Source organism: Kitasatospora sp. NPDC059827, from assembly GCF_042731675.1.
In the GTDB taxonomy this organism is placed as follows: domain Bacteria; phylum Actinomycetota; class Actinomycetes; order Streptomycetales; family Streptomycetaceae; genus Kitasatospora.
Window position 1 is genome coordinate 57,095 of sequence record NZ_JBHWIV010000013.1, and the last position, 55,584, is coordinate 112,678.

General features: G+C 73.2%; 34 protein-coding genes, 3 pseudogenes and 2 riboswitches. Of the genes and pseudogenes, 28 read left to right on the plus strand and 9 right to left on the minus strand.

Going from position 1 to position 55,584, the window contains the following annotated elements:
- Positions 1 to 440: 440 nt before the first annotated feature.
- The 4 genes and pseudogenes from ACFV8H_RS11225 to ACFV8H_RS11240 form a co-directional block, all read left to right on the plus strand.
- Positions 441 to 1,697, plus strand: a complete 1,257-nt coding sequence (locus ACFV8H_RS11225; protein ID WP_380398532.1) for a hypothetical protein — start codon at positions 441 to 443, stop codon at positions 1,695 to 1,697.
- Between the two features lie 244 nt (positions 1,698 to 1,941).
- Positions 1,942 to 2,835, plus strand: coding sequence for a hypothetical protein (locus ACFV8H_RS11230; RefSeq protein ID WP_380398534.1), 894 nt, complete (start codon positions 1,942 to 1,944; stop codon positions 2,833 to 2,835).
- Positions 2,832 to 3,389 carry a hypothetical protein gene (locus ACFV8H_RS11235; protein ID WP_380398536.1) on the plus strand — a complete coding sequence of 186 codons (558 nt, stop codon included), beginning with the start codon at positions 2,832 to 2,834 and terminating at the stop codon, positions 3,387 to 3,389. Before ACFV8H_RS11230 ends, ACFV8H_RS11235 begins: the two co-directional genes overlap by 4 nt.
- Positions 3,390 to 3,542: 153 nt before the next feature.
- A pseudogene (locus tag ACFV8H_RS11240) lies at positions 3,543 to 3,848 on the plus strand (helix-turn-helix domain-containing protein); the annotation flags it as partial.
- A 418-nt stretch (positions 3,849 to 4,266) separates the two neighbouring features.
- Here the strand turns inward: ACFV8H_RS11240 and ACFV8H_RS11245 are convergent.
- Together ACFV8H_RS11245 and ACFV8H_RS11250 are read right to left on the minus strand one after the other, a co-directional pair.
- On the minus strand, positions 4,267 to 5,115 hold the full coding sequence (locus tag ACFV8H_RS11245) for an NAD(P)H-binding protein (protein ID WP_380398538.1): 849 nt from the start codon (positions 5,113 to 5,115) through the stop codon (positions 4,267 to 4,269).
- Complete coding sequence (locus tag ACFV8H_RS11250; RefSeq protein ID WP_380398539.1) at positions 5,112 to 5,540, minus strand: nuclear transport factor 2 family protein; 429 nt, start codon at positions 5,538 to 5,540, stop codon at positions 5,112 to 5,114. Before ACFV8H_RS11250 ends, ACFV8H_RS11245 begins: the two co-directional genes overlap by 4 nt.
- A gap of 87 nt (positions 5,541 to 5,627) precedes the next feature.
- On the opposite strand from ACFV8H_RS11250, the gene ACFV8H_RS11255 reads away from it, so the two are divergent.
- Entirely contained in the window at positions 5,628 to 6,209 is a 582-nt protein-coding gene (locus ACFV8H_RS11255) for a TetR/AcrR family transcriptional regulator (RefSeq protein WP_380398541.1), read from the plus strand.
- 108 nt (positions 6,210 to 6,317) lie between these two features.
- Positions 6,318 to 7,295, plus strand: a complete 978-nt coding sequence (locus tag ACFV8H_RS11260; protein WP_380398543.1) for a serine hydrolase — start codon at positions 6,318 to 6,320, stop codon at positions 7,293 to 7,295.
- A 28-nt stretch (positions 7,296 to 7,323) separates the two neighbouring features.
- Here ACFV8H_RS11260 and ACFV8H_RS11265 read toward each other — a convergent pair whose 3' ends face one another.
- The gene (locus ACFV8H_RS11265; RefSeq protein WP_380398545.1) at positions 7,324 to 7,779 is read right to left on the minus strand and encodes a MarR family winged helix-turn-helix transcriptional regulator; all 456 of its coding nucleotides are present in this window, start codon (positions 7,777 to 7,779) and stop codon (positions 7,324 to 7,326) included.
- 177 nt (positions 7,780 to 7,956) lie between these two features.
- Here ACFV8H_RS11265 and ACFV8H_RS11270 point away from each other — a divergent pair, with 177 nt between their 5' ends.
- The 9 genes and pseudogenes from ACFV8H_RS11270 to ACFV8H_RS11310 form a co-directional block, all read left to right on the plus strand.
- On the plus strand, positions 7,957 to 9,528 hold the full coding sequence (locus tag ACFV8H_RS11270; protein WP_380398547.1) for an MFS transporter: 1,572 nt from the start codon (positions 7,957 to 7,959) through the stop codon (positions 9,526 to 9,528).
- Positions 9,529 to 9,600: 72 nt separating this feature from the next.
- Positions 9,601 to 11,613, plus strand: coding sequence for an aldehyde dehydrogenase family protein (locus ACFV8H_RS11275; RefSeq protein ID WP_380398549.1), 2,013 nt, complete (start codon positions 9,601 to 9,603; stop codon positions 11,611 to 11,613).
- Positions 11,614 to 11,858: 245 nt separating this feature from the next.
- Complete coding sequence (locus tag ACFV8H_RS11280; protein ID WP_380398551.1) at positions 11,859 to 14,423, plus strand: hypothetical protein; 2,565 nt, start codon at positions 11,859 to 11,861, stop codon at positions 14,421 to 14,423.
- Positions 14,416 to 19,158, plus strand: coding sequence for a DUF6603 domain-containing protein (locus tag ACFV8H_RS11285; protein WP_380398553.1), 4,743 nt, complete (start codon positions 14,416 to 14,418; stop codon positions 19,156 to 19,158). Before ACFV8H_RS11280 ends, ACFV8H_RS11285 begins: the two co-directional genes overlap by 8 nt.
- A gap of 61 nt (positions 19,159 to 19,219) precedes the next feature.
- Positions 19,220 to 20,392, plus strand: coding sequence for a Kelch repeat-containing protein (locus ACFV8H_RS11290; protein WP_380398555.1), 1,173 nt, complete (start codon positions 19,220 to 19,222; stop codon positions 20,390 to 20,392).
- Complete coding sequence (locus ACFV8H_RS11295) at positions 20,389 to 23,673, plus strand: hypothetical protein (RefSeq protein WP_380398557.1); 3,285 nt, start codon at positions 20,389 to 20,391, stop codon at positions 23,671 to 23,673. The genes ACFV8H_RS11290 and ACFV8H_RS11295 overlap by 4 nt, the downstream gene beginning before the upstream one ends.
- The gene (locus tag ACFV8H_RS11300) at positions 23,655 to 28,958 is read left to right on the plus strand and encodes a hypothetical protein (RefSeq protein WP_380398559.1); all 5,304 of its coding nucleotides are present in this window, start codon (positions 23,655 to 23,657) and stop codon (positions 28,956 to 28,958) included. The genes ACFV8H_RS11295 and ACFV8H_RS11300 overlap by 19 nt, the downstream gene beginning before the upstream one ends.
- Complete coding sequence (locus ACFV8H_RS11305; protein ID WP_380398561.1) at positions 28,951 to 30,789, plus strand: hypothetical protein; 1,839 nt, start codon at positions 28,951 to 28,953, stop codon at positions 30,787 to 30,789. The genes ACFV8H_RS11300 and ACFV8H_RS11305 overlap by 8 nt, the downstream gene beginning before the upstream one ends.
- 144 nt (positions 30,790 to 30,933) lie before the next feature.
- Positions 30,934 to 31,425 (plus strand): annotated as a pseudogene (locus ACFV8H_RS11310) (ABC transporter permease); the annotation flags it as partial.
- 9 nt (positions 31,426 to 31,434) lie between these two features.
- On the opposite strand, the pseudogene ACFV8H_RS11315 reads toward ACFV8H_RS11310, so the two are convergent.
- Positions 31,435 to 32,071, minus strand: a pseudogene (locus ACFV8H_RS11315) (response regulator transcription factor); the annotation flags it as partial.
- 275 nt (positions 32,072 to 32,346) lie between these two features.
- Between ACFV8H_RS11315 and ACFV8H_RS11320 the strand changes: the two are divergent.
- Complete coding sequence (locus tag ACFV8H_RS11320; protein ID WP_380398563.1) at positions 32,347 to 32,856, plus strand: hypothetical protein; 510 nt, start codon at positions 32,347 to 32,349, stop codon at positions 32,854 to 32,856.
- A 151-nt stretch (positions 32,857 to 33,007) separates the two neighbouring features.
- Here ACFV8H_RS11320 and ACFV8H_RS11325 read toward each other — a convergent pair whose 3' ends face one another.
- The 4 genes from ACFV8H_RS11325 to ACFV8H_RS11340 all read right to left on the minus strand — a co-directional run bounded on the left by ACFV8H_RS11325 (position 33,008) and on the right by ACFV8H_RS11340 (position 35,649).
- On the minus strand, positions 33,008 to 33,688 hold the full coding sequence (locus ACFV8H_RS11325; protein WP_380398565.1) for a hypothetical protein: 681 nt from the start codon (positions 33,686 to 33,688) through the stop codon (positions 33,008 to 33,010).
- A 78-nt stretch (positions 33,689 to 33,766) separates the two neighbouring features.
- Positions 33,767 to 34,111, minus strand: coding sequence for a hypothetical protein (locus tag ACFV8H_RS11330; RefSeq protein ID WP_380398567.1), 345 nt, complete (start codon positions 34,109 to 34,111; stop codon positions 33,767 to 33,769).
- Between the two features lie 56 nt (positions 34,112 to 34,167).
- Positions 34,168 to 34,764, minus strand: coding sequence for an NADPH-dependent F420 reductase (locus ACFV8H_RS11335; protein WP_380398569.1), 597 nt, complete (start codon positions 34,762 to 34,764; stop codon positions 34,168 to 34,170).
- Between the two features lie 66 nt (positions 34,765 to 34,830).
- Positions 34,831 to 35,649, minus strand: coding sequence for an inositol monophosphatase family protein (locus ACFV8H_RS11340; protein ID WP_380398571.1), 819 nt, complete (start codon positions 35,647 to 35,649; stop codon positions 34,831 to 34,833).
- 139 nt (positions 35,650 to 35,788) lie between these two features.
- Between ACFV8H_RS11340 and ACFV8H_RS11345 the strand changes: the two genes are divergently transcribed.
- Positions 35,789 to 36,694: a LysR family transcriptional regulator gene (locus ACFV8H_RS11345; protein WP_380398573.1), complete on the plus strand. Its 906-nt coding sequence runs from the start codon at positions 35,789 to 35,791 to the stop codon at positions 36,692 to 36,694.
- Positions 36,695 to 36,734: 40 nt separating this feature from the next.
- Here ACFV8H_RS11345 and ACFV8H_RS11350 read toward each other — a convergent pair whose 3' ends face one another.
- Complete coding sequence (locus ACFV8H_RS11350) at positions 36,735 to 37,844, minus strand: FAD-dependent oxidoreductase (RefSeq protein ID WP_380398575.1); 1,110 nt, start codon at positions 37,842 to 37,844, stop codon at positions 36,735 to 36,737.
- A gap of 126 nt (positions 37,845 to 37,970) precedes the next feature.
- Between ACFV8H_RS11350 and ACFV8H_RS11355 the strand changes: the two genes are divergently transcribed.
- The 11 genes from ACFV8H_RS11355 (at position 37,971) to ACFV8H_RS11405 (ending at position 55,437) form a co-directional block, all read left to right on the plus strand.
- Positions 37,971 to 38,564, plus strand: a complete 594-nt coding sequence (locus ACFV8H_RS11355) for a TetR/AcrR family transcriptional regulator (RefSeq protein WP_380398577.1) — start codon at positions 37,971 to 37,973, stop codon at positions 38,562 to 38,564.
- Positions 38,565 to 38,684: 120 nt separating this feature from the next.
- Positions 38,685 to 38,825, plus strand: a riboswitch (cobalamin riboswitch).
- A 98-nt stretch (positions 38,826 to 38,923) separates the two neighbouring features.
- The gene (locus tag ACFV8H_RS11360) at positions 38,924 to 40,024 is read left to right on the plus strand and encodes a peptidase (RefSeq protein WP_380398579.1); all 1,101 of its coding nucleotides are present in this window, start codon (positions 38,924 to 38,926) and stop codon (positions 40,022 to 40,024) included.
- A gap of 29 nt (positions 40,025 to 40,053) precedes the next feature.
- The gene (locus ACFV8H_RS11365; protein WP_380398580.1) at positions 40,054 to 40,551 is read left to right on the plus strand and encodes a flagellar hook-length control protein FliK; all 498 of its coding nucleotides are present in this window, start codon (positions 40,054 to 40,056) and stop codon (positions 40,549 to 40,551) included.
- A 160-nt stretch (positions 40,552 to 40,711) separates the two neighbouring features.
- A riboswitch (cobalamin riboswitch) is annotated at positions 40,712 to 40,856 on the plus strand.
- Positions 40,857 to 41,018: 162 nt separating this feature from the next.
- Entirely contained in the window at positions 41,019 to 42,575 is a 1,557-nt protein-coding gene (locus ACFV8H_RS11370) for a prenyltransferase/squalene oxidase repeat-containing protein (RefSeq protein ID WP_380398582.1), read from the plus strand.
- Entirely contained in the window at positions 42,572 to 43,684 is a 1,113-nt protein-coding gene (locus ACFV8H_RS11375; RefSeq protein ID WP_380398584.1) for a hypothetical protein, read from the plus strand. Before ACFV8H_RS11370 ends, ACFV8H_RS11375 begins: the two co-directional genes overlap by 4 nt.
- Before the next feature lie 4 nt (positions 43,685 to 43,688).
- Positions 43,689 to 44,936 (plus strand): CbiQ family ECF transporter T component, encoded by a 1,248-nt coding sequence (locus tag ACFV8H_RS11380; RefSeq protein ID WP_380398586.1) that lies wholly within the window; start codon positions 43,689 to 43,691, stop codon positions 44,934 to 44,936.
- The gene (locus tag ACFV8H_RS11385) at positions 44,933 to 46,606 is read left to right on the plus strand and encodes an ABC transporter ATP-binding protein (protein ID WP_380398588.1); all 1,674 of its coding nucleotides are present in this window, start codon (positions 44,933 to 44,935) and stop codon (positions 46,604 to 46,606) included. The genes ACFV8H_RS11380 and ACFV8H_RS11385 overlap by 4 nt, the downstream gene beginning before the upstream one ends.
- The gene (locus tag ACFV8H_RS11390) at positions 46,603 to 47,454 is read left to right on the plus strand and encodes an ECF transporter S component (protein WP_380398590.1); all 852 of its coding nucleotides are present in this window, start codon (positions 46,603 to 46,605) and stop codon (positions 47,452 to 47,454) included. Before ACFV8H_RS11385 ends, ACFV8H_RS11390 begins: the two co-directional genes overlap by 4 nt.
- A 21-nt stretch (positions 47,455 to 47,475) precedes the next feature.
- The gene (locus ACFV8H_RS11395) at positions 47,476 to 47,949 is read left to right on the plus strand and encodes a hypothetical protein (RefSeq protein ID WP_380398592.1); all 474 of its coding nucleotides are present in this window, start codon (positions 47,476 to 47,478) and stop codon (positions 47,947 to 47,949) included.
- Positions 47,950 to 48,587: 638 nt separating this feature from the next.
- A complete protein-coding gene (locus ACFV8H_RS11400; RefSeq protein WP_380398594.1) occupies positions 48,588 to 54,266 on the plus strand; it encodes a PA14 domain-containing protein in 5,679 nt (1,892 codons plus the stop codon).
- A gap of 100 nt (positions 54,267 to 54,366) precedes the next feature.
- Complete coding sequence (locus ACFV8H_RS11405; RefSeq protein ID WP_380398596.1) at positions 54,367 to 55,437, plus strand: RICIN domain-containing protein; 1,071 nt, start codon at positions 54,367 to 54,369, stop codon at positions 55,435 to 55,437.
- Positions 55,438 to 55,584: the final 147 nt, after the last annotated feature.

Genomic DNA, 55,584 nt, shown 5'->3' on the forward strand with positions numbered 1-55,584 from the left:
TCGCACGGAAACCCAGGGTGTTGTGCAATCCTGCGTGGTAATCACGAGAACTGGTGACGATCGGCACAACGTCGTGCCGGACGTCCGGGCGATCGATTTCGTGGGCATGGCGTTTGTGGTCGAATCGGTCGGCTATCGCCCAGGTGTGGATTCTCTTCCCACCTTTCGTCGGGAGTTCGGACAGCGGGTGGGCCTGTACGGACTTTCGCGCAGTCGGTCGTGCTTGAAACCCGGATGACTCGGGGTCGCCTTGCAGCCCGTCACAGACCGCAGTTCCGCTTGCGTGAGCGGAGGACTACGCAGCTGCGCAAGCCTGTTCGAAGTGCCTCCTGTTGCCTCCTGGCGAACTTTGTGCGCCCGAACCATTGGCCCTACCTACGATTCCGTTTCGTGATCAGGCAGGCCCTCTGCCATTCCCCGAACGAAACGGTGGCTCCCCCATGACGAGGCATCCGCTGGCAGTGCTGCGCGCCGACATCGGCCTCTCCCAATCGGCCTACGCCCGGTTGGTCAGCGATACGAGAGCCGAACACGGCAACGGCCGGATGGCGGCCCGCCGGGAGAAGGTCGCACGTTGGGAGTCCGGCAAGGTCACACCCGACCTCGCCACCCAGCAAGCGATGGCGGACATCCACCGTGTCCCCGCTGCAACGGTCCTACGCCTCGGCTGGCCTCGATGGCTGCACGTGCCGGCCCGCAAAGGGCTCGCCGGCACGCGCCAGTCGCTCCAGGGCACTGCCATCGGCGGCTCTCAGCTGGCTGCACTCGTCCACCGTCTGTTGGAGCAGGCAGGACGAGCGCTTCCACCGGTCCTGCCCACCGGGTTGGCCGCACGGATCGACCGCCGGGTCGCGGCAGCGGAAGCACTGCGTCTCGACGTGAACCCAGGAGCGCTGCTCCCCGCGGTCGAAGGCGACCTCAGCCTGCTCAAGGCGACCCTGTCCCGTCTCGACCCATCGACGGCCGAGCACGCGGGCACCGCCAACGTGTTTGCCCGGGCAGCGGACCTGTGCGGCCGTCTTGCAGCCGCCACCGGCGACCACGCCACCGCCGAAACGTACCTGCGTGTAGCAGCACGTGTGACGGCTTCTGTCGGATCTCCCAACTCCCTTGCCATTCAGCTCTCCAACCTTGCCGCCTGTCACCTACGGATCGGCTCCCCTCACGACACCCGGTTCCTTCTCCAGGCCGCACGTGAGCTGGGCACAGGACCGTCATCGCGTGCGGAAGCCGTGATCGGGTTGCGTGAGGCACGCGCCCACGCTCTGCTCGGCAACCGCCCCGCCGCCCTCCGGGCTCTGGAGAAGGCGGCCACGGCAGTGCCTGCGAGTTCGACGGGCATTCAACCGGTTCCCGCCGCTGTCCGTGAGGTCGATGAGGACTGGTTGGGTGTGAGCGCAGCCTTGACCTGGCATCTGCTGGGCGAGCCCCGTGAGGCCAGGCGCGGCTTCGCGCCGATCGTGGAACGCGGAATCCCGACATCCCCCTTCCGAGCGCCGATATGGCTCCTGCAGCCCCTCGTTCAAGTACATCTGCAGGCGGGAAACCTGCAGACCGCCGTGCACCAGGTCTGTCGTGGCCGCGCGGTCTTCGGCCCTCTTTCCGAGCAGCTCGCCACCCAGCTCCGAAGCGAGTTCTGGTCCTACCGCTACGAGCCAAGTGTGCGGGCCCTATTGGCGGTGCTCCGTGACCGGTGACAGTCCGTCCGGCGCAGAGTCGGTGGGAACTGGGGTGTCATGTCGCGACGACCGCAGCCAGCCGGGCAGCGTCGAACCCGGTGCCCCGGCGGGCGCCCGGCACCCGCTCACCGTCCTGCGCCTCGGCCTTGGTCTCTCGCATTCCGACTACTCAGGACTGGTCGCCCGAACCCACCTCGAACTGGGCCACGGTCACATGGCCTCCCGACGCGAGAAGGTGTCCCGCTGGGAGAGCGGTCGGGTCGTGCCGGAGCGAACCGCCCAGCTGGCCATAGCCCGCATCCATGGAGTACCGACCGTCGAAGTCGGCTCCCTGGGTTGGCCCTTCTGGCTCTACCCGTACAGCCGCCACGTACTGATGACGGCCCAGCCGTGGCACTGCGGCAACATCGTCGATGCCTTTCGGGGTCCTGGCCCGGGTCGGACCCTAGGTTCGGCGCATCAGGGCTCCCTCACGGTGACAGGAAGCGGTCTCAGCGACTTCCTGTCTCACGCCTTGACGGCGCTCGCAGAGCACTCGAATCCCTGGGAGCCCATGACCGCTTCGAGCGTCCGGGACATTCTCGCCGGACGCGTGAGCGAACTGGAGAGCATGCACCGCGAAGCGAACGGCCCGAGTCTGGAAGCGACCGTCACCAGCGAGTTCAGCTTCCTGGCCGAAGTCCTGGCGGGCTTCGGGAACGACGGCATGACACGGTCCGAAATACTGGCCCTTCTGGTGCGGGTGTCAGTCCTGGGCGCAGCGATCCACTGGGAGCGGTCGCAGTACACGGCGGCGGAGGAGTATCTGCTCCTTGCGGTGAGAGCGGCGGTTGCCATCGGATCCGGGCGGCTCACGAAGAGCTGCTTGGCGGACCTCGCGGCCTTGCGCGCACGAGCAGGGGAGTTCGCCGACAGTCATGCCCTGAGGGCTGCGGCCTCTGCCGCGTTCCCCGGGAGCAGGAGAGGGGCAGTAAGCGGGACGTACAACCCCGCGTTTGCGCCGGCGCCTGGACACCCTGTCGTTGTCGCGTGCGAACAAACCCCAGCCGTGGTTCGCTCGCCATCCGACAAAGCGCTGGGTTCCGAGGTTGTGGGCTGGTGGAGTCGTTCTCAGGAGCGGGCTATGCCCGGCAGGATGAAAGGACGCGGAACATGACGCTCGGCATCGACAGCAACGTGCACGTCGCCAACCACATGAAGGAGGCCATCTACGTGATGCCGATGGCCGATCCCGGCTGGACGCTGGCCGATGTGATCGTCGATTCGGCGGTGGTCACGGCCGTTCTCGGGTTCTCCGGCTTCTCGGGCATGCCGGCGGCGTCGGTGACCTTCGGCAACCTGATAACGGTCCTGGGCGGTATGGGGACGATGGGGACGTTGGCCGCAGCTTTGAAGAAGAGCTCGATCACCATCCCCGCCGGGCGGGTGGAGAACGTCTTCAGCCGCTTCCGGGTCACAGCAACGTTCATCGCGAGTTCCATCGCCGGGATGCTCGGTGCGAAGACGGTCAGTCTGCTCATCGTGGCGGAGGACGGCCGTACCGTGCACCTCACGACCGATCCCGACCACTCGTGGATCGCCACTGACAAGGGCATCGTGCGGGCGGTCTACGGCACTCTCAATGCGCAGGACGAGGAGGCCGGCTTCGTCCCCTGGGTCACCCACGGGGCAGAGGACGACACCGCAGAGCTCCCTGTGACCGGCGGGTAGCTGGACGATGCCTGACCCAGTGCCCGGCGGCGGCCCCCGGCAGCAGAGGTGGGTCGTTGCCGGGATGGCTACTCCGTAGCTGCCGCATGGTGTTGAACAGCCACGAAACTCCGGCATCGGCACTCGCCGAGGCCCGACCGGAAGGACCTGACGATGACCGCCAAGCTCGCGTACCACTGGCACCTGCGCAAGGTGATGGCGGACCGCGGGATGTTCTCCACCACCGACCTCATCCCCTCACTGGCCGAACGAGGCATCACCCCGTCGAGGAGTCAGGTCTATCGTCTTGTGGCCGAGCGGCCCGAGCGACTGAGTCTCACGATCCTCATGGCCTTGCTCGACATCCTGGACTGCACCACGGATGACCTCATCGAGCCGGTGGCCCCGGCCGGTACGGGGGAGGAGTCGAAGAACGCCGCGGCGGACAGCACCGCACCGCCGCTTGTCGGCGGGACCGGTGACACGGCTCACGAGACTCCGACTGTTCAACCAGAGGCCTGGACGGACGGCTACTTCTCCGTGTCCCCGAGCAGTCGGGCCACGGTGGCGGCCGGCTCGCCCAGCAGCCCAGGACCGCTGCCTCCATGCACACGGCCGGAAGTCGAACTCGGTGTGCCCGTCGCGGCGGTGGGTACGGATGTCCACCTCGGTCTGCAGGGACAGGATCGCGGAACGGTCGGACATGGCCTCCGGTGAGATTGGCCGACGAGGTGCGGTGCGTCGGCGGTCCGGTGAAGACCCTGGTGGGCTTGGCGCTCGCGTCTGAGTACCGGTCCGGTACAAGTACGGCATGCTGAACCGGGGGCGGATGGATGCCGGCCGACCCACCAATGCCGCACCGGCCCCCGGCCGTACCCGGGCGGGCGGGTGGTGCGGGTCAGCGGGCGGCGGTCAACTCCCGTTCGGCGACCAGCCGGAAGCTCCGCGCGGGGCGACCGGTGAGGCGGCGGACGGTGTCGGTGGTGCGGTCCTCGGCGCCCTCCGCGATGGCCCGGTCCATCCCGGCCAGCATCGCGGCGAACTCCTCCGGCACCAGCGCGGCCAGCCGGGCGCGCTGTTCGTCGTACGTCAGGTGGCGGTGGACGACCGAACGGCCGGTGACCTCCGTGAGGACGGCGGCCACGTCGTCGTGGCTGAGCGCCTCGGGCCCGGTCAGGACCAGGTCGGTGTCGGGCGCGTGGTCGTCGGTGAGCGCGTGCACGGCCACGGCCGCGATGTCGTCGGCGTCCACGAAGCCGACCCGTCCGTTCCCGGCCGCGGTCAGGATGGTGCCGTCCTCGCGGATGCCGCGCGCGTGGAGGTGCTCGCCGGTGAAGTTCTGCATGAACCAGGACGGCCGCAGCACCGCCCACTGGTCGAACAGGCCCGGCAGGGCCCGGTGCACCACGCCCACCGCCGGACCCCCCTCGGGCACGGCCGAGGAGCTGAGGAGCACCGCGCGGCGCACGCCGGCGGCCCGGGCCCGGCGGAGGAACGGCAGCATGACCGTGGCCGGCTCCGGGTCCCCCACGGGTGGCACGAGGTAGACGCGGTCGGTGCCGGCGAGGGCGCCGTCGAAGGTGGCGGGGTCGAACCAGTCGAAGCGCACCGGCTCCGTGCCGGGCACTGGTGTGGCACTGCGGCCGGCGGCCCGGACGCGGTGCCCGGCGGCGACGAGCCGCGCGGCGGTGCGGCTCCCGGTGGTGCCGGTGGCGCCGGTGACCAGGACGGTGCTGGTGTCGTTCATCGCGCGCTGCTCCCCGTGAAGTCGAGACCGGGCTGCTGGAGGGCGAGCGGGTTCCAGTAGTCGCGGTAGGCGGTGAAGCGCCCGTCCCGGACGGTCACGACGGCGATGTAGGACATGTCGAAGGGGTCACCGGTCCGGACGACGCGGCCCACGCCGCGCATCTCGACCACGATCGTTTCGGCGTCGGTGGTCCGATGGATCCGCAGCTCGGGGAAGTCGTGCAGGTCGATGTGGTCGGGGTAGTCGCGCATGTAGGCCGCGACGGCCTCCCGGCCCTCCAGGCGCCGGGGCAGGCCCGGCGGCGCGAAGGGGAACTCCATCACGCCGTCCTCGGCCCACAGGCCGACCCAGGCGGGAATGTCCTTGTCCAGCAGCAGGCGCAGGCTGTGGCGGTACAGCTCCGCCGGTGGGGTGTTCGCGGGCATGGGTCCTCCGTCGCTTACGATACGGACCAGCGGTCCGCTTCGAGCACGATACGGACCGGCGGTCCGGATCGCAATCGGAGGAAGCAGATGACCGAGCGCAAGCCACGCAAGGACGCGACCCGCAACCGGGCCGCGGCCCTCGCGGCGGCCGACGAGCTCTTCTCCCACGGCGGAAGCGCCGAGGACGTCACCATGGCCGACATCGCGGCGGCCGCCGGGGTCGGCAAGGGGACGCTCTTCCGCGCCTTCGGCGACCGCACGGGTCTGATCCGGGCCCTGTATGCCGCGCGGCTCCAGCCGCTCACGGAAGCCGTCGAGGCCGGCCCGCCCCCACTGGGGCCCGGCACGCCCCCGCTGGAGCGCGTACCGGCCCTGCTCGACGCCCTGCTCTGCTTCAAACTGGACAACCGTCACCTCGCCCTGGCCCTGGAGGGCACCGGCGCGGACAGCCCCTACCGGACGGAGCACTACGAGCAGTGGCACACCCTCGTCCGGGAACTCCTGCACCGGATCCCGGGGGCGGCCGACGGCGACTTCACCGCCCACGCGCTGCTCGCGGCCACCCGTGCCGACCTGGTGGAACACCTGGCCGGCACGGAGCACGCCTCCCGCGAGGACCTGCGGGCGCAGCTGGCGCACCACGTCGCCCGGGTCCTCGGCGTCGCGTGACGGTCCGCCACCCGGCGGGGTGGCGGCCGGGAGGAGCGGACCAGGTGTCAGGAAACACCCATCCCGTCCTCAGACTGCTCAAAGCGGCGCTCCCTAGCGTCACTGGACATGACGAAGCGAAGCGTCCCCCTGTCGAGGCTGCTGGCACCCGTCGGCATCCTCGCGGCCGCAGGCATCATCAGCGGGGTGCTGCAAGGGAGTTCCGGTGCCGCCGAGAGTCGGCCGCGGATGTCCGTCGTGGCCGACCCGGCCCCGGTGTCCGCCCTCTCGGCGCCCGCCACCTCCGCTCCGAGCGCCACTGCTACCCCGACCGCTACCGCTGAACCGAGCGCCACCCCGAGTCCTGGGCCCACTCCCACGCCCGCCCCCGCCCCCGTTGCGGACGAGGCGCTGCGCAGCGCCGCCGCCCGGGCGGGTGGCGCGCTGTCGGTCTCGGTCACCGACCTGACGACCGGTCAGTCGCTCACCTACGGTGCGCCCGGCCACGGCTTCGCCACCGCCAGCATCGTCAAGGTCGACATCCTGGCCACCCTGCTGCTCCAGTCCCAGGACGGCGGCACCGCGCTGACCGCCGCGCAGCAGGACCTCGCCACCACGATGATCGAGAACAGCGACAACGACTCGGCGACGGCCCTGTGGAACGAGATCGGCCAGGACGGCGGGCTGAACGCCGCCGACCGGCGGTTCGGGCTGACCGCCACCACCGGTGGCGCGGACGGTTACTGGGGTCTCACCGCCACCACCGCCGCCGACCAGGCGCAGCTGCTGCGCCAGGTGTTCACCGGTGACTCGATCCTCTCCCCGGCCTCGCGCGGCTACGTTCAGCAGCTGCTCGGCCAGGTCGAGAGCGACCAGCGCTGGGGGGTGAGCGCGGCGGCGACCGGCGGTACGTCCGCGGTGAAGGACGGCTGGCTGCCGCGTGACGCCGACGGCCTGTGGGTGATCAACAGCATCGGCACGGTGGAGCACGACGGGCACCGGCTGCTGATCGCGGTGCTCTCGGACGGCAATGCCGACGAGTCCGGGGGCGTCGCGCTGGTCGAGTCAGTGGCCCAGGCGGCCGCCGGTTCGCTGAGCGGGAGTTGAGGGCCCCGCCGGTCGGGGGGCCTCGTGGTCAGCCGGGGAAGACCTGGCCCAGGAGTCGCTGGAAGGTGTGCCGGTCCGCTTCGTCCAGCTGGGCCAGGCCGGTGAGGCCGGACATCAGGTCCAGCCGGATCTGCCGTACGGTGCGCTCGCCCTCCTCGGTCAGCACCACGTTCTTGATCCGCCGGTCGGCCGGGTCCACCTCGCGGCGGACGAGTTCGCGGGCCTCCAGGCGGTCGACGATGCCGGTGACGTTGGAGGCGTCGCAGGCCAGCAGGTCGGCCAGGGTGCGCATCGGGCGGGGCTCGCGCAGCAGGCTGAGCGTCTTGCCCTGCATGAGGGTGAGGCCGCGTTCGGCCGCCAGTGCGGCGAAGTTGCGGTAGTAGGCGGCCGCGGCGCCGGCGACCTGGTCCATCAGCTCGACCGGGGTGGGGGCGGCGGAGCCGGTGGCGGTCGGGGCGGCGGTCGGGGCGGCGCTCTGGGTCATGGGTCGAGTGTAGGCGGGATTGCTTGACTTCTTCAATCTTTCAGGTCTACCTTCAAGACATTGCTTGAAGACATCAACCTTGCAGGCTTCAACCGTCCAGGTCCCGCCCGCTGTCTTCGAGCGCCGACCGGCGCATGCCTGCGCGCGGCCGGCCCCTCCTGGAAGGACCCCCACCTGATGAGCCACGCCGCCCATCGCGCCGTGCCCAGATCTGCCACGGCCACCGCCACCGCCACCACCGGGCGCCGCGGCAGTACGCCCCTGATCCTGGCGCTGGGCCTGGCCGCGATGGTCGTGGCCATGGCGCAGACCCAGGTCGTCCCGATCCTCGCCCTGCTGCAGAAGGAGCTGCACACCGGTGCCGCCGGCGTCAGCTGGGTGACCACCGCCGCGCTGCTCTCGGCTGCCGTCTTCACCCCGTTGCTGGGCCGGGTCGGCGACCAGTTCGGCAAGAAGCGCACGCTGCTCGCCGTCCTCGCCGTCATGGTGGTCGGCTCGGTCATCGCCGCGACCACCACCTCGCTGGCCCTGCTGATCATCGGCCGGGTGCTGCAGGGCTCCGCCACCGCGATCTTCCCGCTCGCCCTCTCCGTGATCCGCGACGAGGTGCCGCAGGAGAAGCTGCACGGGGCGATGGCGCTGGTCAGCGGAACGCTGGCGTTCGGCAGCGGCCTCTCGCTGGTGGCCACCGGGCTGCTCACCCAGGGCTCGCACCCCGACTACCACCTGGTCTTCTGGTTCTCCACCGCGCTGACCGTGCTCGCCCTGGCGGCCGTCGCCGTGGTGGTACCGCACGGCGGCTCGCCCACCGGCGGCCGGGTCGACGTGCTGGGCGCGCTCACCCTGGCCGTCTTCCTGGTCCTGCTGCTGCTCGGCATCTCGCAGGGCCACGAGTGGGGCTGGTCCTCCGCCCGCACGCTGGGCTCGCTGGCCGGTTCCGCCGTCTTCGCCGCCCTCTGGGTCCTGGTCGAGCGACGGGTGCGCAACCCGCTCGTGGACATGCGGATGTTCGTCCACCGCCAGGTGCTCTTCACCAACCTGACCGGGCTCTTCGTGGGCTTCGCCTCGTTCGCCCAGTTCATCGGCATCTCCTACCTCGTCCAGATGCCGGGCCGGCTGACCGGCTACGGCTTCACCGCCTCGGTCCTGCGCGCCTCCGTCGAGTACCTGCTGCCCAGCGCCCTGATCGCCCTCGCCGCCGCCCCGGTCGGCGGACTGCTGGTCCGCCGGATCGGCGCCCGCTCCACCCTCGCGGTCGGCGCGCTGATCGGCGTGGCGGGCTTCGCCTGGCTGGCCTTCGGGCACGGCGCCGAGGCCGCGGTGATCACGGCGGGCATGCTCACCGGCATCGCGATCTCCTTCGGCTACGCCGCGATGCCCGCGCTGATCGCGGCCAGCGTGCCCCTGGAGCAGACCGGCATCGCCAACGGGATCAACTCCATCTCGCGCTCGGTCGGGAGCTCGATCGCCAGCGCGGTGGTGACCTCGCTGCTCGCCTCCAAGACGGTCAGCTACGCCGCGCTCGGTGGCGCCGCGCTGCCCGCGGAGAGCCAGTTCACCCTCAGCTTCGTGATCGCCGCGGTCGCGCTGCTGCTGGCCGCCGGAGTTGCGATGGTCGGGCTCAGCAAGCACCACCGGCCGCTCACCGCGCAGGCTGGTACGGAGGCCGGCGAGCAGCCGCGCGCCGCAGCGGTCACCGCAGCGGTCGCAGTGTCGGCCGATGCCGAGGCCGTCCCCGACAAGTCCTGATCGACCAGCCGACCCCTCCCCACCCCACCCCACCCCGTAACGCCCCTTCCCTGCCGACCTGGAGCACCACCCATGACTTCCGCCCTCTTCGTCGTCACCGGCGCCACGCACTGGACCCTCGCCGACGGCACCCCGCACCCCACCGGCTTCTGGGCCGAGGAGCTCGCCGAGCCGCACCGGATCTTCACCGAGGCGGGCTTCGAGATCACCATCGCCACCCCCGGCGGCGTCCCGGCCCCCGTCGACCGGGGCAGCCTGAGCGCCGAGGCCAACGGCGGCGCCGCGGGCGGGGGCCGGGAGAAGGCCGAGTGGCTGGCCGCCTACCTGGAGGCCATCCGCGCGGACCTGGAGCACCCCGCGAAGCTGGCGGAGGTCGACCCGCAGGCGTACGACCTGGTCTTCTACCCGGGTGGCCACGGCCCGATGGAGGACCTCGCCGTGGACGAGGACTCCGGTCGGCTGCTCACCCGGGCGCTGGCCTCGGGCAAGCCGCTGGGCGTCGTCTGCCACGCCCCCGCCGCGCTGCTCGCCGCCCGGGACGAGGACGGCGGCTGGCCGTTCGCCGGCTACCGGATGACCGCCTTCACCAACGCCGAGGAGCAGGCCGTGGGCTTGGCCGCGGGCGCCAAGTGGCTGGTCCAGGACCGCCTGGTCGAGCTCGGCGCCGACTTCGTCGAGGCCGCGCCCTTCACGCCGCACACCGTGATCGACCGCAACCTCTACACCGGCCAGAACCCGGGCTCCTCCGCCGAGTTGGCCCGCACCCTGGTCGCCGCCGTGGCCACCGACCCGGCCACCGTGGTGGCACGCCTGCGCGCCACGTTCGCCACCGGCCGCACCAGGCCGCTCGATTGGCGCCTCGCCCAGCTGGGTGCGCTGCGTGCGCTGCTCAGCGAGCAGTCCGACGCCCTCCTGGCCGCGCTCCACGCCGACCTGGGCAAGAGCGCGACCGAGGCCTACCGCGGCGAGGTCGGCTTCACGCTGAACGAGATCGACCACACCGTGGCGCACCTGGAGGAGTGGCTGGAGCCGCGGCCGGCCGCCGTCCCCGGCGCCTTCCTGCCCGCCGAGGCCCGGGTGGTCCGTGACCCGCTCGGCGTGGTGCTGATCATCGCGCCGTGGAACTACCCGCTGCAGTTGGCCCTCGCCCCGCTGGTGGGCGCCCTCGCGGCGGGCAACACCGCCCTGGTCAAGCCCAGCGAGCTCACCCCGGCGACCTCCGCGGCGATCGCCCGGCTGCTGCCGCGCTACCTGGACCGGGAGGCCGTGGCCGTGCTGGAGGGCGGTGTGCCGGAGACCACTGCGCTCCTGGAGCAGCGCTTCGACCACATCTTCTACACCGGCAACGGCCAGGTCGGCCGGATCGTCATGACGGCCGCCGCCAAGCACCTGACCCCGGTCACCCTGGAGCTCGGCGGCAAGAGCCCCGTGGTGGTCGAGCCCGGCGCCGATCTCGCGGTCACCGCCCAGCGGCTGGCGCGCGGCAAGTTCCAGAACGCCGGGCAGACCTGCGTGGCCCCCGACTACGTCCTCGCCGTCGGCGACACCGCCACCGCCCTGGAGGCGCACCTGGCCGAGGCCGTGCACGCCCTGTACGGGGCGGACCCGGCGAGCAGCCCGGAGTACGGGCGGATCGTCAACGAGCGCCACCACGACCGGCTCACCGCCCTGCTCGGCGACGGCCGGACCGTCATCGGCGGCGACCACGACCGCGCGCAGCGCTACCTCGCGCCGACCGTGCTGGCCGAGGTCTCCCCGGAGGCGCCGGTGATGCAGTCGGAGATCTTCGGCCCGATCCTGCCGATCATCGCCGTGCCCGACCTGGACGCCGCGATCGCCTTCATCAACGAGCGCGACAAGCCGCTCGCGCTGTACGCCTTCACCGAGTCGGAGCGCACCAAGCAGCGGCTGGCGACCGAGACCTCCTCGGGCGGCCTCGTCTTCGGCCTCACCGTCTCCCACCTGGCCGTCCCCGAGCTGCCGTTCGGCGGCGTGGGCGAGAGCGGCATGGGCCGCTACCACGGCGAGTACTCGATCGACACGTTCAGCCACCTCAAGGCCGTCCTCGACAAGCCCCTCGCCTGACGGGACGGGGCGCCGGCTCCCGCCGACCACCTCCGATCGGAGGTGGTCGGAAACGGGCAGGAATGGACGGCGGTCCGTCGGTGCCCCGACACCGTCCGATCGTCGGGCGGTGAGGAAATACCCTTTCAGGGCATTGACTTGACGGATCGTTGGATTCGCATGTCCCGGTCATTATGGTGGCGGAGTACCGGCGCCCGAGGGCGCCGGTGAGCCCGACGTGTGGACGGCAGACAGGAGTCGCCGCCGTGACCGATCCCGTTCCCGTTGCCGACCTGGTGCTCTTCCCGCACTGCGACCTGCACATGGCGCTGGCCGGCACGCCGCCGCTGACCCTCACCCTGGCCACCCGTACGGAGCGCACGCCCGCGACGGGCGGGTTCGACGTCGTGCCGGTCCCGCCCAGTGCGTGCGACGTCGAGTTCTTCGCACCGTTCAACGCCAAGGGGCACCGGTTCGACGGGGTGCCGACGTACCGGAAGGACACCGGGGTGGTCACGGCCACGACCCCTGGGGTGTTCCTCTTCCAGGCGCACACCGGGGGCCAGTACCTCGTCGGCCGGCTCCAGGTCCACCGGTCGGTCGTCGGCTGGTGGTTCGGCAACGACTCCCTCACCACCGCGCTGGACGCCACCGTCGCGCACGCCCAGCCGTCGCTGTACGCGAAGTTCAGCGACGACGCCGGTGCCGGGACGGACCTGATCGGCGACATCACCGGGCACGGGTACGTCCAGCTGGTGCCGGCCGACACCCGGCAGCTCGCCGTGACGCCGAACGGCCGGGTCCGGGGTGTGGCGGCTACCCAGCCGGGCGCCCCCTGGACGCTCTCGGGCCTGTTCCCCGGCCTGGGCGGGGCGCAGCTCCTGCCGGTCCAGGTCGTCGACTACGCCGCGCCGCACCCGGTGACCCAGGAATGGGGTGCCAAGGACCTGACGGGCCTCGACCGCAAGCACAACGTGCTGTTCCTCGCCGAGGGCTTCCGCGAGCAGGAGCGGGCGAAGTTCGACTCCATCGTCACCAGGACGATCCACGAGCTGTTCGAGAAGCCCGCGCACGAGCCGTACGGGATGCTGGGGGGCGGCTTCAACGCCTTCACGTCCTTCACCCCCTCCCCACAGCACACCGTCACCTGCGGATTCCGGGTCGCGGCGGGCGAGGAGACGCTCGAGGCGGGCCGGTCGAGGGGCACCGGCTTCCCGATCCCGTCCAACGCGATCGGCGGCGGCGCGCTCTACACGCTGGAGGAGCTGGTCCATCGGGTGGGGCTGCCCATGCGCGGGGACCAGCGGTCCGGCCTGGTGGCGACGTGGCAGGCGCAGGACCTGGACATCGACCCGACCAGGGTCAGCGAGGACCTCGTCACGGCGTGGAAGAAGCACCAGTCGGTCGGGATCCTGCACGCCCGCGACACCGTCTTCGGCTTCCAGCTGGGCCGCCGGCTCGCCGACCGCTCCTCGGGTACGGGCCCGGTGGGCAGGCCCGCCGACGACGGCGTGGGAACCGCGGGGGTCAAGGAGTTCGTCGCCAGGCTGTACGAGTTCTACGCGAGCGGGCCGACCCGGAGCCTGACCTTCGACCCGCGCCGGCACCCGCCGGAGCTGTACATGGGAGCGGGGCTGGTCAACCCCGCCAACACCCTCCTGCGCTACGTCCGGAGCCTCAAGGTCGCCGACTCGGCGGTGGCGGTCGGCGACCAGTGGCAGCCCGACGACGACAGGTTCCAGCGCAGCCGGGGCCTGATCGCCATGATCGTCAACGACGGCGTGGACGGCGGGACCAACCTCAACGGCCGGACGGTGACGGCCCAGACGGTCAACCAGTACCAGGGGCTCTCCTACGTCTACGCCAATGCGACGGACCGCCGCGAACTGCGCCGCGACCCGCCGTCCGACATCGCCGTGGACATCGACGGCATCATCGGAACGGTCTCCCACGAGTTCGGCCACAGCTTCAACCTGTCCGACGAGTACGAGGAGTTCGACGGTGAAGGGAGCGACGGGACCCTGACCACGGACCTGTTCGGGGACAACGTCTCGGTGTTCGGATTCCTGCGGATCGGCCCGGGCACGGACCCGAAGGACCGGCGGATCGACGCGGACAAGGTCAAGTGGCTCCAGCTGCCCCGCATCCGCCTCGCCGCCGTCCTGCTCGCCGACTCGCAGAACGTGACCAGCCCGGTCCAGGGCGTCAGGCTCTCCATCGGCACCCGCGACACCGCGCAGTGGCAGCAGGCCCAGACCCTCCTCACCGAGGTCCGGCTGCGCGACTTCGGCATCAAACCCTACGGGCAGCAACTCCCGCTGGACACCACCCCCGCCCACTACCTGGACGGGCTGATCGTCGGCAAGGTCCTCCCCGCGGAGGGCGCGATCATCCTCACCAGGGCGGGCAGCGCCCCCTTCCCGACGTTCCGGGCCGGATCGATCGTCTTCGCGCCGTTGAAGGACGGGCAGCACCAGCCGCTCCTCGTGGTGGAGCCGGAGGTCCTCACCTTCCTCCGGAACAGCCGTGCCCCGCTCAACCTGGACCCGGACAACAAGAAGCGGAACTCCGGTGAGGACACCCCCGTCGACATCCCGGGTTTCAGCCCGCCCTGCAAGGGCGCCCGGCTGATCGGGATCTACGAGGGCGGCGCCACCTACTCCGCCTCCCACTACCGGCCGACCGGCCGCTGCAAGATGCGCGGCAGCGCCCAGGACTTCTGCCACGTCTGCGCCTGGCTGATCGTCAACCGGGTCGACCCCGCCTTCCACGCGCTCCTCGACAGGAAGCTCTACCCGGAGTCCAAGGAGGAGGCGAAGAGGCATGAGTGAGCCGGGCACCTTCGAACGGATCCTGGCGGAGGTCGGGCAGGCACTGCTGCCGCTGCGCGACGCGCTGGCCGGACCGGCCGCCTTCGCCGGGCTGCTGCGCCGCCTGGGCTGGTCCGTCACGGACGTCCCGCAGCCCTTCGTGGACCTGCGCGGCGCCGTCGAGACGCTCTACGACAGCCTGCACACCCTGCTGGGCGACGGCGGGCTGAACGTCGACGGCACGGTCGGCGACGGCGGTGCCTCCGCCGCGGCCTCCTTCTCGCCGGACGACGTGCAGCGGGCCCTCGGCGCCGTCCAGGCGGTCGTCAAGGGCATCCACGCGATCACCGACGCACCGGCCTCCACGATCCCCGACGTGCTGCGCGCGGACGGCTTCCCCACCCTCTTCCCCGGCCAGCTCCTCGACTTCCTGATCGTCACCTACCTGCAGCGCTACCACCCGACACTGGGCTTCGCCCTGCGCGGCCTCGGCGTGGTCAAGGCCCGGTACGCCCCGGCCGCCGGGAACCGCCCGCCGTACGTGCACCTCGGCCTCGACCTCGGCGACCTGCCCCGGACGCTCGCCGACCCCTCGCAGGTGTTGAAGGACGCCTTCGGCTGGGGCACCGCCGACTTCGACCAGCCGGCGCTGCTCTCCCAGCTGGACAACCTGCTGCGGACCATCGGCGCCAACGTCGAGACCGGGAAGGTCCCGCCGTCGACCGCGCTGGTGCTCCAGGGCGCGCCGCCGGACCCGTTCGGCCCGCCGCCCACGACGCTGGCCGCCGTGCTCTTCCAGCGCGTCCAGCCCTCGGCCGAGATGGCCGCCGCCGTCCGGCTGCTGCCGCTGCCCGCCGCCGGCGGCGCCCCGCCGGGCCTCGCGCTGCTGCCCTCGTTCACCGGCCGCCAGGGCTTCCGCTTCGAGCTCGGGCCGGACATCGCCGTCACCATCCGGGGGGACCTCGACCTCCAGGGCGGCGTCGCGCTGCTGGTGCGGCCCGGCCGGGGCATCGAGATGGTCCTCGGCTTCGAGTCGTCCACCGGGCCGGTCCATGCCAAGGGGTCGATCGACGTCCAGGTGGAGCGGTCCGGCCCGACCGGCGAGCCGCAGGTGCTGTTCGGCTCGGCCGGCGGCACGCGGCTCCAGCTGCGCCGGATCGCCGGTGCGGGCGGGGTCCGGCTGGTCGGGGACGCCGTCGACTTCTTCGCCGAATTCGCTCTGGAGGGGCTGGAGTTCGTCTTCTCGCCGGCCGGCGCGGACGGCTTCGTCGGCGCCGTCCTGCCGGCCGGCGGGTTCACCGTCGGCGCGGACCTCACCGTCGGGGTCTCCTACCGGCAGGGCTTCTACTTCCGCGGCACCTCCAACCTGGAGATCCAGCTCCCGACGCACCTGGAGCTCGGCCCGCTGGAGATCCAGGGCCTGACCATCTCCGCCTCACCCGGCCCGGACGGGCTGCCGATCGGCCTCGGGGTGTCGTTCCGCGCCCGACTCGGCCCGGTCACCGCCGTCGTGGAGCAGATCGGCCTCTCCGCGGACATCGCCTTCCGGTCCCAGGGCGACGGCAACCTGGGCCCGGTCGACCTCTCCTTCGGCTTCAAACCGCCCAAGGGCGTGGGCCTGGCCGTGGACGCCGGGCCGGTCAAGGGCGGCGGGTACCTGTACTTCGACCCGGACCACGGCGAGTACGCCGGCGCCCTCGACCTGGAGTTCGCCGGACTGGTCGAGCTCAAGGCGATCGGACTGATCACCACCCGGATGCCCGACGGCAGCGACGGCTTCTCGCTGCTGATCGTGATCACCACCGACTTCGGTGCCACCGGCATCCAACTCGGCTACGGGTTCACCCTGCTCGCCGTCGGCGGGCTGATCGGCCTCAACCGCGGGATGAACCTCCAGGCCCTGGCGGAGGGCGTCCGGACCGGCGCGGTCGAATCGGTGATGTTCCCCAAGGACGTCATCGCCAACGCCCCCCGGATCCTCTCCGACCTGCGCCGCTTCTTCCCGCCCGAGGAGGGCCGGTTCCTCATCGGGCCGATGGCGAAGATCGGCTGGGGGACCCCGACGCTGGTCAGCGTCTCGCTCGGGGTCGTCGTCGAGATCCCGCCCGGGAACATCGCCGTCCTCGGGGTGCTCCGGTGCGTCCTGCCCAGCCAGGACCTCCCGCTGCTGGCGCTCCAGGTCAACTTCGTGGGCGCGCTGGAGGTCGACCGGTCGCGGCTCTGGTTCTTCGCCGAACTCTTCGACTCCCACATCCTCACCATGACCATCGACGGCGGGATGGGCCTGCTCGTCGCCTGGGGCGACTCACCGGACTTCGTCCTGACGGTCGGCGGCTTCCACCCGTCCTTCAAACCGCCGCCGCTGCCCTTCCCCGTCCCCAAGCGGCTCTCGGTGGACATCCTCAACCGCCCCGGCCAACTGATCCGGGTCTCCGGCTACTTCGCGGTCACCAGCAACACCGTCCAGTTCGGCGCGGCGGCCGAACTCCGGCTGGGCTTCGGCGGGTTCGGCATCGAGGGGCACCTCTCCTTCGACGCGATGTTCCGCTTCTCGCCGTTCGCCTTCACCATCGCGATCTCCGCCGGGGTCACCTTGAAGGCGTTCGGCGTCGGGGTCTTCGGCATCGACCTGGACTTCGCACTCGAAGGCCCCTCGCCCTGGCGCGCGCACGGACGCGGCTCCATCTCCCTGCTGTTCTTCGAGATCTCCGCCGACTTCGACATCAGCTGGGGCGAGGAGCACAACACCACGCTCCCGCCGGTGGCCGTACTCCCCCTGCTGGAAGGCGAGTTCGGCAAGACCGAGGGGTGGCAGACCAGGCTGCCCACCGGTGGCCTCAACCCCCTCGTCACCCTCCGGCACCTGCCCGACACCGACCAGCTGGTGCTCCACCCGCTCGGCACGCTCCTCGTCCGCCAGCGCGCGATCCCGCTGGACGTCCGCCTCGACCGGATCGGCGCCCAACGGCCCAGTGACGGACGGCGGTTCGCCATCGCGCCGGCGCCGGACAGCGGCCTGGTCCGGGTCTCCGTCACCGGCGACAAGTTCGCGATGGCGCAGTTCCAGGACATGGACGACGCCGCCAAGCTCTCCCGGCCGGCGTACGAGAACCAGGACGCCGGACTGGAACTGACCGCGGCCGCCGGCACCCTGCTCTCGCCCCGGGTGGTCCGCCGCAGCGCCCGGTACGACCTGCACGTCATCGACAGCGGGATGCCCGCGAGCGCCGCCGCCGCCCGCCGGGTCGTCCCGATGGCGGCCGGCTCCGGCACCGCCGCGCCCAAGCGCTTCCACGACGTCAGCCCCGCGGTGTTCAACCAACTGCTCCAGGGCAGCAGCACCAGCCGCTCGCCGGTCTCGCAGCGGGAGTCCAGGCTCCGGCAGCCCTTCCCGCCCGAGGAGACCGTCCGCCTCACCGACCGGCGCTACGTCGTCGCCAACCTCCGCAACAACGTCCAGGCCCACCCGCCGGCCGGCGGCCTCGCCGCCGCGACCTTCCGCAGCCGGACCACCGCCCAGGACGCCCTCGCCGACTGGATCGGCCGGGACGGCAGCCTCGCCGACCGGCTGCACGTCATCCCGGAGGAGGAGGCGGTGGGCTCGCCCGCCACGCCGGGGAGCTGGACCGCCGGCGGCAGCCTCCCGTCCGCCGCCCGGGGCGTCGAGGCGATCCGGCTGACCAGCGGCAAGGTGCTGGTCGCCGGGGGAGCGGACGCCACCGGCGCGGCCCTGGCCACCGTCGCCCTGTTCGACCCGGTCGCCGCCACCTGGACGGCCGCCCCGCCCCTGGCGACCGCCCGCCGCGGGCACAGCGTCAGCAGGCTCGGCGACGGCCGGGTGGTCGCCGTGGGCGGCCGCTCCGCCGACAGCGGAGCGCCCGGCCCCGCGCTGGGCACGGCGCTGGGCACGGCGTTGGGCACGGCGGAGGTCTACGACCCGGCCCCGGGCACCTGGGCGCCCACCGCCGGAGCGCTGACCACCGCCCGCCACGGGCACGCGGCGACCGTCCTGCCCGACGGCAGGCTGCTGGTCACCGGCGGCACCGGAACGGACGGCCGGGCCCTGGCCACCGTGGAGCTGCTGGACCCGGTCGCCCGCACCTGGTCCGCCGCCGGCCCGCCGATGACCGACGCCCGGACCGGGCACCGGGCCGTCCTGTTGAGGAACGGCAAGGTGCTGGTGGTCGGCGGCGCGCTGCCCACCGGCGGACCGGACGCCGCCCTGGCCCACTGCGAACTCCACGACCCGGCGACGGGCTCCTGGACCCCGACCGGCAGCCTGCTGACCGCCCGCAAGGGCCACCAGGCCACCCTGCTCGCCGACGGCCGCGTCCTGGTCACCGGCGGCGACCCGGTGGCCGGACCGGTGACCGATCCGGGGGGCTGCGACCCGCACAGCCTCGCCACCGCCGAGGTCTACGACCCGGCCACCGGCACCTGGACGGCCCTCGGCCCGATGCCCGGCGGCCGCCGCGGCCACCGCTGCCTGGCCCTGCGCTCCGGCCTGGTCCTGCTCATCGGCGGCACCGGCGGCCCCGCCTTCGCGGCGGGCCACCGCAACGTGACCGTCCTCGACCCCGCCCTCGGCACCTGGACGGCCACCGGGCCCCTCGCCACCGGCCGGTCCGACTTCGCCGCCGTGGAGCTGGCGGACGGCCGGGTGCTGGTGGCCGGCGGCACCGCCCTGGCGGGCGCCGCCGCCCCCGGCCCAGCCCCGACCGAACCCGCCGCCACCGCCGAGCTGTACGCCCCCTGACGCGGCGAGGCCCGCGACGCGGACCCACCACGGAAGCCCGACGACGGAAGGTTTCGACACCATGACCAGTCCCACCGTGGTGGCCGCAGCGAAGTGGACCGCCGCCCACGACCTGGCCGGGCCCACCGCCTGGTACGGGCAGCACGACGGGCCGGTCGTCCTCAAGGGCACCACGAAGGTCCTGGTCGTCGGCGGCGCGGACGCCGGCGGGGCCGCACTCGGGCGGGCCGCCGTCTACAACCCGGCCGACGACACCTGGAAGCCCACCGCCACCCAGCCCTCGCCCCGGCGCCTGCACACGGTGACCGTGCTGAACGACGGCAAGGTCCTCGTCACCGGCGGCATCGGCGGCTCCACCGCGCCCGGCCTGGCCTCGGCCGAGGTCTACGACCCGGTGGCCGACACCTGGACCCCGGCCGGCACCATGAACCAGGCCCGCTGGGGCCACAGCGCCGTGCTGCTGCCGAACAACCTGGTGCTGGTCGCCGGCGGCAGCGCCGTCCGGGACGGCCGGACCACCCGGGCCCTGCGCTCCGCCGAACTGTACGACCCCGCCGCCACCACCGACGCCACCCGCTGGACGACCGTCGGCGACATGACCGACGCCCGCTCCGGCCACCCCGCGGTGGCGCTCAAGGACGGCAAGGTCCTGGTGGTCGGCGGCACCGCCCCCGTCGGCACCGACCTCGACCCGGCGCTCGCCTTCTGCGAGCTCTACGACCCGGACCACAAGGCCTGGACACCGACCGGGAGCCTGCTGCACCCGCGCGCCCTGCACCAGGCCACCGCGCTCTCCGACACCACCGTGCTGGTGACCGGCGGCCGGGCACCGGGCGCCGGGGACGACGGCGGCTTCGACCCGCTCAGCCGGCGGACGGCGGAGAAGTACGACCTCGCCACCGGCGCCTGGACGGCCGCCAAGGACATGCCCGCCGGTCGCGCCCGGCACCGGGCCGTGGCCCTCGGCCCGGGCCAGGTCCTGGTGGCCGGCGGCACCGGCGGCGACGCCGACGAGGCCGGCTACCGCAGCGTCCTGCGCTACGACGCGGGCACCGACACCTGGAGCACCCAACCGGGGCTGCTCACCGGCCGGTGGGGCTTCGCCGCCGCGCCGCTGCCCGACAACCGGGTGCTCGCGGCCGGCGGCGCCGCCCGCTCCGGCCTGGCCGCCGCCGACCCGACGGTCACCGAACTCACCGCGGCCGCCGAACTGTTCGACGGGAGCGGCGCGTGACCGCGAACGGCTACTCGTTCCTGCCCTGGCTGCGCTCCGGCCTCTCCACCCGGATCACCGGCGACCCGGGCACCTCGGAGCGCGCCACCGTCCAGGTCAAGCTGCTGCTGACCGGCGAGGCCCTGGACGGCACCCCGCTCAGCCGGACCGTCGAGCGGCCGGTGCAGCTCTACGGGCCGGGCGACGTCGTCGGCGTCGACCCGCGCGCGATCTCCCGGCGGGAGCCGCTGCCCGGCACCACCAACATCGAGCCCAACCACCTGGCGCACATCGAGTTCTACGACGAGGACTTCCCCTGGCGCTACAGCCCGGCCGCGGCCGACGGCTCCACCGACCGCCTCGCCCCCTGGCTGGCGCTCGTCGTGCTGGCCGCGAGGACCGACGCGACCGGCGCGCCCGCCGAGTTCGAGGAGGGCGCCGGGGGAGCCCCGCTGCCGTTCGTCACCGTCAAGAACCCCGGCGCGCTGCCCCCGCCGGACCAGCTCGGCGCCTGGGCACACGTCCACGTCCACGGCTCGCTGGACGACGCGGTGGTGGCCGGGGAGCTCTCCGGCCCCGGCGACCCGGTGCTCCAGAGCCTCGCCGAGGTGCTGCGCACCGACCCGGACCGGGCCTGCTCCCGGCTGGTCTGCCCGCGCCACCTCCAGCACGACCGGACGTACGAGGCGTTCCTCGTCCCCGCGTTCGAGACCGGGCGGCTGGCCGGGCTCGGCCTCGACCCGGCCCTCGCGCCGGGCGCCCTGTACTCCGCCTGGGGCCCGCACTACCCCGACCGAAAGGGCGAGGGCCAACTGCCCTACTACCTCCGCTGGTCCTTCACCACCAGTGACAACGGCGACTTCCGCTACCTGGTCACGCTGCTGAAACCGCGCCGCCCCGCCGACGAGGTCGGCCGCCGGGACATGGACGTGCACCGCTCGGCCGGCCCCGGCCTGCCCCCCATCACCACCCCGGCGTCGATCGGCGGGGTGCTCCGGCTCGGCGGCGCGCTCCAGGTGCCCCGGCCACCCGGCCGCCCGGTCGACGACTGGGAGAACTGGGACAACTGGTACGACGCGCCGGCTCCCGCCGCGCCCTACCCGCACCCCTTCCAGCAGGCACTGGCGAACCTGGTCAACCTGGCCGACGCCTACCAGGACCGCACCCCGGCGGCCGCGCACGCCGCACTGCCCGGCGCGCAGGCCCGGGCGCTGTCGGCCGGGGTCGACCCGGTGATCACCCCGCCGCTGTACGGGCGTTGGCACGCGCTCACCTCCAAGCTGCTGGTCGACGACGCCGGTCACCCGCTGCCCTCGCCCGCCAACCGCAACTGGGTCCACCGGCTCAACCTCGACCCGCGCAACCGGGTCGCCGCGAACTTCGGCACCCGGGTCGTCCAGGCCCGGCAGGACGAGTTCATGGACGCCGCCTGGGCCCAGATCGGCGACGTCCTGGAGGCCAACGCGCGGATCCGCGCGGCCCACCTGGCCCGCGAGGTCGGCCACCGGCTCCAGGTCAAGCACCTGGACCCGCCGGCCGCGCCGCCCGGCGCGGTGGCACCGCCACCGACCGGCAAGTACCTGACCCTGACCGCCCCCGCCCACCCCCGGGTCACCACCCCCGCCGCCCCCCCCGCGGCCGGGCGGCCCGCCGGGGCGGACGCCGGTACGGACGACGGTACGGAGCAACTGGCCGTCGGCTTCCAGGTGGCGGCCAGCCAGGTCGCGGCGGCGCCGCTGTCCGCCGCGATGCGCCGGCTCACCCGCCCCGGCGGCCGGCTGATGCGCTCGCTGACCTTCCCGCCCGAGCAGCCCCGCGAGGCCCTGGTGCCCCGGATGGACGCCGCCACCGGCGCGGTCACCGCCGCCGCGCTCAAGGTCAAACCGGCCGCCCTGGTGACCCCGGGCCAGCTCGACCAGGTGCTCCACCCCGGCAGCGGCGCCCGGGCGGCCCAGGGGTCCAGCAGCCCCGTCGACTCCCTCCCGAACAGCCCGGACTTCGTCCTCAAGGAGATCGGCGACCCCGTCCCGCCGACCACCGGCGGCACCGTCGACAGCCCGGAGGCCCAGCGGTACAAGGGCGCGCTCCACGAGCTCTACGACGGCTGGGACGCCTCCGCCGCCGTCGGCCGGCCGGTGCCCCGGGAGCGCCTCGGCGTCGCCGGGACCACCGACGCGGTGCTCGCCCGGCTGCGCTCCGACACCACCGTCCCGAGGAGCCTGCTCGGCTCCGTCGACGTGCCCGAGCGGCTGCGGCCCTTCGCCGAGGAGTTCATCGAGGCGATGGCCTACCCGGTGATCGACCTGCCGATGTACCAATCGCTGATCGACCTCTCGGTGGAGGTGTTCGTCCCCCACCTGGACCTGATCCCGGCGAACTCGATCACCCTGCTGGCCAACAACCGCCGGTTCATCGAGTCCTTCCTGGTCGGCCTCAACCACGAGATGGCCCGGGAGCTGCTCTGGCGCGAGTACCCGACCGACCAACGCGGCACCCCGTTCCGGCAGTTCTGGGACCCGCGCGCGGTCCTCCCGCAGCTCGGCGAGACCCCCGAACAGCGCCGCGAGCGGCTGTACGACATCCAGCCGGTCCACCGCTGGGGCCCCGCCGCGCTGCTCGGCCAGAACGACAACCGGCAGCAGCCCGGCACCCCGCAGAAGCCGCCCGGCACCCCGCAGAAGGAGGACCTGGTGCTCGTCATCCGCGGCGAGCTGTTGAAGAAGTACCCCAACACGGCGGTGTACGCCCACCGGGCCGCCTGGCCGCTCGACGCCGACGGCAACCCGGTCACCACCGGGGAGCGCGTCCCCGCGCCGCTGCCCGACGAGGACCACCCGACCGCCGAGCTGATCCGGCTGCCGCTCTACGAGGCCAAGGTCGAACCCGACGTCTACCTGCTCGGCTTCGACCTCGACGCCGCCGAGGCCCGCGGCCGGCCCCCCGGCGACCCCGGCTGGTTCTTCGTCCTCAAGGAGCGCCCCGGCGAACCGCGCTTCGGCGTCGACGAACCCGAGGGCCCGCTGCCGCCCGTCAAGGTCTGGAACGACCTCACCTGGCAGCACGTCGACCCCGACCACCTCGGCTTCGTCGAGTTCACCGACGCCACCCACGTCCCGCTCGCGCCCTTCGACGGCTCCCCGGACGAGCCGGAGAAGCAGCAGCAGCGCACCGAGGACAGCGCCCTGCCGCTCTGGTACTCCCGGCTGAGCTCGGCCGACATCGCCTACATCCTCTTCCGGGCGCCGGTCATGGTCGCCATCCACGCACAGGAGATGCTCCCGGTATGGCCGACAACGCCCTGAGCGACGACTACCCCGTCCTGCTCGGCCCGGTACGGATCGAGACCAGGTTCACCGCGACCGAACTGCTGGTCCGCGTCTTCCCCGACGAGTGGGCGGTCGACTCCTTCGAACCCCGGCCCACCGAAGCCGAACTCTCCGCGCTCGACGCGTACTGGACGGCCCTGTGGCGCACCGGCGGCGACCCCGTCGGCGACCGGGCGGCCTGGCACGAACTGGTCGGCCGGATCGCCGCCGGCCGGGCCGGCTGGCTGCTGCGCGACCACCGGCCGGCCGACCCGGCCGACCGGCCCGTGCCGGTACCCGCCGGCACCACCGTGCTGGTCGTCCGCAGCGACACCGCGCTCCCCGCGGCCGACCGCCAACCCACCGTCGACCACTGGACGGCGGTCTGGCGCGCCCGCGGCGACCGGGCCGCGCTGCGGGCGGCCGACACCGCGCTGCTCGCCGCCGTCGGCCCGACCAGGGCGGCGGCGATCGCCGCCCGCCGGCCCGCCGGGATCGAAGCGGCCCCGCTCGACACCGGCAGCACCGCACTGGTGGCCTTCCTGGTCGTGCCCCGCCCGCCCGCCGACGGCATCGCCCCCACATCCTGGACGGTCGCGGCCAGGGCCGGCCTGCTGCCCGACCACTTCCGGGTGCTGGGCTGGGCCGGCGGCCGCAAGGTCGTCGACGTCGACGGCCAGCCCGTCCCGGCGAGCCTGCCGGTCAGCCCCGACCCGACCTCCACCGACCTGACGGTCGACGAGCGCACCGGCGTGCTGACCGTCCCCGACGCACTGCGCTGGCTCACCGAGTTCGACCGGGCCGTGACGGTCGGCATGGGCTTCCGGATCCCGCTGACCGCCGACCTCGCCGGCGGACTCGACCGGCTGGTGGTCCTCGGCCTGCGCCGGCAGTCCACCCCGGACCAGTCCGCCGCCGACCTCACCGCCCTGCTCACCCGCCAACTCCGCAGCCCCGCCGGGCTCAGCCTGCTGCCCCAGGGCACCCCCACCAACAACACCACCCAGGCACCCGCCGGCCTCGACCGCGCCCAGGAGGCCGACGCGGGCCTGCGCTCCGCCGCCGGACTGCGCGCCGCCCCGGCCGGGACGGACTGGACGGCCCGTACCGACGGCCAGTGGTTCGCCGAACTGCTCGGCATCGACCCCGCCGACCTCGCCGGAATGCCCAACGCCGACGGCACCGACCAGCGCGACGCCCGCGCGGCCCACACCGCCCTGTGGCCCGCCACCTGGGGCTACCACCTGCAGACCACGCTGCACCCGGTGTTCGGCCGCGACGTCGTCGAGCGGACCCGGCAGTTCCACCTCCGCCACGTCTCCGGCCGGGGCCCCGTCCCGACCGTACGGATCGGCCGCCAGCCCTACGGCATCCTGCCCACCACCGCGTTCTCCCGGCTCGCCTGGCCGGACACCGCGCCCACCGCCGCCCACCGGCGCGGCCTGCACACCGTGCTCCAGGCCGCGGCCGCCGACTGGCAGGCCGCCGCCGCCGGAGTCGCCCACCTCGGCGGCCGGGCCGACGACGCCCACCAGCACCTGCTGGACATCCTCGCCCTGCACCCCACCTCCGCCGAGTACTACCAGCGGTACGCCCAGAGCGTCGAGGACGTCTTCAACCGGGAGAACCTCGGCGCGCTCGGCTCCACCGTGCTGCCCGCCCTGGAGCGGCTGAACATGCCCGGCCCGATCCGCGCCCTGCTGACCCGCTTCGGCTACCCCGACAGCGGCCCCGCCCAGGACCCGGACCTGATCCGCCGCCTCTTCGTCGACACCCAGCACCCGCTGCTCGCCCCCTCCGTCGACGACCGCCCGCTCTCCGAGACCGACCCGATCCGGCCCTACACCGCCGACGGCGCCAACTACCTCCAGTGGCTGGCCGCGCACGCCCGCACCGACCTGGAGACCATCCGCACCGAAGCCGGCTTCCCCGCGGACGACCGGCCGTCCGCGCTGCTCTACCTGCTGCTGCGCCACGCGCTGCTGCTGGGCTGGGCGGACGCCGCCACCGAACTGGCCATCGCCGCCCAGATCGCGAGCCCCGCCGAGATCGCCGCGGCGGACCCGGCGTTCATCCACATCAGGATCCCGGCGCCCGGCCGCACCCTCCCGAGCGAGAGCCGGTTCCGGCGGCTCTACTCGCCCGCACCGGAGATCACCGGAGACCCGCACCGCCTGGTCGTCGACCACATCCCGCGGGTCCTCGGCACCGCCCCCGGCACCGCCCGGCTGGCCGAACAGGCCGCCGCCCTCGACCTGTTGGCCACCCTGCCCACCGCCCGGCTGGAACGCGTCCTGGCCGAACACCTGGACTGCGCCACCTACCGGCTCGACGCCTGGCGCCTCGGCCTGGCCAACGAACGGCTCGCCGAACTGCGGTACGGCCCCGACGGCACCGCCCCCGCCAAACGCGGCCTCCACCTCGGCGCGTACGGCTGGCTGGAGTCCGTCCGCCCCAGCGGGACACAGCTCACCCCCGTCACCCTGACCGGCCCGCTCGCCCAGGTCTTCCAGGGCGGCCAACCGCTGGTGCACGACGACCGCAACGGCGGCCACCTGCACGCGCCGTCCCCCGGCCAGGCCCGCACCGCGGCCGTCCTGCGCGCCGGCTACCTCGCCAACGGCTCACCGCAGAACCCCGGTTCGTTCGCCGTCAACCTCAGCTCCGGGCGGGTCCGGATCGCGCTCGGCCTGCTCGACGGCATGCGACAGGGCCAGTCCCTGGGCGCCCTGCTCGGCTACCGGCTGGAACGCGCCCTGCACGACAGCCACCAGCGGGCCGAGGTCGACTTCCTGATCTCCGCCCTGCGCCTCAGGTTCCCCCTCCGGGCCGGCCGGATCGCGCAGACCGTCCCGCAGCAGGCCGACCGGCCCGACCCGTCCAAACCCCTCGCGATCGAACAGATCGAGGCCCACAACGTCGTCGACGGCCTCGCCCTGGTGCGCCACGTGACCCGCAACAACGTCCCCGCCACGTACCCCTTCGGCCTGGACGGCCTCCCCGCGGTCAACCCCGACCAGCAGGCCGTCGTCGACCGGGCCGTCCAGGACCTGCTGGACGTCCACGACGCGCTCGCCGACCTCGCCGTCGCCGAGAGCACCCACCAGGCGCTGCTGGGCAACCACGAACGCGCCTCCACCACCCTCGACGCGTACGCCAAGGAGGGCCTGCCCCCCGAACCCGCCGTGGTCACCACCCCCCGCAGCGGCACCACCCTGACCCACCGCTTCGGCCTGCGGCTGACCCCCGGCCTCGCCCCCGACCACGGCGTGCCGCCGTTCTCCCGCACCACCCCGCGCGCCCAGGCCGAACCCGCCGTCAACGCCTGGCTGCCCACCCTGCTCCCGCCGCCCACCTCCGTCGTCGCCCTGGTCACCTGGACCGACCCGATCACCGGACTGCCCCACAGCCGCGCCGTCAGCCAGGCCGACACCGGCCTGCAACCGATCGACCTGCTCTGGGCGCTGCGCCCGGCGGGCGAGAGCGCCATGACCGACCTCGACGACCGGATCATCGGCGTCGTCATCACCGCCGAGAACCCCCGACCGGACGCCGAACTGACCATCCGCTACACCGAGCGGATCACCGGCCCGGCCGCCGGCCAGGTCCTCGACCCGGTCACCTTCTTCGAACTCTCCCCGCTGATCGGCGCGTTGCGCTCGCTGCTGACCACCGCCCGGCCGCTGCGCCCCAGCGACCTGGTGCCCGCCGCCGGGCCCGCCCCCGCCGACCGGGCCGCCGACACCGCCGTCTCGCTGCCCCGGGAACGCCCGGCCGCGGTACGCGCCTCCCTGGACGCCCTGCGCAAGGACGTCGAGACCTACCTCGCCGCGCTCGCACCGCTCTACCCGGCCGGCGCCCCGCCCCAGCGCCCGAAGATCCTCGCCGCCATCGACACCCTGCTCACCGGGTACGCCGGCCTGGTCACCACGGCCTCCGGCTTCGGCACGGTCCGCAGCGGCTGGGGCGAACTCGCCCTGTGGCGCCGGGGCGTCTTCACCGACGTGCTCGCCGCCGTGGCCGGGGCCGCCACCCGGATGACCACGGCCCTGGCCAAGGCCGACGCGCTGCTGGCCGGCTACGACACGCTGCCGGCCGGCACCTCCGACGCGGAGCGCTTCCGGCTGCTGCAACAGGCGGAACGGCTGATCGCCACCCGGCCCACCGCGCCGCTGCCGGCCCGGCCCGCGGAGCTGCGCCTCGTCGTCGCCAACCGGCGGCAGGCCTTCGACCTCAAGCTCCGCTCGCTGAGGGCGCAGGCGGGGACGGCCAGCACCACGCTCGGCGCGCTGCTCGCCGAGGTCGCCGCGAAGCTCCCGCTGACCGACTTCGACCCGACCGACCTCAGCCTCCAGCCCTTCCAGGACCGGGTCGTCCTGCTCGGCCGCGACCTGCTGGACCGCGCGAACGCGCTGCGCACCGAGATCCTCGCCCGGCTCGCCGCCGCGGACAAGGCCCTCGCCGACCACGACGCGGCGGTCACCGGGCCGGACCAGGTCGGCGCGGCGATCGAGGCACTCAAGGCCCTCCTCGGCCAGGACGTCCTCGCCGTACCGGAGTTCACCCCCGACCCGCAGCTCGCCGCGGACTGGAAGAACGCCCTCGGCGACAGCGACAAGCTCGTCCGGCACCTCACCCGGCCCCCGCTCGGCCGGGACTTCCCCGTCGACGACTGGGCGCACGGCATCGCGCGGGTCCGCGAGAAGCCCCGGCTGTGGGAGAAGGCCGTCCTGCTGAGCGACGCCCTGCGCGGGCCCGGCGGACTCCTCGGCGACCTGCTCGGCTCCGCCGAACCGCAGTTGACGCCGATCCAGCTGCCGTACCGGCCGGACGACCACTGGCTGGCCATGGAGTTCGCCCCCGGCACGACCATCACCGAGGACAAGGTGCTGTTCACCGCCCACTACGCACCCGACCCGCTCGTCCCCCCGCCCACCCGGGTCGGCCTGCTGTTCGACGAGTGGACGGAGGTCATCCCCGCCGAACGCGAGACCACCGGCATCGCGGTGCACTACCAGGGGCCGGACTCCGAACCGCCGCAGGCCATGCTGCTGGTCGTGCCGCCGGTGCGCACCGGCACCTGGGACACCGACGACCTGATCGCCGCGATCGGGGAGACCCTCGACCTGGCGAAGTCCCGGGGCGTCGAACCCGAGCACCTCGACGGCACCGCCTACGCCCAACTGCTGCCGGCCACCGTCCTGTCCGCCACCCGGCAGCCGATCACGATCTCCACCGACCTCGCGATCGCCAACCAGCGCTGGAAGGCCGCCCATGACTGAGCCCCGGATCGACGACCTGGCCCAGGCGCTCACCGACCGGGCCCGGCCGGCCGTCGGGATCTGGAACCGGCTGGAGGGCCGGCCGCGCACCACCGACTTCGCGCGGGCGCTGCGGGCCGAAGTACGCGACCCGCTCTGGCTGCTGACCCGGCAGTGGCAGCTCGGCGAGTTCCGCGGCAGCGACGCCGGCTCCCCGGTCACCGCGACCTACTCGATCGCCGGTGCCCGGCCCAGCCGCTTCCGCCCGGCCGACGGGGCCGCCGAACCGCTCCCGCCGGACCGGCCGCTGGAGACCCTGGCCGAGCGGCGCGCGGTGCCGTTCGTGGCGGGCGCCGACCGGATCGCCTTCGACCTGCGGCTGTCGATCGGCCGGCGGTGGCTCAAACTGCTGGGCCGCGACCCGCTGCTGGGCAGCGTGGCCTTCGACTTCCGCGGCCAGTACGTCCGGCTGTACCCGGTCGCCCTGCCCGACCCGACCCGGGACGGCGACGCCCCCCGGGTCGCCCACCCGGAGGTCTGGGCGACCCTGCAAGCCGTCGCCGGGCGCCGGATGGACGGCTACCTGCTCTACCGGCACATCAAGGACGGCGGCCGCGCCTCGGACGGCGTCAACGACCTGCTGCACCTGCACGCTGCCGCGCTCGACGCGCTCGGCGACGGCCTGGTCGCCTGGTTCGACGACCTGATCGACCAGCCGCACGCGGACGACGCCTGGGACCCGCGCCGCCTGGAGCACCGGTTCTCGGTGGCCGGCACCGACCCCTCGGGGGCCGAGAAGGTCCTCACCGCGCGGGAGTACCCGGGCGGCGAACTGGACTGGTACGCCTTCTCGAACGACCCGACCGCCCCGGTCGGCGGCACCGAGCCGCCGCCCCCGCCGATCAACCGCACGGTGTTCCCGGCGCGGCTGCGCTATTCGGGCATGCCGCTGTCGCGCTGGTGGGCGGTGGAGGACGGCGGCACCAACTTCGCCGCGGTGTCGCCGGACAGCACGGACCTGGCCCGGCTGATCTTCCTGGAGTTCGCGCTGGTCTACAGCAACGACTGGTTCCAACTCCCGTGCGAGCTGCCGGTCGGGACGCTGGCGTCGATCCAGGGCCTCGCGATCACCGACGTGTTCGGGCAGCGGCTGTGGATCACCCCGGCGGGCACCGGGCGGGAGGAGGACTGGCAGCGCTGGTCGATGTTCACCCTCGACACGGTCGGCGCCGGCCCCGCCACCGCCGCCGACACCGGCCTGCTGCTGCCCGCGAGCGTGCCGAAGATCGCCGACGGCCCGTCGCTGGAGGAGGTGTCGCTGGTCCGCGACGAGAACGCCGACCTGGTCTGGGGCATCGAACTGACCGTCCCGCAGGCCACCGGCGAGGGCCGCCGGGGCAGCGAGGTCGCCTCCGAGATCCGGGCGTACCACCTGCGGCTGCACCCGCCGGCCCCACCGGACGGGCCGCTCGCGCCGATCGCCTACGAGGCGATGAACTCCGTCCCGGAGAACTGGATCCCGTTCATCCCGGTGCACGTGCCCGGCGACAACCGCACGATCCAGCTCCAGCGCGCGGCGATGCCCGACGTCGTCGGCGTCCTGCCGCCCGTCCAGCCGAGGACCTCCCTGCTGCGGGAGGGGCTGGACGCGACGACGCCGCACGCGTACTTCGTCAACCAGGAGGAGGTGCCGCAGTCGGGCACCCGCCTCACCGTCGCCTACCACCGGACCAGGTGGCGCGACGGACGGGTCTGCGTGTGGCTCGGCGCCGCTCGCGGCGCCGGGCGCGGCCAGGGCTCCAGCGGCCTCGCCTTCGACCTCCTCGTCGACACCCCGACGAAGGCGCCGTGACGCCGCTGCCGTGATGCCGACGCCGTGACGCCGACGCCGTGACGGCGGCGCGCTGCGGACGGTAGCCGGGCCGTCGTCTCGCTCGCCCTGGTCGCCGCAGTCGGCATCTGCCTGGGCATCGCCGCCGTCATCGCCGTCACCGGCATCTCCTTCTCCAACCAGGCCCACCTGCTGGCCCGCCTGGACCAGCTCGGCTCCAACCTGCTCACCGTCGCCCCCGGCAAGGGCGCCGACCAGCAACCGGTCCCACTGCCGCCCACGGCCGAGAAGATGCTCGCCGACATCGCCCCCGTCCAGCAGGTGACCGCGACCGGGGCCACCAAGGCCCAGGTCTACCGCAACGACCTCGTCCCGCCGCAGCAGACCGGCAGCCTCACCGTGCTCGCCGCCCGGCTCAACCTGCTCGACGTCCTGCACGCCACCGTGCGCAGCGGACGCTGGCTCGACGCGGCGAGCGAGAACCTGCCCATGACCGTCCTCGGCGACCGGGCCGCCCAGCGGCTCGGCGTCACCGCTCCCGGTGAGCGGGTCTGGCTGGGCGGACAGTCGTTCCTCGTCACCGGGATCCCGGCCCCGAACGAACTCGCGCCCGAGATCGGCACCGCGGCCCTGGTCGGCTGGCCCCAGGCCACGGCCCACCTGGGCGCGGACGGTGACGATCGGGCACGGGTCCCCCAGTTTGCGGCGCAGCTGGGAGACCAGGACCTCGACGACGTTGGAGTTCGGCTCAGCTCGGCCATCTCGTCCCAGCACTTCTCGATGAGTTCGGCGCGGGAGACGGCCTGGTCCGCGCGGGCGGCCAGCACTTCGAGGACGGCGAATTCCTTGCCGGTCAGGACCGGCAGGACACCGGCGCGGCGGACCTGGCGGCGGGCCATGTCGATCTCCAGGTCGCCGGCGTGCTGGACGGGCGGGCGGACCGTCCCGCTGCGGCGGCAGAGACTGTGCACCCGGGCCACCAGCTCGGCGATGGCGAAAGGTTTCACCAGGTAGTCGTCGCCGCCCCGGCGAAGCCGTCCACCCGGTCGGCGACGGTGTCGCGGGCGGTCAGGAAGAGCACCGGGACGGTGCGCCCGTCGCGCCGCAGCCGCCGGACGTAGTCGACGGCGTCCCCGGCGGGCAGCATCCGGTCGAACACCGCGCAGTCGTAGTCCGTGACGAACAGGGCCTCGTCCGCGGCCGGCAGGTCCGCCGCCTCGTCGACGGCCAGCCCGCCGCCGCGCAGCGCCGCGGCCACGGCGAAGCGCAGGTCCTCGTCGTCCTCGACCACCAGTACTCGCACCGGCGCACTACAGCCCGAGGCCGGAAGGCGCCTGTCCCCGGTGGACGGCGGCAAGGCCCCTGCCCCCGCCCCTGCCCTCGCCGAGCGGATCAGCACCGACGATGCGACGACCCACCGGTCGGGTGCGGGCGCAGAGTCCGGAACCGCCGACCGCCGCCGGTGCGCCACTGCGCCCCCGGCAAAGCGCCGGACGGCGTTGACGCCCGGTGCCGGCGGGGCGGAGCGTGAAGCCTGGCACGTGCCACCCCGTCCGTCCTCACGGAAGAGGAACCGCCATGCGTCGAAGAACCTCCGTCCTGGCCGTCTGCGCCACCGCCCTCGCCCTGCTCCTCGGGTGCGCCGGCACCGCCGGCGCCGCCCCGGTCGCGCACCCAGCCCCGGCCGCCGCGCACCCCGCCCCGGCCGCCACCCCGGCCTTCGGAACCCAGACGCGGATCCCGCTGTACAACCCCGTCCCGGCTGGTTGGGCAGTGATCAGCCAGAACGCCGCGAACCACGACAAGCTCATCGAGTACCTCGGCGGGGCCCCCTTCGGAGCCAGGGTCGCCGTGCTCGCCAACCAGGGCCTGCCGGCCGGCTGGGTGCTCGTCGGCGGCCTGCTCGACGGACAGACCGCGGTGGTGAGCTACCTCGGCGGCGCCCCCCACGGCACGACGGCCATGGCCTACGTGGTCATCCTGGAGCCGGGCGGCCGCATCATCGGCTACCCCGTCCCGGCCGGCTGGCGGGTCACGTCCACCGTCACCCGCAGCGACGGCACGTACCAGGTCCTCCTCTTCCCCTGAGCCGAGCCCGCACGGCCGACCCCTCGCCAACTCCCGCCGTGCCACCACCCGGTCGCCCGCCCCGCGGGCGACCGGGCCCCTCCGTCAGGGCCTCCGGACGAGGGTGTTCCCGCAGGCGCGGCCGACGGTGAAGCGGCTCCGACGGTGGAACTCAGATCTCGTCCCGGCCCGGCTGCGGGTAGCCGACCTCGGCGATGTCCTCGGCCAGGTCTGCGAGGGTGACCTCCGCGTTCAGTGATGACACGAGCTTCTGGCTCAGGGGTCGCAAGGCATACACGTCGCGCACCGCCTCCAAGTCCACGGGCACCTCGTAGTAGTCCTCGGCGAAGCGCTGGAATGCCTCCGGCGAACGGTCGACCAGGAGCTCGAACAGACCCGCTGCCCCGTCGGGGTCGGAACACCCGGAGGGGAAGTCGATCACGCCGTGCCGCCACTGATCATCCGTTGCCTCCCGCCACAGGCAGGTCGTCACGACGGGGACGTCGTCCTCGTCGGTGAACGCCGGCTCCTCGACGAACGGCTTGAAGACCTCCGGAACCTCGTCGACCACTCCCGGCCAGGGCTCACCATCGTTGCGGTAGGGGCTCATCGGTGCTTCGTGGTCGAAGCCGCGGATATAGGCCCCGGCCGCCGAGAACACGATGGAGTACTCGTCGCCCGACCCGTTGCGCATCGACGACATCTCCTCGCCGTCGGCCCAGCCGGCGTTGAAGGAGTAGTACCGGCCCTCCCAGTCCGGGCTCAAGATCGCGTCGAGCATCGCCAGTGAGCGGCACAAGTTCCGCAGGTCAGCGATGGAGGGGAGTCGGCGAGCTACGTCATGGACAGTCACGTGCTCATTCAACCGGATGCCCCTGACATCCAGAATCCGTGCGGTTCTACGGCTGAGTTCCAGATGTGAGCCCGACGTTCAGCCTTCGCCGTCCCCGTAGCGGAACGGTTCGATCGTCCAGGGCAGGCCGGGCCCGTTCCGGTAGGCCGCGAAGCCGGGCGGCAGGGTCGCGGTCTCGGAGATGGAGGCATCCCCCTCCACCAGGCAGGCGAGGCAGTACAGACCGCTGGCGTCCGGGAGGTTCGGATCGTTGACACCGTCCCCGATCAGCCAGTCGCCGTCGCTGTCGTGGACGACCACGAGCGCCGGCAGGCGTCCTTCCCCGACGGTCCGTTGGACCACGGCGCCGAGATCGGGCGGAAACCGCCCGTCGGGGAACGGAAACGGCGCCTGTCGGACCACTGGGTGGGAGGTGTTGTGCATGGCGTCAGTATGGCGATACTTCGCAACGGGATATCGCGCGGGTGGGCGGAGCGACGTCAGCGGGCGATCGAGATCGCGAAGGGTGTGAATCCGCTGGAGCGGATGACGTGCGGGACGAAGAGGATGGCGGCCTCGGTGGCGCGGGCGGTCCGGATTCCGCCGAGGTCGGTGATCCATTCCTGGTGCCAGCCGAGGTCGGTGAGCAGTTCGCCGACGGTCTGCTTGGCCTGCGGGTCCTCGCCGGAGAGGAACGCGGTCGGGGGGTGGGTGAGCGTGGCCGGCGCGGTCATCACCGGGAAGAGCATGGTGTTGAGGGTCTTGACGACGCGCGTTTCGGGGAGTGCTTCCTGGAGTTGCTCGGCGAGGCTCGATCCGGGGTAGAGCAGGTCGGCGGGCAGTCCGTCCGGCCCGTCGGTGGTGGCGTTGGAGACGTCGACGAGGATCGTGCCGCGCAGTTCCTCGCGCAGGGCGACGAGCCGGTCAAGCGAGCCGGCGCCCGGGGTGGCGTTGATGACGATCCCGGCTGTCCGGGCGGCTTCGGCGGCGGCGCCCGGCGTGCGGTCCGCCACGGCCACCTGGTGCCCGGCCCGGGTGAGGGCGGCGGCCAGGTTGCCGCCGACGCGGCCGTTTCCGAGAACGGCGATCGTGGTCATGATGATGTGGTCCTTCCGTGCGTGCGGTAGTTGGTGCGTAGTGGTGCGGGTCAGCGGGTCAGCGGGTCAGTGGGAGAGCGTGGCGACGGCCTCGGCGTGGATTCCGGGCGCGGCGGCCAGGAAGCTCCCGCTCTGCGGGGTCCAGGGGCGGCCCTCGGCGTCGGAGATCCGTCCGCCCGCTTCGGTGACGAGCAGTGCCCCGGGCAGCAGGTCCGCGCGGGCGCCGGCGAACTGCCAGAAGGCGTCGATGCGGCCGGCGGCCACGTTCGCCAGGTGCAGGGTCGCGGGCACGGCGGTGCGGACGACGAGCGCGTCGAAGAGCATCGCGGTGATCGAGGAGCCGACGCGCCGTACGACCTTCTCGTCCTCGTCCGGCCGGGCCTGGCTGGTGGCCACGATGCCCAGGCCGAGGTCCGCGGTGGGGGAGACGTGGAGCGGCCGTCCGTCGAGGTGGGCTCCCGCGCCGGTGAGCGCGGTGTAGGTCTCGCCGGTCAGCGGCAGGTGGACCACGGTGAGCACCGGCCGGTTGTCGCGGACGAGGGTGGCGGTCACCGCCCACTCCGGCAGGGCGTGCAGGTGGTTGACGTTGCCTTCGGCCGGATCCACGACCCACCACTCGCCGGGCGGCAGCGCCCCGCCGTCCAGCTCGTCCTCCACCCAGCCGGCGTCCGGGCGCAGGTGCGTGAGCCGGGGGCGCAGGATGTCGAGGGCCGTGTCGTCGTTGGCGGCGAGCGCGTGCATCAGCTCTTCGCGGGTCCGGTGGTGGACCACCTCGCCGAAGCGCTCGCGCAGCGCCGAACCCGCCTCGCGTACGGCGTTCGCGGTGCGGGCGAGCAGGTCGGCGTCCGAGGAGGCGACGTCGGTGGTCCGAGGCGTTTCGGACATGGTGGTACTCCTGTCTGGGGAGGGGTGTTGAGGCCGGTCGAGGGCCGAACTGCGCTTTGCTTCCCGCGCTTTCGCCTCAACGGTAGACAGCCCGGCGATTGACTTCAAATGCATGTCAAGCACGTCTAGAGTGACTCGCATGCAATTGGATCTGAACCTGCTCGCCGCGCTCGACGCGCTGCTGGAGGAGGGCAGTGTGGCCGGGGCGGCGGCGCGCCTGCATGTCACCGCCCCCGCGATGAGCCGGAGTCTGGGCCGGATCCGGCGCACGACCGGGGACCAGATCCTGGTGCGCACCGGCCGCACGATGACCCCGACGCCGTACGCGATCGCGGTGCGGGCGCAGGTGCACGAGCTGCTGCACCAGGTTCAGGGCGTGCTGGCACCGAGCCGTGAACTCGATCTGGCAACGCTGGAGCGCACCTTCACGCTCCGCTGGCACGACTCCCTGGTCGCCCTGAGCGGCCCCGCACTGCTCGCGGCCGTGCGCGAAGAGGCGCCGGGCGTGCGCTTGCGCTTCGTCGCGGAATCGAGCGTCGACACCCCGGAGTTGCGGCGCGGCGAGGTCGACCTGGAGGCGAACGCCAACCGGCCGAGCGCACCGGACGTCCGCGCCGAGAACGTGGGCGAGTCCCGCCTCGTCGTCGTCGTGAGGCGGGGGCACCCCCTCACCCGTGGCGGGACCGTCACGGCGGAGCGGTACGCCGCCGCCGAGCACGTCACCGTCTCGCGACGCGGAAACCTCGGCAACGCCCTCGACGACGCCCTCGCCCGGCTCGGCCTCACCCGCCGCGTGGTGGCGAGCGCGCCCACGGAGGCGGCCGCGGTGGAGTTCGCGCGCGGCTCCGATCTCCTGATCACCGTTCCCGAGGCCACCACTCGGTCCGCGGTCGCCGACCTCGGCCTGGTCGCGCTTCCCCTCCCGCTCGAACTGCCCTCGGCACCGGTGTATCTGACGTGGCATCAGCGCTACGACACCGACCAGGCCCACGCCTGGCTGCGCGGCCTGGCGCGAACCGCGCTGGCCACGGGCGGAGCGTCGTAGCCGTAGCCGGCGCCGCCCGGCCGCCCCGCCGTACGGTGCTTCAGGAGGACGCCGCGGGGACGAGGTGGTCGAGTCCCTGCGCGCTGCCCGTCGCGGCCTCGATCGAGCGCGGCAGCATGACGCTCTCGTAGGCGCGGACGGCGTCGTCGACGCCGGACTCGGCGACGAGGGCGTGGGCGAGATCGGCGCCGTCGAGCATGGCGAGGTTGGCGCCCAGCCCGACGGGTGGCATCAGGTGCGCGGCGTCGCCGAGCAGTGTGACGCCGGGGACGTGCTCCCAGGTGTGCGGGGCGGGCAGGACGAACAGGGACCGGTGGACGAACCCGTGGTCGCCGTTGCGCAGGAGGTAGCGCAGGCTCTCGTCCCAGTCGTCGAACAGCCTCAACAGGTGTGCCTGCACAGCCTGTTGGTCGCCGAGGTCGACACCGGCGGCCTCGTGCCAGTCCTCGGGCGCGCGGAGCGCGATGTAGGCGCGGATGTGGCCGTTGCTGTTGCGTTGGGCGACCAAGGACCTGCCGGCGCCCTTCGCCAGCATCGATCCGTTGCCGACCAGCCGCGCGAGGTCGGGATGGCGGGTGTCGCAGTCGTCGAATCCGGCCTCGACGAAGGTGACACCGGTGTAGGCGGGTACGGCGGGGGACAGGGCCGGGCGAACCCGGGACCAGGCGCCGTCGGCACCGACCACCAGGTCGAAGTCCTCGGCGGTGCCGTCGCCGTAGTGCAGCCGGCAGGTGCCGTCCGCCAGTGGGGTGACGCCGGTGACGGCACGGTCCCACCGCACCGTGTCCTCGGTGAGCGAGTCCAGGAGCAGACCGCGCAGCTGGCCTCGGTCGATCTCCGGCCGGCCGCCGTCGGCGGACGGCCCCTGCTGTGCCAGGAGGGCGGCGGTGGCGAAGTCGAGCACGCGCCACTCGTCCCCTTCGGGGCGGGCGAGGGCGTGGAACCGGTCGAGGAGCCCCGCCGCACCGAGCGCGGCCTGCCCGGTGCCGGGATGCATGTCGAGGGAGCCGCCCTGCGGGCGGGAGGCGGCGGATGCCTCGCGTTCGAGGACGGTGACGGAGCGGCCGTGCTGCTGGAGGACTCGGGCGCAGGTGAGGCCGCCGAGGCCGGCGCCGACGATGGCGATGCGGGGATCACGAGCAGAGTGCATGGAAGTGCCCCTCGGGAGGTGGGTCGGTCGCCGGGCGGCCCGGCGCATCACCAAGAAACCACACTCGCTCAATAAGTGCAATGACTACACTTTTGCAGCGAATGCACTTCGAGGTACGGTGGGTGGGTGACCGAACCGACCGGGCGCCGCGAGCGCAAGAAGGCCCAGACCCGCCAGTCCCTGGCCGACGCCGCACTCGAACTCTTCCTCGAACGCGGCTACGACCAGGTCGGCGTCAAGGACGTCGCCGACCACGCCGACGTCTCGGTGACCACCCTGTTCAAACACTTCTCCGGCAAGGAAGCCCTGGTCTTCGACCAGGACGACGAACTGGAAGCAGAACTCGTCGCCGCCGTGCGCGACCGCGCCCCCGGCACGTCGATCCCCCGGGCCCTCCGCGAGCACATGCTGCGGAAGCAGACCCAGCTCGCCGTCCACGCCACCGACCCGCGGTTCGCCGACTTCACGCGCCTGGTGCAGGAGACCCCCGCACTGTGCGACTACGCCCACCGCATGTGGACGCGCCACGAAGCGGCCCTGGCCAGGGCCGTCGCCGAGGCGGTGGGTGCGCCCGAGGACGACGTCAGCTGCGCCGCCCTGGCCCGCTTCGCCCTGGAGGCCCGCAGCCTCGTCCTGCGGCACGCCGAACCGCGCCGCGCCGCCGAGGAGGCCTTCGCGCTGCTCGAACACGGCTGGGCGGCCGCCCACCCGGGCGCCTGACCGGGCCGCCGGACGCCGGCCGCTCCGCTGCGCGTGGTGGCGCTGTGCGCCGCGTGGGTCACTCCTCACCCCTACCGGCCACCGTGGTGTCACGCTCGAACCCTTGACCGGATCTTTTCCGTATCGCCATGATGAGCCGTCAAGTTGTGACTCCGCCCTCGGGGGAAGTCCGGTTCGAGTCCGGCGCTGACCCGCAACGGTAGGCCTCCGACCCCGCGTCGGTGGCGAGCCCGAGTACCCGTCGGCGGAGGTGTGTCGTCCACTCCTCCCGTCGTGGTCTGCGGGCCGGAGCTCAGAGGGCTGCCCGGTGCGTCGCCGAGGCCCTCCGGGCGCCTGCGCGCGGGCCCGGAAAGGTCTCCATGCCCGCGCTCCGCCGCACCCTCGGTCTGCTCGCGATACCCGCCCTCGCCCTTGCCGCCGCGCTCCCGGCGGCCACCGCCGCGAGTGCCGCGCCCGCCGCCCCGACCTCGTCCGCGACGTTCCGCCCCGACGCCGCCGCGGGCGGCTGGCTGGCCCGCCAGCTCGTCGGCGGCGACCACTTCGAGTCCGTCTTCAACGGGACCGCCTACCCCGACCAGGGCCTGACCATCGACGCCGTGCTGGCCTTCGCGGCCTCGCGCAGCTCCGACGACGCCGCCGCGAAGGCCACCGCCTGGCTGGCGAAGCCCGAGATCATCAGCGGCTACCTCGGCGACGGCACCACCGAGGCCTATGCGGGCGCGACCGCCAAGCTGCTGCTCGCCGTCGAGGTCCGAGGCGGGGACCCGACGGCCTTCGGCGGCGTCGACCTGCCGACCAGGCTGCGCTCGCTGCAGACCGCCGGAGGCCGCTTCTCCGACCGCTCCCAGTGGGGCGACTACAGCAACGCCTTCGGCCAGTCCCTCGCCCTGATCGCCCTGCACCGCACGCCCGGTGACGCCCCGGCGGCGGCGGTCGACTTCCTGGCGAACAGCCAGTGCGCGGACGGCGGCTTCCCGGTCTCCTTCGGCCAGGCCGCCTGCACCAGCGACCCCGACGCCACCGCGCTCGCCGTCCAGGCCCTCGCCGCCACCGGTCGCGCCGCCAAGGCGAACACGGGACTCGGCTGGCTCACCGCCCACCAGAACGGCGACGGCGGGTTCGCGGCCGCGGGGGCGACCGCCTCCAACGCCAACACCACCGGCCTGGCCACCCAGGCGCTGTTCTCCGGCGGGCGCCTGGCCGCCGGGTTCAAGGGCTGGAGCCGGCTGGTCAAGTTCCAGCAGGACTGCTCCGCCGACCCGGCGGTCCGCGGTGCCGTCGCCTACGACGCGAGCGGTTTCAACGCGGGCAACGGCGCCCGGGCCACGGCACAGGCCGTCCTCGGCCTCGCGGGCACTCCGCTGGCCACGCTCTCCGCCGCCGGTGCACGCCCCGGCGCCCCGACCCTCGCCTGCCCGGCCACGGTTACGGACACGACCACGGCCACGGCCACGCGCTGAACGAGCCCGACTCCAGGAGGATTTCACCGATGACCGACACCTTCACCGCGGTCCGCCGGGCCCGCCCGGTCCGCCCGGTCCGCCGTACGCTCGGGTCGATCGCCGCCGCGGCGGCCCTCACGGCCGGCCTGCTCGGCGTCTCCGCCGTCCAGGCCCCGCAGGCGCGGGCGGACGCCTGCACCGGCACCACCGGGGTCACCGTCGTGGTCGACTTCACCGCCGTCGGCGGCGGCGTCCAGACCGGCTGTGCGCCCGGCGACCCGGCCAACGGCCTGGCCGCGCTGACCGGGGCCGGGTTCTCGTACTCCTTCCACCCGCGCTTCCCGGGCTTCGTCTGCACCATCAACGCCCTGCCGACGACCTGCACCAACCCGACCGGCAGCGCCTACTGGTCGTACTGGCACGCCCAGCACGGCGGCCCCTGGTCGTACAGCAACCTGGGCGCGGGCAGCTACAACCCGGCACCCGGCGACGTCGAGGGCTGGTCCTTCGGCGCCGGCGCCCAGCCGGGCATCACCGCGCCCTGAACCGCGCCCTGAATCGCGCCCTGAACCGCGGACGCCGACCGGTGCCCCGGCCCCTCTCCTGCGAGGGGCCGGGGCACCGGTGACCCCCCACCGCTGCGCGCGTCAGCCCCGGTCCCGCACCGGGTTCTCCCGCTCGGCCACCGTTGACGCCTCATTGACTCTCCTTCGGCCAGCGTGGTCTGATGAACCGATTTTTTGCCCTCGGCATTCAGGGGAAGCCGGTCCAACTCCGGCGCTGACCCGCAACCGTGGACCCACCTGAGGGTGGGTGAGCCGGAATGCCTGGACCGGGGGTGTGTTCACACAGCACTTGCGTCGTCGCGGACTACGACGTGGTCTCGACGGCCCGGTGTTCCCCGTGGGCGGCCGTCGGCTGCGCCGTTTCTCCCGTGTCGACCGACCAGGGAGTCGTCGTGAGGGTCAGCAGCAGTCGTACACGTCACAGAAACCGGGACCTCGCCTCGCTGGTGGTCGCCGGTGCCGTCGCGGTCGCCGCCTGCGGCACGGTCCTGCTGGGACACCCCGAGAGCGCGGCAGCCCGGCCGACGATCCCGGCCCTGACCGGTACCGACCTCACCACCGCCCGGCACGACGCGGACGGCCCCACCGCCACACCGACCCCGTCCGCGGGGAGGAAGCCGGACGCCGCCAAGGGGAGTGGCTACCTCACCGACCCGTCCCGCCTGACCGACGGTCACTACTACGAGGGGTTCCCGGCCTTCGCCGACTTCGGCCTGACCATCGACGGGGCCTACGCCCTCGCCGCGACCGGCACGGACGACGCCGCGCTGCGCAGGATCGTCGACTTCCTGGACCAGCAGGGCAAGGACGCGAGCGCGCGCACCGTCAACGACTGGACCGCCATCGGCACCGAGTACGCCGGCGGCGGGTCCATCGGCAAGGAGGCGCTGCTCGCCGAGGCGGTCGGCCGCAACCCGCGGAACTTCGGCGGCCACGACCTGATCGCCGCCCTCGCCGCGATGGTGTGCACCAAGGCCGACGCGAGCACGGGCTGCGACGCCCCGGGCAACTACACCTACGCCACCTCGGTCTTCTCCCAGGCGCTCGCCGTCATGGCCCAGCTCCGGGCCGGAGAGCCGACCGGTGCCGCTCCCGCGATCGGCTACCTGAGGAGCCTCCAGCACCCGGACGGGTCCTGGCCGAGCCTGATCCCGGCCGCCGGTGACTCGGATGTGGACAGCACGGCCATGGCCGTCATGGCCCTCGCCCTCGTCCCCGGGGACGAGGCCGCCCAGGCGGTCGACAAGGGCCTCGGCTGGCTCGCCGCACGGCAGTTGCCCGACGGCGGCTTCCCCGGCGCGGCCGGCGACTCCACCAACTCGGCCGCGCTGGCCGTCCAGGGCATGACGCTGCGCAAGGCCGCCTACGGGGGACAGATCGCCAAGGCGCTCGACTTCCTCGCTGGGCAGCAGAACGGTGACGGCGGGTTCAACGTCGCCTCCGCCGGGCAGCGGGGGTCGGACGTCCGGGCGTCCACGCAGGTGCTCGGCGGTGCCACCGGCATCTCCTTCGGCACGCTGTCCCGCGACCTCGGCGGCTCGCCGACGCCGACCGGGACGCCGTCCACCACTCCGACCGGCACGCCCACCCCGACGAGTACGGCCACCCCGACGAGTACGGCCACCCCGACGAGTACGGCCACCCCGACGGGTACTCCCTCCACCACTCCGACCGGTACGCCCACCCCGACCGGCACCTCCACGCCGACCGGCACCTCCACCCCGACGACCACGTCCGCCGGGACCCCGACGGGCTCGCCCACCACGACCGGGCCCGACCCGACCACCGGCCCGCCGTCGTCCGGTGGCATCGACGCCCCGTCGTCCGGCGGTGCCGATGCGGTCGGAGGCGTACCGGTGCGGACCGGTTCGGACCACCTCGCGAGCACCGGATCCCAGGCACTGGCGCTGACGGCGGGTGCCGGTGCGCTGACCGCGCTCGGTGCCGCTGCCGTCATCGTCGCCCGTCGCCGCAGCGCGGCCACTCCGGGGCGTCACCGGTGAGCCGGGGACTCGGGGAGCGGCTCGCCCGGCTGTCCGGGGCGGCGGCACTGACCTCCGCGCTGGCATTCGGCGGCCTCGCCGTGGGCGTGGTCCCGGCTGCTGCTGCGCCGTTGCCGATGGAGCAGTGCACCCCGACCTCCGGGGTCGTCCTCGCCGTGGACCTGAGCAAGTGGGGCGGCCCGCTGCTGCGCTCCTGCGGCTCCACGCCCACCACCGGCTACACCCTGCTGAACCAAGGGGGTTGGAAGACCACCGGCACCGGCCACGACGGCCCGGCCTTCATCTGCCGGATCGGCTACAGCGGTTACCAGGGCGGCAAGCAGTTCCCGACCCCGGACCAGGAGAAGTGCGTCCTGACACCTCCGGCCACCGCGTACTGGTCGTACTGGCACGCCGATCCGGGCCAGAACGAATGGTCCTACAGCCAGCTCGGGGCGATGCTCTACCAGCCGAAGCCCGGCAGCGTCGACCTGTGGATCTTCGGCGGCACCAACGTGGAGGGCACCGAGGGGCGTCCGACCTTCTCGCCGGACAGTGTCCGGGCCCACAACCCCGGCCCCGGCGGGCAGCCGGCAGACCCGGGCCAGGGCACGACGGGCGGCTCCGGCGGAGCAGCGGGCGGTTCCGGGGGGACGGGCGGATCGGGTACGACGGGCGGATCCGGTACGACGGCTGGATCGGGTACGACGGGCGGCAGCGGCTCCGGCGCGACCGGCCGGGGCCCGTCCCCCGCCGCACCCCGGCCGGGCGGAGCCCGTCCGCCCGCGCCCGCCACGACCCCGGGAGCGGGTACGGGTGCCGCCGACACCCCCGCGGACGGCATCACCCCGCCGGGCGCGCCCGAGCCCACGCCGGTTCCGGCCGAAGTGTCCACCGCCCCGCCGACCGCGCCCCCGAGTGACGGGCCGACACCGCAGACGGCCGTGGCCGCGGCCGGGGTGACGTCCGCGCCCGCCGTGCCCGGCGGGGTGGTGGACGCCGACCCGGTGGCCGACGCCCCGCACGACGCCGGCTCGATGGTTCCCGCGGTGCTCGGGTCGGTCCTCGTCGTGGCGCTGGGCGTGGCCACGGTGGTGGCCGCCCGACGCCGTCGCCGACGGGCCGAGTGATCCGGTGAGCACGTTCGACACCCGCCGTCCCGGCTCCCCTCGGCGTGCCGCCGGGCGGAGCGCGGGGGGCCGGCGCGCCCCGCGCAACCTTCACCCGCTGGCCTGGTGGGCCTGGGCGCTCGCCCTGGCGACAGCGGCCAGCCGCACCACCAACCCCTTGCTGCTCCTGCTCGTCCTCGCCGTGCTCGGCTACGTGGTCACCGCCCGCCGCAGCGAGGCCCCGTGGGCCCGCGGGTTCACCTACTACCTGTGGCTGGCGCTGACGGTGGTGGCGATCCGGGTGGTCTTCCGATGCGTCTTCGCCACCGGTATCACCCCGCACGACCACCTGCTCTTCTCCCTGCCGCACATCCCCACCCCCGACTGGTACGCGGGGATCCGGATCGGCGGCCCGGTCTCGCTGGAGGCCACGCTCTCCGCGGCCTTCGACGGGCTGCGGCTGGCCTGTCTGATCTGCTGCATCGGCGCCGCGAACACCCTCGCCAACCCGAAGCGGGCCCTGCGCGTCCTGCCCGGTGCCCTGTACGAGCTCGGCGTCGCCGTGACGGTGGCGCTCAGTGTCGCGCCCCAGCTGGTGCAGAGCGTCCAACGGGTCTCCCGGGCACGGCGGTTGCGTGCGGGGCGGCGCAAGGGCGTCCGTGCCCTGCGGAGCATCGTGGTGCCGGTCCTGGAGGACGCGCTGGAGCGTTCGCTCGGCCTCGCGGCCGCGATGGACTCGCGCGGCTACGGGCGTTCCGGCACCGCCTCGCGCCGGTCCCGCCGGCTCACCGGCGCGCTGATGCTGCTCGGCATGTGCGGCCTGTGCGCCGGGGTGTACGGACTGCTGGACGGGACGGCCCCGGCCGCGCTCGGCCTGCCCGCCTTCCTCGCGGGTGCCGTGCTCTGCGTGGCGGGTCTGCTGCTCGGCGGGCGCCGGGTGCGGCGCACCACCTACCGGCCGGACCGCTGGCGGGCCGCCGAGTGGGGCGTGGCCGGTTGCGGAGTGGCCGCCGCCGTGCTGCTGTTCGCCACCGTCGGCTACGACGCCACCGACCTCAACCCCTCCCTCTACCCGCTGACCTGGCCGACGCTGCCGCTCGTCCCGGTGCTCGCCCTGCTCCTGGCGGGTGCGGCCGGGATCGTCTCGCCGCCGCCCGGCCGCACGCCCGGACCCACCGCCGTGCCGGGGCCGCGCCCGACCGCGTACCCCGACGACGACGCCACCACCACCACGACCACCACCGACCGCACGACCTCCGAGGTGAGCACGTGATCCGATTCGACCGGGTCGGCGTGGTGTACGACGGCGAGAGCACGCCCGTCCTGCGCGACGTCGACCTGCACATCCCGGAGGGCGAGTTCTGCCTGGTGGTCGGCCGTACCGGGGCGGGCAAGTCCACCCTGCTCGGCGCCGTCAACGGCCTCGTGCCGCACTTCACCGGCGGCACCCTGCGGGGCCGGGTCACCGTGGACGGCCGGGACACCGCCCACCACCCGCCGAGAGAACTCGCCGACGTGGTCGGCGTCGTGGGACAGGACCCGCTCGCCGGCTTCACCACCGACACGGTGGAGGAGGAACTCGCCTACGTCATGGAGCAGTTGGCGATCCCCCCGGAGGTCATGCGCAAGCGGGTCGAGGAGACCCTGGACCTGCTCGGCCTGGCCGAGCTGCGCCACCGCGCCCTGCACGAGCTCTCCGGCGGCCAGCAGCAGCGCGTCGCCATCGGATCCGTCCTCACCGCGCACCCCCGCGTACTGGTCCTGGACGAGCCGACCTCCGCGCTCGACCCGACGGCGGCCGAGGAGGTGCTGGCCGCGATCACCCGGCTGGTCCACGACCTCGGGGTGACCGTCCTGCTGGCCGAGCACCGCTTGGAGCGAGTCGTCCAGTACGCCGACCGCGTCGCCTACCTGCCGGGGGACGGGACGGTCGTGCACGGTCCGCCCGCCGAGGTCTTCCGGGACACCGCGATCGCGCCGCCCGTCGTCGACCTCGGCCGCCTGGCCGGATGGCGGCCACTGCCGCTGTCCGTCCGGGACGCCCGCCGCGCCGCCGCACCGCTGCGGGAGCGGCTCGCCGACGTGCCGGTTCCCCCGCCGCGCCGGGCAGCGGTGGCGGGGGAACCGGTGCTGGAGGCGAAGGGCGTGGTGGTCCGGTACGGGCCGGTGGCCGCCGTCCGGGACGTCCGGCTGGACCTGCGCGCGGGCGAGGTCACGGCGCTGATGGGCCGCAACGGCTCCGGCAAGTCCTCGCTGCTCTGGGCCCTCCAGGGCTCCGGGCCCCGCCAGGGCGGCAGCGTGAAGGTCACCGGAGCCGGAGCCGGAGCCGGAGCCGGGGCCGGGGCCGGGGGCGGCCCGGCCGCGGACCCCGGGCGCCTGTCTGCGGCCCGGGCCCGTCGGCTGGTCGGGCTCGTCCCGCAGACCCCCACCGACCTGCTGTACCTGGAGACGGTCGCCCAGGAACTCGCCCAGAGCGATGTCGAAGCCGAGGGCGCCGACGGGCCGACCGCCCGGCAGATCCTGGACCGCCTGGCCCCCGGGATCCCGGACGACACCCACCCCCGGGACCTCTCCGAGGGGCAGAAGCTGGCCCTCGTCCTGGCGATCCAACTGTCCGCCGCACCACGGGTCGTGCTGCTGGACGAACCCACCCGAGGGCTCGACTACCACGCCAAGGAGGCGCTCACCGGCATCGTGGACGCGCTCGCCGCCGAAGGCCGTACGGTCGTCGTCTCCACCCACGACGTCGAGTTCGTCGCCTCCGCCGCCGACCGCGTCGTGGTGATGGCCGAGGGCGAGATCGTCGCCGACGGGCCGACCGCCGAGGTCATCGTCGCCTCGCCCACCTTCGCCCCGCAGACCGCCAAGATCCTCGCCCCACTCGGCTACCTGACGCCCCGGCAGGTCGCCGAGGCCCTCGAACCGGCGGAGGCCGCGCGATGACCGCCGTACGGATCCCCGGCCGGGCCCGCGTCGTCGTCGCCCTGGCCGCCTTCATCGGCCTGGTCGCCTTCACCTGGCCGTTCGTCGTCGCACCCGGGAAGTTCGGCTCCAACTACGCCCCGCCGCTGATCTTCGGCGCCCTGCTCGTCCTGGTCCTCGCCGTCGTCATCGCCGAGATCTCGGCCGGCGGCATCGACGCCAAGGCGCTCGCCATGCTTGGCGTCCTGTCCGCCGTCAACGCCGGGCTCCGACCCCTCGGCGCCGGGACGGCCGGCGTGGAGACGGTCTTCTTCATCCTCGTCCTGGCCGGCCGCGTCTTCGGCCCCGGCTTCGGCTTCACCCTCGGCTGCACCTCGCTGTTCGCCTCCGCCCTGCTCACCGGCGGAGTCGGCCCCTGGATGCCCTACCAGATGTTCGGCTGCGCCTTCGTCGGCATGCTCGCCGGCCTGCTGCCGAAGACCCGGCGGCGCCGGGTGGAGGTGCCCGTGCTGGCCGTGTACGGGGCCTTCTCCGGCTACCTGTTCGGCTTCCTGCTGAACCTGTCCTTCTGGCCGTTCTCGACCGACCCGAACAGTTCGATCGCCTACCTCCCCGGTCTGCCCTTCACCGAGCAGTGGCACCGCTACCTGCTGTTCGACCTCGCCACGTCGCTCGGCTGGGACACCGGCCGCGCCGTCACCACCCTGACCGCCGTGCTCGTCGTCGGGCCCGCCGTCCTGACCGTCTTCCGCCGAGCGGCCCGCCGCGCCAACTTCGAGCCCACGGTGCACTTCGAGGCCCCGGACGGCCCGGCCGCCGCGGCGGAGCCACGAACCGTCGCCCACCCCACCGGGCAGGCGCACGCCTGAACCGAAAGGGCCGCGTTCGCGGTGGCCGTCCTGGACGGGGCGCTGCTCGGGTACGGGCTGCGGGAGGCGAGGTGGCAGCCGACGCCGGGCGGCCTGTTCCCGCTGTCGCTGCCCGCCCGCGACGCCGTTCCCGTCGCCGACCCGGCCGAGCTCGCCGCGCGGTTCGCGGCGGAGGTGCTGGACGGGCCGGTGCGGGAGCTGGGCGAAGCGGTGGCCGCCTACTCCGTCTCGCCGCGGATCCGCTGGGGCAACGTCGCGTCGGCGGTCAACGGAGCGGCTGCGGGCGTCGCCCGCTCGCGGCCGGAACTCGCCCTGGCAGCAAGGGAGTTCGCGAGGCACCTGTTGACGGTTCCGCCGCTGCGCGGGGCCGGCACCGTGGCCGCGGACGGCGCCGGTTTCCGTCGCCGCAGCTGCTGCCTCATCTACCGGGCCGCACCGGACCGGGCCGGCGCGCTGTGCGGCGGCTGCATCCTCGCCGGGCCGGCGGACGCCTGAGCGGAGCAGGGCCCCCGCAGGCCTGCCGCAACCCCCCCAGGCACGGCCGATCCCAGGAAGGATGATGAGCGGAGCCATGGCCCCACGCGAGGACCGACTGCCCCGGCGGCCCACCGAGGCCCCGATCGGCTGACCGGCCGATCGCAGGGGCGACCGGCCGTGCGGTTTTCGGCCAATAGGGGTGCGGGCGCCGGGCCGTTCCACGACTCCGCTTAGGGATACCCGCGGGCATGTTATTGAACATGTCCCTGACAGGAGCGTCCGGGCGGTGACGGCCGGACGCTGTGACGGGTGTTCCGTTTGGAGGCGCGGCGGTTCGGCGCTTCCGGCCAAGGTGTACCGGCCCTGTTCCGTGGGGTCCGTCGTTCGCGGAGGATTCGTTGCCCGAGTCCTCCGGTCGGGACCGGAGGAGCGTGGATACGCGTCCTGCCGTGCCACGGGTCCGGCGGACGTCAACGGGGTTGGAGGGGGCTTTGTCCAGAGGTGCCGGCATGGCGCGGTCGTCCGCGCGCTCGCGGTTCCGGTGGATCGTGTTCGTGGTGGCGACGGCGCTGGTGGCTCCGTTGGCGCAGGCGGGAGGCCTGCCACCGGCGCAGGCGTCCGCGCCCGCCTCCTCGCCCGCGTCCTCACCCGTATCCGTGGCATCGAGAGCGGTGCCGCGGGACCTGCCGATCCTGTCGGTCCCGTCGGGGGCCGGGCAGCAGTCGCAGGCCGAACTGCGGGAGCCGAAGGCCGACTTCGCACCCTTGGCGACCAGCGGGGATCCGCGCTCCGACGAGCGGGGACGCGAGCGCGCCGCAGCCCAGGAGGCGCCGCAGACCAGCCCGGTGTCCCCGGTCGACGGCGCCGTGGTGGGGACGGAGACGCCCGCGCTGCAGGTGGCCGCGGCCGGTGACGGCGTCCTCTACTGCTTCAAGGTCTCCACCGGGTTCGACGGCCGTTCCGGCAGCGTGGTGGACTCCGGGTGCCTCGACCAGCCGCAGTGGACGGTCCCCAAGCACGTGCTGCACGACGGCGGCCGGTACACCTGGACGGCGGCGACCGCGGTGTCCGGCGGGACGACCGCCACGCCGCCCCAGTGGGTCGGGCACTTCACGGTCAACCAGCGGGTCGGCGACCCGGGGCCGGCACCGACCGACCACCTGGGCCCGGTCACGGTGAACCTGTTCAACGGCAACGCGCACGTCGAGGCCGCCGGGCCGGCGTTCCAGACCGTCGGCGGATCGGCGGGCGTCAACCTCGCCTACAACTCCCGGGAGGGCGCCCCGCACGGCGTCCGAACCTCGTACTTCAACGACTCCCGGCACACGGGGACCCCGGACGCGATCCCGGTGATGGTGCGCGGCGAGTCACAGGTCAACCTGGACTGGGGCATCCCCTGGACCGGCAACCCGGACAACCTGCCGTGGCGTGACAACCCGATGCCGCCCGCCCTGGACAAGAACTGGTTCGTGGTGCGCTGGGAGGGCCAGTTCAAGGCCCCGGTCACCGGGGACTTCCGGTTCGCCGGCGCCCACACCGACGGCGCCCGGATCTGGCTGGGCGACAAGCTCGTCTACGACAACGCGGGGCCCGCCGAGCCCGGCAACGACTTCCTGCTGCCCGGCCCGCGCCAGGCCGGCGAGCTCGCGTTGAAGGCCGGCCAGTTGGTGCCGATCCGGGTCGAGCTGTACCACCACTCCGACGACCGTCCGCGCATGGTGCTGTGGGCCAAGAGCAGCACCGGCACCGACGACCACCGCGCCCACAACCTGGATCCGAGGATCGTGCCGACGGAGTGGCTGCTCTCCGCGGACTCCCAGGCGCTGCCGGCGGGTTGGACGCTGTCGGCGCAGTCCAGCGGCTACAGCCGTGCCGAGATGCTGGACGGCTCGGTGGTGCTCACCGACGGAGCCGGCGGCAAGCACACCTGGGCCAAGGCCTCCACGGGCGGCTACGCGCCGCCGGCCGGTGAGGACGGCGTCCTCGCCTTCGACACCTCGGGCCGGATCACGCTCACCGAGGGCGACACCGTGTCGCTGTTCAACCCCGACGGCACGCTGGCGGCGGTGGAGTCGGTGCTGGACGGCAAGAAGCCGGCCGCCCTGCAGTACCTCTACAGCGGGACGCCGCCGCGGCTGACGCAGATCAAGGACCCGGTCTCCGGCCGGTCGCACCAGCTCTTCTACAACACCGACGGCGGCGACGGCTGCTACGGCGCAACGCCCCGCCCGCCCGGCTCGGACCCGGCGCCGCCGCAGATGCTCTGCCGCATCCGGTACTGGGACGGCAGCGAGACCAGGCTCTGGTACCAGATGGGCACCCTGGCCCGGGTCGAGAACCCCGGCGCGGTCATGCAGGACTTCGACTACCTGGGCCGGGCCTCGGCCAAGCAGCGGTACGACGAGGCCGGGGACAACGAGGAGGAGAAGCAGAAGGCCCTGGACAGCATCGGGCCGCTGGCCACCATCCGGGACGCCCTGGCCTACGACTGGGTGGCGCACCAGGCCCCGTCCGCGGCGAACGCGTGCACCAACACCGGTGACACCGCCGCCGCCTGTACGGTGATCGGCTACGACTCCGTGACCGAACAGCCCCAGGAGCCGCCCGCCCTGCGCGCGGTCCAGGTGCTGGCACCGGCCCCGGACGGCCGCTCCGCCGACAAGCGCGCCGAGCACTTCTACCAGTACTACCTGGAGCGCAAGCAGGCCACCGTCGCCCTGGCCGGGGTGTACGACTCCACCCGCTCCCGCACCGTCACCTACGACGACGCCGGACGCACCCTGGTCACCACCGACTTCACCGGGGCGAGCATCGCCGCGGAGTGGAACACCAAGGACCAGGCCACCGCGGCCGTCGACAGCGCCGGCCGCCGCTCCACGACGGTCTACGACCACGCCGACCGCCCGGTCGACAAGTACGGGCCCGCGCCGGCGTCCTGCTTCACCGGCCAGACCCCGACACCCGCCTGCGCGGCGAAGATGCCGCACACCCACACCACCTACGACGAGGGACTGGCGGGGCTGTCGGCCGCCTTCTACGACAACCCGGAACTGGCGGGCGTGCCACAGGCGTTCGCCACCGGGGTCGGCTCCGCCGACGGGGCGCTGTCACGGTCGTGGGGACCGAGCCCGCCGGTGGCGAACACCGGCGGCTGGTCCGGACGCTTCACCGGCGAGGTGCAGTTCCCGGCCGCCGGGCAGTACGGCCTCGGGTTCACCGCCGTCGACGGCGTCCGCCTCTGGGTCGACGACGTCCTGACCGTCGACAGCTGGAGCGACAAGCCCGCCACCGCGGTCACCGGCACGTACGCCAACACCACGGCCGGCAGCCGGCACCGCGTCCGCGTCGACTACTACAACCGCTCCGGCACGACCGGGGCCCTGGCCTTCACCTGGACCCCGCCCGGCACCGGTACCCCGGTCCCGGTACCCGGGACGAACCTCGCACCCCGCTACGGCTGGGCGACGGGCACCACCACCGACGACACCTCCGGCGGCGACCAGGAGCGGGCACCGTCCAGGCGTGGTGCGAGCGGCTACGCCGACCCGGCTGCCGGCATCGACCCGGTGTACGGACTCAAGGTGTCCGCGACGGCCGACCCGGGCGGGCTCAACCTCACTGCCCGCTCCACCTTCGAACAGCCGGGCACGGGGTACCTGCGCAAGCTGGCCGAGGCGCTACCGGCCGGCGACATCACCGACCCCGACCGGCGTGACACCACCACGTACTACGGCGACACCGAGACCCGGGCCAACCCGTGCGACCCGAAGGCCCCGGCCGCCAACCAGGCCGGTATGACCAAGACGGTCACCGGAGCCAAACCGGGCAGCGGGTCGGCGTTCACCAGCGAGACGGTCTACGACGAGGCCGGCCGTCTCGTCGCTGAGCGCGTCAACGACGAACCGTGGAGCTGCACCAGCTACGACGTACGCGGGCGGACGATCCAGAAGGTCTTCCCGGCCTTCGGGGACAAGCCGGCGCGTACGGTCGGTTACGACTACGCGGTCGGCGGGGACCCGCTCACCTCGAAGGCCGGCGACGCGAACGGGTCGATCACCACCGTGATCGACCTGCTCGGCCAGGAAGTGGGCTACACGGACGCCAACGGCGTCACGTCGACGTCCACCTACGACCAGGTCGGCCGGTTGGCCACCGACACCACCACGGTCAAGGGCGTGTCCAGCACCGTGTCCTACGCCTGGAACGACGCCAACCAGCTGACCCAGGTCAAGCTCGACGGCACCGTCGTCGCCACCCCCGCCTACACCGCCGCGGCCGAACTGGCCGCCGTCGCCTACGGCAACGGATCCCGCCTCGACTCGTTGACGCGCAACGACTCGGGCAAGCCCACAGCGCTCGCGTGGAAGACCGTGGCCTCCTCCGTGGTCGACACCGTCACCCGCTCCCGGGACAACCGCATCACCGACGACGCGGTGACCGAGGACGGCAGGAACACCGCGAGCTACTCCTACACCTACGACCCGGTGGGCCGGCTCGTCGCCGCGACGGTCCCGCACCACCGGCTCACCTACCGGTTCGACCCGGCCGACGGGTGCGGACCGGCCAGGACCTCCGGGCTGAACACCAACCGCACCGCGTCCACCGACAGCCGCGACGGCGCCGCAGCGGTCACCACCGACTACTGCTACGACGGCGCCGACCGGCTGACCGCGACCACCGGCGGCCTGGCGCTGGAGTTCGGCTACGACGCCCGCGGTGACGCCGTGAAGATCGGCGGCGACACCCTCGGGTACGACTCCACCAAGCGCCACGTCTCCACCACCACCGCGGGTGGCACCAGCATCGTCTACACCCGCGACCCGGCCGACCGGTTGACCGGCCGGACCGTCACCGGAGCCGCCGACCAGTCGAAGAACGGGACCACCCGCTACTCCTACACCTCCAAGCACGACGACGCGGACCTGGTCCTCGACAAGGACGGCGCTCTGCTGCAGCGGATCGTGGCGCTGCCCGGCGGGGTCCTGCTGACCAAGAACTACGACCGGACCGCCACCACCAACTGGTCCTATCCCAACATCCACGGCGACGTGCTGTTCACCGCCGACGGTACCGCCGCCCGTACCGGCGCCCTGCACCTGTACGACCCGTTCGGGCAGAACATCGACCCCACGACCGGCGCTTTCGCCGACGTGCCGACCCCGGCCACCGCGGCCGGCGGCATGGACTTCGGCTGGTTGGGCCAGCACGAGCGGCCGGTGGAGCACTTGGCCGGTCAACAGGCCATCGAGATGGGCGCCCGCGTCTACCTGCCGGTGCTGGGCCGGTTCCTGCAACTGGACCCGGTGTCGGGCGGATCGGCCAACGACTACGACTACGTCAACGGCGACCCGGTCAACGGACTGGACCTGGCCGGGACGTTCTCCTGGAAGTCGGTGGTGCACGTGGCGACCACCGCGGCCGAGGTGGTGGCCTACGTGCCCGGCCCGATCGGAACGGTCTCCTCCGGGTTGGCGGCCGCGGGCCAGCTCGCCCAGGGCAACAAGGCCGCCGCGGCGATGGACGCGCTCGGCATGATCCCCGGCGGCAAACTCGCCAGCACCGTGGCCAAGGACGCCGCCAAGGAGGCCTCGACGCTGGGCAGGGCCGCCGCGGCCGTCGAGAGGTGCAACTCCTTCTCCCCGGACACCCAGGTGGAGATGGCCGACGGCAGCACGAAACCGATCAGTGAGATCCACGAAGGCGACCAGGTCATGGCCACCGACCCGGCCACCGGTGTCACGGTCGGGGAGCCCGTCGCGGAGGTCATCGTCGGTCACGGGACCAAGCACCTGATCGACATCGTCGTCCGGGGCCCGCAACGGGCGGCGATCACCGCCACCGCCGGCCACCCCTTCTGGGTCCAGGACCGTGGCTGGGTCGACGCCGGAGACCTCAGGGCCGGAGACCTCGTCCGCGACCCGTCGAGCGCCGACACCGTGTGGGTCGCCGCGGTCCACGACCGCGGTGAGGTCGCCGACCAGAGCGTCTACAACCTCAGCGTCAGCGGAATCCACACCTACCACGTCCGGGTCGGCACCGAATACCTCCTCGTCCACAACGCCGCGTGCCCCCTGCACGGGAACGACGCCGTCAAGGAATGCCCGTTGTGCCGCATCAACGGCACGGGGGAGCGCAAGGCGGTCGACCCCGTGGCGGAGCACGAAGTGGGGGCCAAGTCGACCCGGGAGGAGGCCAGCGCGCGAGTGGACGTGGTGGACAACCTCATCCACCCCCAGGCCGATCCGAGCGGCCTGGGCGCGGCGATCCTAGCCGGCGCCGCAGCCGCCCGACTGGGGCACACGACGAGGAACGTGATCAGCAGGTTCAGGAGGTAGCGGAACGCCGTCGGAAGCCCCGGTCGCCCGCCGGTCGACCGGAACACCCACCATGGGAGGACCACGCGTGGCCAGAACCACAGTCAGGAAGAGAAGATCGTTGTGGCGGGTCGCGACCGCCATCGGCGCGATGGTGGGTGCGGTCGTGGGGGTCGGCGCGGTGCCGGCCACCGCCGCGCCCCCGGCGGAGGCGAGCCTCACAGCGCTGGTCCAGCTGACCTTCGCCAACGTCAGCAACGGGAAGCTGCTGGACATCCAGGACGGCAGCTTCGACGACAACGCGGCCGTCTCCGTCAACCCGGCGCCGGGGTCCGCCACGACGTGGCGCATCAACACGAACATGAGCCTCGGCTCGGGCTTCGCCATCGTCAACACCACCACCGGCAAGTGCGTGGACCTGACCACCGCCCGCTACCAGCTGCGGCAACAGCCCTGCGACGGGCGGGCGTCCGAGCAGTGGTACTTCCAGCCGATCGCCGGATCGGCGCAGAAGGCGTTCAGGATCCGCCAGGTCGGCGACAACTCCTGCCTGACCGTCCAGATACCCCCCGCCTACGACAACTGGGCGTACACCTACCGCTGCGACAACACGCCGTACCAGCAGTGGACGCTGCCCGACGCGGTCTACCAGACGGCGTGGAACATGGCCGTGGACTACGCGGCCGCCCGGTGCAACAAGGACACGGCGACCTGCTCGTGGTCCACGACCAGCCAGACACCGCCGTTCACGCTGCCGGAGGCCTGTGTCTCCCCGATCTGGTTCAACGACACCTCGACCACGATCCCGTGGGAGTTCTCGCTGAGCACCACCACGGGGTGGACCAACACCATCGGCTTCAAGCTCGGCGGGAGCCTGAAAGTCGGCGGCAACATCGGCCTGGCCAACGTCGAGCTGACGATCACCGGTGAGATCAACGGATCGACCACGCTGGACCTCAAGCAGGAGCTGGGCAGCAAGCTGACCGTGAGCGTGCCCCCGCGCCAGTACGGCTGGGTCACGCTGTCCGAGCTGGCCACGAAGGCCACCGGAACCTTCACGTTCGACGCCCAGGGCTTCCCCTGGACCGCCGACGACACCATCACCGTGCCCCTCAAGTACGACACCAACGGCGGCGCGAGCATCTACAGCGCACGGACCAGGCCCACGTTCACCAACTGCGCCGGAACGTAGCAGCGCCCGGTCGGGTGAGGGGGTGTGGTGGCCCAGGCCCCCACACCCCCACCGCGCGCTGTGTGGTCACCCCCCTCGACTATACCACGTCGACCTGTGTCTTATACACAACAGACGCAGCCGACGATTTAGGGTGTGTTGATATAG

Bases quoted from the DNA above. Each gene is read 5' to 3' on its own strand.
- ACFV8H_RS11225 (WP_380398532.1), top strand. From the start codon at position 441: ATGACGAGGCATCCGCTGGCAGTGCTGCGCGCCGACATCGGCCTCTCC.
- ACFV8H_RS11235 (WP_380398536.1), top strand. From the start codon at position 2,832: ATGACGCTCGGCATCGACAGCAACGTGCACGTCGCCAACCACATGAAG.
- ACFV8H_RS11245 (WP_380398538.1), bottom strand. From the start codon at position 5,115: ATGAACGACACCAGCACCGTCCTGGTCACCGGCGCCACCGGCACCACC.
- ACFV8H_RS11250 (WP_380398539.1), bottom strand. From the start codon at position 5,540: ATGCCCGCGAACACCCCACCGGCGGAGCTGTACCGCCACAGCCTGCGC.
- ACFV8H_RS11255 (WP_380398541.1), top strand. From the start codon at position 5,628: ATGACCGAGCGCAAGCCACGCAAGGACGCGACCCGCAACCGGGCCGCG.
- ACFV8H_RS11260 (WP_380398543.1), top strand. From the start codon at position 6,318: ATGACGAAGCGAAGCGTCCCCCTGTCGAGGCTGCTGGCACCCGTCGGC.
- ACFV8H_RS11265 (WP_380398545.1), bottom strand. From the start codon at position 7,779: ATGACCCAGAGCGCCGCCCCGACCGCCGCCCCGACCGCCACCGGCTCC.
- ACFV8H_RS11270 (WP_380398547.1), top strand. From the start codon at position 7,957: ATGAGCCACGCCGCCCATCGCGCCGTGCCCAGATCTGCCACGGCCACC.
- ACFV8H_RS11275 (WP_380398549.1), top strand. From the start codon at position 9,601: ATGACTTCCGCCCTCTTCGTCGTCACCGGCGCCACGCACTGGACCCTC.
- ACFV8H_RS11285 (WP_380398553.1), top strand. From the start codon at position 14,416: ATGAGTGAGCCGGGCACCTTCGAACGGATCCTGGCGGAGGTCGGGCAG.
- ACFV8H_RS11290 (WP_380398555.1), top strand. From the start codon at position 19,220: ATGACCAGTCCCACCGTGGTGGCCGCAGCGAAGTGGACCGCCGCCCAC.
- ACFV8H_RS11300 (WP_380398559.1), top strand. From the start codon at position 23,655: ATGGCCGACAACGCCCTGAGCGACGACTACCCCGTCCTGCTCGGCCCG.
- ACFV8H_RS11305 (WP_380398561.1), top strand. From the start codon at position 28,951: ATGACTGAGCCCCGGATCGACGACCTGGCCCAGGCGCTCACCGACCGG.
- ACFV8H_RS11320 (WP_380398563.1), top strand. From the start codon at position 32,347: ATGCGTCGAAGAACCTCCGTCCTGGCCGTCTGCGCCACCGCCCTCGCC.
- ACFV8H_RS11330 (WP_380398567.1), bottom strand. From the start codon at position 34,111: ATGCACAACACCTCCCACCCAGTGGTCCGACAGGCGCCGTTTCCGTTC.
- ACFV8H_RS11335 (WP_380398569.1), bottom strand. From the start codon at position 34,764: ATGACCACGATCGCCGTTCTCGGAAACGGCCGCGTCGGCGGCAACCTG.
- ACFV8H_RS11340 (WP_380398571.1), bottom strand. From the start codon at position 35,649: ATGTCCGAAACGCCTCGGACCACCGACGTCGCCTCCTCGGACGCCGAC.
- ACFV8H_RS11345 (WP_380398573.1), top strand. From the start codon at position 35,789: ATGCAATTGGATCTGAACCTGCTCGCCGCGCTCGACGCGCTGCTGGAG.
- ACFV8H_RS11350 (WP_380398575.1), bottom strand. From the start codon at position 37,844: ATGCACTCTGCTCGTGATCCCCGCATCGCCATCGTCGGCGCCGGCCTC.
- ACFV8H_RS11360 (WP_380398579.1), top strand. From the start codon at position 38,924: ATGCCCGCGCTCCGCCGCACCCTCGGTCTGCTCGCGATACCCGCCCTC.
- ACFV8H_RS11365 (WP_380398580.1), top strand. From the start codon at position 40,054: ATGACCGACACCTTCACCGCGGTCCGCCGGGCCCGCCCGGTCCGCCCG.
- ACFV8H_RS11390 (WP_380398590.1), top strand. From the start codon at position 46,603: ATGACCGCCGTACGGATCCCCGGCCGGGCCCGCGTCGTCGTCGCCCTG.